The organism is Gelidibacter sp. (assembly GCF_035515035.1).
GTDB lineage: Bacteria > Bacteroidota > Bacteroidia > Flavobacteriales > Flavobacteriaceae > Gelidibacter.
Map to the genome: position 1 here is coordinate 1 of NZ_DATJCA010000179.1, position 57,671 is coordinate 57,671.

The following is a 57,671-nucleotide window of genomic DNA, read 5'->3' on the forward strand; positions in this document are numbered from 1 at the left end:
GCCCACTTTTGCATACTCGTTTTTCTGATCCGCATCAATAATTCGAGCTTTCACATTATCTGCCATTTCAATATCAATCACATCCCTAATAATCTTAAAGTTATCAGGATCCAGAACAGGTGTGACCACTTCAATGCGATGGGTTAAATTTCGAGTCATCCAATCGGCAGAACCAATATACATTTTTTCATCGCCGCCATTTCCAAAAATATAGATGCGACCATGCTCTAAAAACCGATCTAAGATACTGGTGACTTTTATATTTTTGCTTTGGCCTTTAATTCCTGGTACCAAGCAGCACATACCTCTAACCAATAATTTAATCTTGACACCTTTGTTGCTGGCTTCGTAGAGCAATTTGATCATTTTTTTATCTTCAAGACTATTCATCTTTAAGATCATATACGCTTCTTTGCCCGCTTGTGCCAAGTGAATTTCTTTTTCTACCAAACTCACAAACTTATTCCGCATTGTAAATGGAGAAATCAATAGTTTTTTAGCTTTTGGGACGATAAAAATGCCTTCAAGAACCAAGAATAATTTATTGAGGTCTTCAGTAATTTTTTTATTGTTGGTCATCAAACCAAAGTCGGTATATAACGTGGCGGTGTTTTCGTTAAAATTCCCCGTTCCTACATAACAGTAATGTTTAACGTCATCTCCAACTTGGCGTTCAATATATATGATTTTGGAATGGACTTTAATCCCAGGATAACTGTAAAGCACTTGAGCACCATTTTCTTTAAAAATTTCACCCCATTTCAAATTGTTTTGCTCGTCAAAACGTGCCTTGACTTCAATGAAAATTATAACCTTTTTTCCGTTTTTGGCAGCTCTGGCAATGGCGTCATTTAAACGCGATTCTTCCGCTACACGGTAAAGTGTCATTTTTATGGTCGTAACTTTCGGATCATCGGCGGCCTCTTCCAAGAGTTTGATAACCGGCTCAAAAGATTGATACGGATAATGCATCAATTGATCCTTGGTATCAATTGCTTCAAACATGGATCTGAATTTTGAAGTTACCGGGTGATCAAGTGGCGGGAATTCTTCAAAATACAGGTTTTTATCTGTAGGATTTGGGAAGCTGAAAAAATCTTTAAAATTATGATAGCTACCTCCTAAAACCACGTCAATATTGGTAACGTCCAATGCTTTTTTAAGTATCTTTTGGAAATCCTCAGGCATCCGTCTATCAATCAAAACTCGTGTGGCTTGGCCAGTTTCACGCATGGGCAGTGATTCCTTTATTTTCTCCATGAGATTGCCCGAAAACTCATCTTCAATATAGAGCTCAGCATCCCGCGAGATTTTTATGGCATAATAGGATAAGTCGAGCTCTGGTTGTATTCTGTAAAGGTTGTATTTAATGATGTCATCAATAAAGGTGATGTAATGTTTGCCGTTCTCTGATGGTGACTTTGATGTTTTGGCTTCTGAATGATTGGGAAATACAAAAAATCGAGGTTCGTCCTTTGGTATTTGAACCACTTGAAATTTGTCCTTTGAGATGGATGCTGTAATATATGAGCTTTCATTCTCTACAAAAACTGAGTCCTTGGTCGAAAAGATCGAACTCCCAAAATCAATTTTAGCCTTTAGAGTGGATTCGAAATACTCTTCGGCAACTTTCTTTTGTGCTGCTGTAAAATCCGAATATTTTATGAGATGGATGCCTTCTTTTTTTAAATCAGGAATGATTTCGTTCTGAAAAATCTGTCCTAATTCGGCCTGGAGTAAATCCACCTGAACTTTGATTTCTGCAAGCACACGATTGGGTTTAATGACCAGTTTTTTGCGAAGGGCCTTGTCCAAATCCTTAACTTGTCTGATATCTGAAACTCTGACCCTGAAGAATTCATCCAAATTGGATGAAAAAATTGCCATGAACTTAATACGTTCATAGAGTGGATTCCTCTTGTCTGCAACCTCTTGCAAAACCCGATGGTTAAAGCGTAACCATGAAAGATCACGGTGGTAATATTTGGAATTATAAAGTGGTAAGGCCATAAATGAATATCAATAGTCTATCTCCCGCTCTGGAGCCCTAAAACTTTTTTTAATAAATTTCAGGGGTGGAAAAGTACACTTTTAATCGCAAAAAAATGTTAGAAAAATGATAAGGTCTTAAAATAATCCATGAATTTCCGCATCAATTCTTGTGATAATGCTCCCTAAATCTTCCGGGTTTGAAACAAAATCTAAATTATCAACGTCAATAATCAGGAGTTTTCCTTTATTATACCCGTGAATCCAAGCTTCATAACGCTCGTTCAATCGGCTTAAATAATCAATGCTGATGGAATTTTCGTATTCCCGTCCGCGACTGTGGATTTGCTTGACCAAGTTAGGAATAGAGCTGCGTAGGTAAATTAATAAATCGGGTCCTTGAACAAAAGACTCCATCAATTCAAATAATGCGCGGTAGTTCTCAAAATCCCTGTTGGTCATCAGTCCCATGGCATGCAGGTTGGGTGCAAAAATATGAGAATCTTCATAGATGGTCCGGTCCTGAATAATGTCCCTTCCACTTTCTCGAATCTGCAAAACCTGGCGAAAACGACTGTTCAAGAAATAAACTTGCAGGTTGAAACTCCAGCGTTCCATTTGATTATAGAAGTCGTCCAAATACGGATTGTCAACAACATCCTCCAATTGAGGCTCCCATCTGTAATGTTTGGCTAATAATTTTGTGAGCGTGGTTTTTCCAGCACCAATATTTCCGGCGATTGCAACATGCATATTTATCTGATTTTTAGTTGGAACTGATGAAGCGTTTCATCGGTGTAAATATACAAGCTTTCATTGGTTACTAAAAACTGTTTTATTAACAATGCAGGGAGATGGATGGGGATGAGTTGGGGGGTATCTTTTGCCAAAAAATAGAGGCGCTGATCGCGCTGAATAATTAAATTGCCATTATCCTCTGCGATATGACTAAAACCATCATTTTTTATTTTAGAAATGGTACTTCCAAAATAGTTATAGGTGTACAAGAATTTTTCGGTGAGCAGCCAACTATAGTTGTAATTGCTCTTAAGATCCAACACTTTTGATTCTACGGGCATGGTTGTGGCTCTTGTTTTGTTGGTTTTATAATCGAAAAGCTCTAAGTGCTGCGCATCCTGATTAAAGATCCAAATCGTGTTATCTGATCCGGTAGAAACGTGTGTCAAGTTTTTATAGGGTTGGATGTTGTTGAAATCGATTTTATAGATTTCAGAAAGCCGATTGTCTAAAATGACCACCGTATTGAAGTTTTTATAAAACAAAATGATTTTTAGAGGATTGAAGGCGTTTGCTGAGCTTATATATCCCAATTGCACATTGCTGTAATTGTAATTCTGGTTGGGTTCTTTCTTATAGAAAGTGTTTCCAACGGTATAAAAAAGTGTACCGAAATTATCAATATGGGTGATTTGATCTGCATTGATGGGGATTGTGCCTAGGATTTCGGTGGTGATCCTTTCTTGGGAAAAGAGAACCATCGAAAATAAGAAGGAAATGTATAGTAGGCTTTTCATTGCGGATTGAAATTTACAAAAATCAAATCACAATTAGCAAATTAACTTATAACCAAAGCCCCGAACATTTAATATTTGAATAGTATGATCGGCGCTCAGCTTCTTTCTGAGTTTGGAAATAAAAACAGCCATACTCTCGCGTTAAAGAAATCGTTATTGTCCTGGTAGATAAAAACAAGGAAATGATGGATCGAATGAATTCTAGAAGTAAAAGCGGAGGGACCATAATTTTTAGTTCAGGCGGATAGTTTTAGGAAAAATTTAACGTTTGTTGGTTTAACTATTTGATGTTTATGTAGTCCAATGGAGATGATGTATTTCTCGAACCACATTATATAAACAAAACGTATAAAATGAAATCACTCTCAATTAAAATTATTGGCAGCTTTATCTTCTTGATTTCTGGAGCATTAATGGCACAGGACTTTCAAGGCAAAGCTTATTACCAATCCAAAACGTCTATGGATATGAGCAATTTTGGTGGTCAACAAATGAGCGAACAGCAAAGGAAAATGATGGCGGAACGTATGAAAAGTATGTTGGAAAAGACTTTTATACTCAGCTTCAATAGAACGGAATCTATTTATAAAGAAGAAGAGAAGTTGGCAGCACCAGGTGCGGGCGGAGGTAGAATGGGTGGCATGATGGGCAGTTTTACTGCTGGCGCCCAATATAAAAACGTCAAGGACCAACAATTGATTCAAGATCAGGAATTTTTCGGGAAGCAGTTTTTGATCAAGGATTCCATACCTAAACTGGAATGGAAAATGGGAAGCGAATCGAAACAAATAGGACAATACCTCTGTTTTAAAGCTACCGCCATTAAAAAAGGTGACGACATGGACTTTGCAAATATGAGACGACGTAATAGAGATGACGAGAAAAAAGAGGGTGAAAAATCTAAGGATACAGCAAAATCGTCCAATCTTATGGATGACATTGAAGTGCCAAAAGAAATTCTTGTTACTGCATGGTATACACCACAAATCCCTGTTAATCAAGGTCCAGGTGAGTATTGGGGACTTCCGGGGTTGATCTTGGAAGTCAATTCTGGAAATACCACTATTTTGTGTTCAAAAATTGAAATCAATCCAACAGATAAAACGGAGATCAAAGCGCCTTCAAAAGGTAAAGTAGTTACCAAAAAGGAATACGATATCATCGTAAAAGACAAAATGAAGGAAATGCAAGAAATGTACGGTGGTAGAGGCCGTGGCTCCCGACGTTAGAAAAATAGTACCTATACCTAAACTAATCAATCATATATATTACAATGAAAAAGGTCATTACGCTTATGCTACTTTTAGTAGTAGGGCATTCTTTTGCTCAAATCAAAGTAGAAGGCGTTGTCAAAGATAGCATCGGGAATCCGTTGGAATTGGCCAACGTTATTGCCATTAACCAAGAAACCAAAGCTTTGGAATCTTACGGAATTACCAATGATCAAGGCCGTTATAAGTTGGCACTTACCAAAAATATCACCTATACGGTTCAGGTGAGTTATATTGGAATGAAAACTTTTGAGGAAACAGTGAAGATCAAAGAATCTGATTTAACCAAAAATTTCACACTACAAGAGGATAATACATTGGACGAGATTCAAATTACCTATGAAATGCCCGTGACCATTAAAGGGGACACTTTAACCTATAATGCCGATTCCTTTAACAAAGGTACCGAGCGTAAGTTGGGCGACGTTTTGAAAAACCTTCCGGGTGTTGAGGTTAATGCCGATGGTCAAATTGAAATAGAAGGGAAAGTAGTGGGCAAGGTGATGGTGGACGGAAAAGATTTTTTTGATGGCGATTCCAAATTGGCTACAAAGAATATCCCTGCAAGTGCAGTGGACAAAGTGCAAGTGCTGAAAAATTATGCTGAGGTGGGCCAATTGAGTGGTGTGACCAATAATATGGATAATATTGCCATCAATATTAAATTAAAAGAAGGTAAAACTAATTTTTGGTTTGGAGATATTACTGCAGGTGGTGGTGTTTCAGAAGATAATGCCCTGTATTTGGCACAGCCAAAATTGTTTTATTACAGTCCAAAATACAGTGTGAACCTTATTGGCGATTTAAATAATATTGGGGAAATTGCTTTTACACGGCGTGATTATTTCAATTTTTCCGGCGGATTTAGAGCGCCAAGTCGTCAAAGTGGCACCTCAATCAATTTGGGAAGTAACAATTTGGGCTTTTTGTCGCTTCAGAACAATAGGGCAAAAGATATCAATACAAAGTTTGGTGCCGCAAATTTTAGTTATTCACCTAATAAAAAATTGGATTTGAGTGGATTTGCGATATTATCAAGTAGTAGAATAGAGCTTCAAGAAAATAACTCTGTACAATATACCAATTCCGATTTGGGAATTCCAGACGAGGATACCCAAAGTAATACCAGACAGCGCAGTGATTTGGGAATGCTCAAACTCAGCTCAAAGTACAAGCCCAATGCCAGTAATCAATTGGATTATGAGGTTTTGGGTCGCTTCTCAAAAGAATCACAAGATCAGAAATTTCTATCCTCTGTCATCGGGAATATTGATCAGTTTGAAAACACGAAACCGTTTAGCGTCAATCAAAATCTGAGCTATTATTACACGCTGGACGAAAAGAATATTTTTGCCTTTGAAGCACAACATTTACTTCAGGATGAAGATCCGTTCTACAATGCCATCATCGAGGAAAAAGCTAATTATGAAACTACTGCAAATAATTTGGGCTTGGATCCAAACCAATTGGATTATAATGTGGCTCAGGAAAAACGTGTCAAATCCAATCAATTGGATGCGAAATTGGACTATTGGAACATACTAACCGCTAGGAGCAATATCAACTTCACATTGGGAACGATTTTAAGCAAACAGAATTTCGATTCTGAAATCTTTCAATATTTGGATGATGATACTGTTTTTGATCCAACGCCAACCTTTAACGACGGTTTGGATACCAATAACACCGACTATAATTTTAGCGATATGTATGTGGGGGCGCACTACCAATTCAAAACTGGTATTTTCACAATTACTCCAGGACTTTCTGCGCATGCGTACAGTTCAAAAAACGTTCAGTTTGGAGAAGAATACAAAAAGAATTTCTTCAAACTTCTACCAGATTTTGATATGCGCATCCAACTAAAAAAGAGTGAGAATATTTCTTTGACCTATAATATGAACACACAATTTACAGATGTGACCAATTTGGCAAGAGGAATTGTGCTCAATAACTACAACTCTATTTTCTCAGGAAACGAAGGCTTGGATAATGCACTTTCGCATAATGTGAATCTCCGGTATTTCAGCTTTAACATGTTCAATTATACCAATGTGTTTGGAAGTATCAATTATAGCAAACGAATTGATCAAATTAGAAACTTGACCAATTTTGAAAGTGTGATCCGTAACAACTCGCCATTTAACTCGAGTTTTGCGGATGAAACCATTAGTGCAAACGGACGCTTTCAAAGACGTTTTGGGAAGTTGCAAGCTTCTGTAAATGGAAATTTCAACTATTCAAAATTCAATCAATTTATCCAAGGTAACCGTTCCGTAAACGAAAATTACTCACATTCGTATGGTGCAGAACTAAGAACCAACTTTAGGGAAGCGCCCAATGTACAGTTGAATTATCGTTATGGGATCCAAGATAATGATCAAGGCTCAACACGAAGTAAATTTTATACCAGTACGCCATCTGTTGAAGTGGATGCGTTGATTCTAAAAACCTTTACTTTCAGAACAGATTTTTCGTATAACAACTTTAGTGACGAGGAAGGTACCATCAACGATTACGAATTTTGGAACGCCTCTTTATCTTACAGAAAAGATAAGGATGCCAAATTGGAATATGCTATAAAGGCAACCAACTTGCTGAACACCAAATCGCAAAGTCAGAGTAATACCAGCAATATATCAGTAAGTGCTACGGAGTATTTTATCCAACCACTTTATGTAACCTTTAGAGTTATTTATTCACTTTAAAGCCATTATAAAAGGAATGCTTAAAAGGGAAATTTGCAAAGAAGTTGTCCTTTTAAGATTTAGAATCTTAATTATTAATCGTATTTTCATAAACTTAAATTTACATTTTAAAACAAACTAAACATGAAGAAAATTTTATTAGGAGCATTCCTAACGTGCTCAATGCTAATAGCCACTGCACAAGAGAAAAATGCAGTTATTGAAAACATTATTAAGGAAGCCAATGAGAATTCCCAACTGGAAGTTTTGGGACACCAATTAATGGATGTTATTGGACCGCGATTGGTGGGTACTCCACAAATGAGACAAGCACATGATTGGGCGGTGGATACTTATGCAAAATGGGGGATTCCAGCAGAAAATCAGCAGTATGGTGAATGGAAAGCGTGGGAGCGCGGCATTACTCATATTGATATGATTTCACCACGTGTTCAATCTTTAGCAGGCACGCAATTATCGTGGAGCCCAAGTACGGGACCAAAAGGGGTGACTGCGGAAGTAATTAACCTTCCAACAGTGAAAGATTCTTTGGACTTTAGAAATTGGTTAAAGAATGTGAAAGGCAAGTTCGTCATGGTATCTGAATACCAAATTACAGGAAGACCAGACTACAACTGGGAGGAATTTGCCACGCCAGAATCATTTGAAAAAATGAAAAAAGAACGTGATTCTTTAACAAAAGAGTTTTATGCCAATATGCGACGTACGGGATACACCGCTCGTAACATTCATGAAGCATTGGAAAGTGCCGGTGCTGCAGGAATTGTTTCTTCTTATTGGTCTAAAGGTTTTGGTGCCAATAAAATATTTGCTTCCAGAACCAAAAAAATTCCAACAGTTGACATTCAGTTGGAAGATTATGGTATGTTATATCGCTTAGTTGAATCTGGTCAAAAACCAAAACTAAAAATTGTTGCGGAGTCTAAAGATTTAGGAGTTGCACCAACATTTAATACGGTAGCTCAAATAAAAGGTAGCGAAAAACCAGACGAATATGTGATCCTTTCAGCACATTTTGATTCTTGGGATGGAGGTACAGGAGCAACTGATAATGGAACTGGAACTTTGGTAATGATGGAAGCCATGCGTTTATTGAAGAAGTTTTATCCAAATCCAAAGCGTACTATTTTGGTAGGACATTGGGGTAGTGAAGAGCAAGGTCTTAACGGATCACGTGCTTTTGTTGAAGACCACCCGGAAATGATGAAGAACATTCAGGCAGTATTCAATCAAGATAACGGTACCGGACGTGTGGTTAATTTATCGGGAGCAGGATACTTGCATGCTTATGATTATTTAACGCGTTGGTTGGCAGCGGCTCCTAAAGATATTACCAAACATATTAAAACCGACTTCCCAGGTTCTCCAAGTGGTGGTGGTTCTGATAATGCTTCTTTTATAGCTGTTGGAGCGCCGTCGTTTAACTTGAGTGCTTTGAACTGGTCATACTGGAATTATACATGGCACACTAACCTGGATACCTATGATAAAATTGTTTTTGACGACGTGAGAAGCAATGCTATCTTGACCGCCATTTTAGCCTATATGGCAAGTGAAGATGATGTTAAAACTTCAAACGAGAAAATTATATTGCCAGTAAGCGAGCGTACTGGAAAACAATTGGAATGGCCAACCCATCGTTCTCCAGAACGTAAAGGAGGCTTGGATTAATTCACCAATAATCATAAAATGAAAAAACCTTCAGCAGTAATGTTGAAGGTTTTTTATGTTTTATAAAGTTTTGATGCTTGATTCTAAAAATGAAGCGGCCTTAATTCTAATTTATTTCAAACGCTGCTTTCACCTTCTCCACATAATCCAGTTTCTCCCAAGTAAACAGCTCTACGTCAAGCGTAATTTTTGTACCGTTGAATTGTTCAAAGGTTTTGGTAACCGTTTCATTAACCCGTCCCATATGACCATATGCTGCAGTTTCACTATACATCGGTTGACGGAGTTTTAAACGATCTTCAATGGCTGCCGGACGCATGTCAAAAATCTCAAAAATCTTATCTGCAATTTCACCATCGGTCAAGTTAAACGGACAAGTGCCATAAGTGTTCACATAAATGGACGTAGGTTTTACAACGCCAATAGCATAACTCACCTGTACCAATATTTCGTCACAAATACCTGCAGCAACTAAATTCTTGGCAATATGACGCGTAGCATAGGCAGCACTTCTATCCACCTTACTTGGGTCTTTCCCGCTAAATGCACCACCGCCATGAGCGCCTTTCCCGCCGTAAGTATCTACAATGATTTTACGTCCTGTCAAACCAGTATCTCCGTGAGGTCCACCAATTACAAACTTTCCTGTGGGATTGATGTGATAGGTAATGTCATCATTAAACAACACCTGAATTTGTTCAGGCAGTCCAGCAATAACTCTCGGAATTAAGATGTTGATAATGTCTGTTCTGATTTTTTCCAACATTTCAGTTTCGGCAGCATCAATATCAGCTTGTGAGTTTGATTTTGGTTTTACAAAATCGTCATGCTGGGTGGAAACCACAATAGCATCAATGCGTTGTGGGACATTGTCATCGCTATATTCAATAGTAACTTGACTTTTTGAATCCGGTCGTAAATAAGTGATGTCTTTGTTCTCCCTGCGCAATGCTGCCAATTCAATCATCAGTCGGTGTGAAAGATCAAGCGCCAAAGGCATAAAGTTTTCCGTTTCGCTGGTGGCATATCCAAACATCATCCCTTGATCTCCTGCACCTTGCTCTTCTTTGGTTGCTCTATCAACACCTCTGTTAATGTCTTCAGATTGTTCATGAATTGCAGAAAACACACCACAAGAATTGCCGTCAAACATATAAGCACTTTTGGTGTACCCAATTTTATTGATGGTATCTCGAGCTATTTTTTGAACGTCCAAATAGGTTTGTGATTTCACCTCGCCAGCAAGGACGACCTGTCCGGTGGTAACCAAGGTTTCACAAGCCACTTTGGAGTCCTTGTCGAATGCTAAAAAATTGTCTATTAAAGCATCGCTAATTTGATCTGCTACTTTATCTGGATGTCCTTCAGAAACGCTCTCTGAAGTGAATAAATACGCCATAACCTTTTGATTATTTTAGGATTAGGGAAGATTTGACGTGTTGCGTCGAAGGTAGTTTGCACTGCCTTTAGCATTTTTATCCTGCTATTCTAGCGGGACTCATCCTCGGAACTTCCGATTCAGAAGAGGTTGCAATCAGTCAAATCTGTCCTCTCAATTAATATGTGACAAAAGTAAAAAAATTAAACGGATGGCAAATCGTTTTAATTTTTTTTCATCTAAAATTAACGTAATAAAACTTTCGAATTTGTTTTGTAAGAGTAAATATCCAGTGTTTATATGAGGTTGACAGGTATTTGGTGACTTCGATAGTTAGACAATTTAAAAGAAACTTTGATAATAATTTGGAATTGTAAGATTTGTGTTGCAATATTTGTGTTCACAAAGTTCAAAAACTTATTGAAGTGTTATCAAGAAAGGCAGAGGGATTAGACCCGGTGAAGCCTTAGCAACCCTTTAGAAATGGAGAAGGTGCTAAATTCTACTTAATTGCTGATTCATTTATCAGCTAATTGGATAGATAACTATACATAATTGCTCATCTGTAATTATAATTTTCTTTTTAACATTTTTCTATTAGGTTCGTCAGTGATGACGCAATTGGCTTTTGTTTTAATTCAATTATTAACTCAAAAAAATTAGAAAAATGAGCACACAAAAATTTGCAACCCAAGCGTTGCACGCAGGACACGATGTTCAATCCCATGGAGGTACTAGAGCAGTGCCTATTTACCAATCCACAGCTTTTGTTTTTAGAGATTCTGATCATGCTGCAAACCTATTTGCGCTGACAGAACCTGGAAACATTTACACACGCATCAACAATCCAACCAATGACATTTTAGAGCAGCGTTTAGCCGCACTTGATGGCGGTATTGCGGCGGTGGTCACGGCCTCAGGAATGGCAGCTATTGCCACCTCGTTGCTTACGCTTTTAAGAGCGGGAGACCATATTGTGGCCTCAAGCAGTTTGTACGGTGGGACTTATAATTTGTTGGATGTGACCTTACCAAGACATGGCATCACCACCACGTTTGTAGATCCCTCAGATGCTGAAAATTTTACTAAGGCTACAAAAGAAAATACACGAGTTTTCTTTATTGAATCTTTAGGAAATCCGAAGTTGGACGTTTTAGATATCAAAGCCATTTCTCAGCAAGCAAAAGCAAACAAAGTTCCTCTAATTGTGGATAACACTATAGCAACTTCATATTTAGTAAAACCTATTGAACACGGGGCGGATATCGTCATACATTCCTTGACAAAATACGTCAACGGAAATGGAACAGCCATTGGTGGAGCTATTGTTGATGCAGGAAAATTTGACTGGGCGAACGGAAAATTCCCTGAATTTACTGAGCCATCTCCTGGTTATCATGGTTTAGTTTATACTGATGTTTTAAAAAATGCATCGTTTATCGCAAAAGTGCGTATTGAAGGACTTCGTGATTATGGTTCGGCTTTAAGTCCGTTTAATGCCTTTCAAATCATCCAAGGTTTGGAGACATTGGAATTGCGAATCAAACAACACAGTAAAAATGCCTTAGAATTGGCCAAATGGCTACAAGAACAAGAAGAGGTGACTTGGGTGAATTATCCAGGATTGGAAAGCAGTCCTTATAAAAAATTAGCCGATCAATACTTGCCTGAAGGTAAAAGTGGGTTGGTTACTTTTGGAGTTGTTGGAGGGTATGATGCTGCAAAAATCATTGCGGATGAAACCAAGTTGTTCTCGTTGTTAGCGAATATTGGCGATACGAAATCACTTATTATTCACCCAGCAAGTACCACACACCAGCAATTGTCTGATGAAGCTCAAGAAACCACAGGGACAACCAAGGACTTGATCCGTTTATCGGTTGGTTTGGAGCATATCGATGATTTGAAAGCCGATTTAAAACAAGCTTTTAAAATCGTGAGTGAGACTATTCTTCAAAATTCATCTAACCAATAAAAACCTTAAACATGAGCGATTTAATATTTAGTGTGCAGGGCGAAAGTGCCTCTGCAGCAAAGTTTGTTGCCAAAACGCGACAGTTCAGGTTGGTGGTAGATGAGCCTGAAGGACTAGGCGGAACGGATGAAAACGCCAATCCTGTGGAATATATTCTAGCCGGTCTAGCAGGTTGTTTAAACGTGGTTGGACACCTAGTGGCCAAAGAATTAGGGTTTACAATAACCAAGTTAAAAATTGAAGTTACTGGAAACATCAATGCTGACAAACTGTTTGGACTTCCAGGTGATGACAGAGCTGGTTTCAAGAAAATAGATTTAAAGCTGGTGCCAGAAACCGATGCCTCCATTGAAACTTTAGCCGAATGGTTAAGAATAGTTCAAGACCGATGCCCTGTAAAAGATAATTTAACCAATAGCACGCCCGTAAATGTAAGTGTGGAAAAACAATATGAAGTTCAATAAATGTCACAATTAAAATACATTCAAATTCAGGATTTTGATTTAGAAAGTGGTAAGGGGATTTCGTTGAAATTGTCTTACCAACTTTTTGGTCAACCATTAGGGACATCCCCGATTGTTTTGGTCAATCACGCCTTGACAGGAAACAGTAATGTTGCTGGAGAAGGTGGTTGGTGGTTAGATTTGATTGGTCCTGATAAAGTGATTGATACCAATGTCTATACTATTTTATCCTTCAATATTCCCGGAAATGGCTATGACGGATTTGTGATCGAAAATTACAAAGATTTTGTGGCAAGAGATATTGCCAGATTATTTTTAGAAGGATTGAAAGCATTGGAGATCACCAAACTTTTTGCTCTGATTGGTGGTTCCTTAGGTGGCGGAATTGCATGGGAAATGGCGTTTTTGGCTCCAGAATTGGCAGAACATTTAATTCCGGTGGCAACCGATTGGAAGTCCACCGATTGGCTCATCGCGAATTGTCAGATCCAAGAACAGTTTTTGGTCAATTCCAGTAATCCTGTGCATGATGCCAGAATGCACGCCATGTTGTGTTACAGAACCCCTAAATCTTTTAAAGAACGTTTCCAACGTAGTAAGAACGAAGATTTGGAAATTTTTAATGTTGAGAGTTGGCTATTGCACCATGGCAATAAATTACAGGAAAGATTCCAGCTATCCGCTTATAAATTGATGAATCAGTTGTTGAAAACCATTGATGTGACCAAAAACAACGGCGATAATGCCGATATTTTAAATACCATCAATTCAAATATCACCATCGTTGGGGTGGATTCGGATTTGTTTTTTACTGCGGAAGAAAACCGAGAAACTCAAAAACAATTGGCATTGACCCATCCGAATGTGACCTACAGTGAAATCAATTCAGTCCATGGGCATGATGCTTTTTTGATAGAATTTGAACAGTTGGAAAAAATCATAGAACCCATTTTTAGACCCCATACAGCACATAAAAGGATGAAAATATTAAAATTTGGTGGAAAATCATTGGCCAATGGTGAAGGTCTTGAACGCACCATTGCCATCATAAAGAAAAAAGTAGAGGACCGTGAAAAAATTGCTGTTGTAGTTTCCGCAAGAGGCAAGGCGACCGATGAATTAGAAAACATGTTAGCCAAAGCATCCCGTCGTGAAGAGTATCATGCAGATTTTGAGGCTTTTAGGACCTATCAATCAGAGCCGTCCTCAAGTGTCGATTTTACTGAAGAGTTTTTTGCTTTGGAAAACATATTTCAAGGCGTCAAGCTTTTAGGTGATTATAGCGATAAAATAAAGGCAGAGGTTTTGGCTTCGGGGGAAATTATTTCAGCCAAATTGATTACAGCTTTGTTAAATGAAAAAGGTATCAATGCCAATGCTACAAATGCAATACAACTCATTAAAACTGATGGCGATTTCCTTAATGCGCAACCAGTTGAAAAATTATCTCGTGAAAATGTATTAGCGCATTTTAAACAATATAATAGCTCCACGGTCAATGTTGTGACGGGCTTTATTGGCTCCAACTCCAAAAATGAAACCACTTTATTGGGACGGAATGGTAGCAACTATTCCGCTTCCTTGTTAGCTAATTATTTAGATGCCGAAGAACTCCAAAACTACACCCACGTCAACGGAATTTATACTGCGAATCCAGAGTTGGTTGACGATGCCCAAAAAATAAGAGAACTATCTTTTGCGGAAGCCAACGAACTCGCCAACTTCGGGACTACGGTTTTGCACGCCAAAACGATTATTCCCTTATTGGAAAAGAACATCAAACTCCGGATTTTAAACACATTTAATCCAGATGATGAAGGCACATTAATTTCAGCGAAAGCAAATTCTAAGGAAGTCACTTCCTTGTCCGTTTTGGACAATGTGGCCTTGATCAACTTTGAAGGCCGTGGATTGTTAGGAAAAGTAGGTGTTGATGCCCGGATTTTTAAAGCCTTGAGCCAACATAATATTAGTGTGAGTATTATTTCGCAAGGGTCTTCAGAACGTGGCATTGGCTTAGTGATTGACGCCGAAAAGGCAACCCAAGCGGTAATTGCTTTGGAACGAGAGTTTGAAAACGATTTCTATTCGCAAGATGTGAGCAAAATTGGAGTAATTGATGATGTTTCGGTAATTTCAATTATCGGGATTGAGTTGGGCTCGTTTCATAAACCCTTTAATGCTTTGATTAAAAATCAGATTACACCATTATTATTCAACAACACGGTTACGGGCAAGAACGTGAGTTTGGTGGTCAGAAAAAATCAATTGCATAAAGCGGTTAATGTGATTCATGGTGAAGTTTTTGGGATTTCGAAAAAAATCAATATTGCTATTTTTGGACACGGTGGCGTGGGTGGCGCGTTGATCGATCAAATTCTAAAATCAAAGAACGATATTGAAAAACGGAGAGGGATCAGTTTGAATGTTTTTGCAATTGCCAATTCAAAACAGGTGCTTTTGAACAAGAAAGGTGCTACAGATAGCTGGAAACAAGATTTAGAACAGACTTCAAAAGGATACACCATTCAAGATATTATAGATTTTGCCAAAACCCATCACTTGGAAAACTTAATTGCGGTAGATAATACCTCAAGCTCTGAGTTTTATAAAAATTACATCGCTTTGGTAGAAGCAGGATTTGATCTGGTGTCTTCCAATAAAATAGCCAACACCATTTCTCATGAGTTCTATACAAAACTCAGAGATAATTTAGAGAACAACAAAAAGAATTATTTGTATGAAACCACAGTTGGTGCTGGTTTACCATTAATCGATACCATTAAATTGTTGCATGAATCTGGTGAAAATATCACAAGGATCAGGGGCGTGTTTTCTGGAACCTTGAGTTATTTATTTAATAATTTCTCCGTTCAGGATAGACCTTTTAGTGAAATTATTCAAGAAACCATTGATAAGGGCTTTACGGAACCAGATCCTCGTGAGGATTTTTCAGGAAACGATGTGGCAAGAAAACTGTTGATTTTGGCAAGAGAACTCGATTTGCACAATGAGTTTGATGATATTTCTGTTGAAAATCTAATTCCAGAAGCGTATCGAGAGATTCCAACTTCGGAGTTTTTAAAGCAATTGGACGTTTTAGACGACAAATTCCAAGCTATAAAAGACCAACAAAAAGAAGGTCATGTGCTACGCTATGTAGGCGATTTGTCGGGTGATCTATCTAAAGACAAAGGGAATTTGGACGTCAAATTAGTGTCCATTCCATTGGATAGCACTTTAGGCCATATCAAAGGCTCCGATGCCATATTTGAAATTTTTACAGAATCCTACGGCGAGCAACCCATTGTCATTCAGGGTGCAGGAGCAGGAGCAGAGGTCACGGCAAGAGGTGTTTTTGGCGATATTTTACGATTATCAAAACATATTAATTAGAAATAAACTATTCCCAGACCTCACAGGTTTTGAAATCCTGTGAGGTCTTAAAATAAACTCGATGAGCAAAAACATATTTGAAACCGACGCCATCAGAACTCAAATGGTGGGTTCAGGATTTTTGGAACATTCCACCCCATTGCATTTAACGTCGAGCTTTATTTTTGAAGATGCTGAAGATATGCGAGCGTCCTTTGCTGAGGAAAAACAATAAATAACTAAAAGCCCGCCAAGAATTGTTTAAATTTGATATTACACTAATGAAAAATGGGTAATATTGAATTTATGAGAAAAATTTCGAATCACTTAAATCAGTTTCAGGATTATAATATTTGCTTAAAAGACCCTGTGGAAACGTTCACAAAGGCTTTGTTCTATATGCTTTTTGATGAAGAATATCGAACTCATAACTGTCAATTTGTAAAAGACACATTTCTTAAAATTACGACAAAATTGAAGTTGGAAGATGGTGAAGAAACATGGGCGCAATTTGAAAACCAATTAGCATCTATACGGGAAAAACTTGATTTGGATGCCCTTGCTATCGAACAAAATGACCCTGCGGCCAAGAGTTTAACAGAAGTGTATTTGGCGTATCCAGGATTTCACGCGATTGCAATTTATAGATTGAGTCATGCCCTATATAAGCTAAAATATTTTGTTATTTCAAGAATGATGAGTGAGCACGTCCATGGTTTAACCGGCGTAGATATACATCCGGGAGCAACTATTGGGGATTCCTTTTTTATCGATCACGGTACAGGAATTGTGATTGGCGAAACAGCTATCATTAAAAATAACGTAAAAATCTATCAAGGCGTCACTTTAGGAGGGCTTCAAATAAAAAAGAGTCTATCGGAAACAAAACGTCACCCAACTATTGAAGATAATGTAACCATCTATGCCAACGCAACTGTTTTGGGAGGTGATATCGTCATTGGAGCAAACAGTACTATTGGAGCGAATGTCTGGATTACCCAATCGGTTCCCGAAAATTCATTAGTCACTTATCAAACAGAAATTAAAATTAGCACACGAAAGAAATGATTAAAAGTCAATCGATAATCGATCAAATTGGAAATACGCCACTGGTTGAAGTAAAAAATATTATTTCGAAAGAGGGTGTGCGTTTGTTTTTGAAATTGGAAGGAAAAAATCCAGGCGGCAGTGTGAAGGATCGTGCTGCTTTAAATATGATTTCAGAAGCTTTAAAACGTGGCAATGTTAAAAAGGGAGATACGTTGGTGGAAGCTACAAGCGGAAATACAGGTATTGCCTTAGCGTTTATTGCCCGATTATTAGGAGTTGAAATGGTCTTGGTCATGCCTGAAAACTCCACAGAAGAGCGCATCAAAACCATGCGGGCCTATGGCGCAAAGTTAATTCTGACGCCCGCTGATGATGGGATTGAAGGGGCAAGGGACGTGGCTGAAAAACTCGAAAAAGATAAGGGCTATTTTATGTTGAACCAATTTGGGAATGACGATAATTGGAAAGCCCATTACAAAACCACCGGTCCTGAAATTTGGCAGGATACGGATGGTGAAGTGACCCATTTTGTTTCCGCTATGGGAACTACGGGCACCATTATGGGCGTGTCCACGTTTTTAAAAGAAAAGAATAAAAACATCACTATTGTGGGGGCGCAACCAAAGGATGGTGCTAAAATCCCCGGCATCCGGAAATGGCCAGAAGCTTATCTTCCCAAAATTTTTGACCGATCTAAAGTAGATCAGGTGATAGAAGTTAGCGAGGAAGATGCGAGAATTACCACCCAAAGATTAGCTAAGGAAGAAGGTGTCTTTGCAGGAATGAGTAGTGGTGGGTCAGTTGCGGCTGCTTTAAAGATTGCCGAAAAATTGGATAAAGGAATCATTGTTGCCATTATTTGCGATATTGGCGATCGGTATTTATCGTCAGATTTATTTGAATAAAAAGTTGGTGGTCCTTTTTTTATACTTTAAATTCGCTATAGTTCATACTTTTATTAATTTGTTATCACGAAAGGCAGAGGGATTAGACCTGATGAAGCCTTAGCAACCCTTAAAAATTCCTGCGTAAGGAGGAATCTCATTAAGAAGGTGCTAAATTCTACTTTATTCTTAATTTGTTTCAGGATTTAGACAGATAACCAAAGTGTTTTTTTCCCTCACTTTCCTGACGACATTATTTATTTTATTAAACAATGTCAGACCTAAATCAAATTTTACAAGACCGTATTCTTATTCTCGATGGTGCCATGGGGACCATGTTGCAACGCTATAATTTCTCGGAAGAAGATTTTCGTGGCCAACGTTTCAAGGATTATTCCAGCTCACTCAAGGGCAACAATGATTTACTCACATTAACGCAGCCGCAGGCTATTGCTCATGTGCATCGTAAGTATTTTGAAGCTGGAGCAGATATTGTTGAGACTAACACTTTTTCAGGTACGTCCAGAAAAAGAAGGCCATGAGTATGCTAATGGTTTGGTACAACAGATTCATGCCCTTAACGAGGGTGTTTATTTGGATGGGGATTTGCAAAACACCTCAAAAACCAATTTCTGCATCGGAGTTGCAGCATATCCTGAAAAACACATGGAATCCCCAAGTTTGGACAGCGATATCCATTTTTTAAAGAAGAAAATAAAAAGTGGGGCGGAATATGCTGTCACCCAAATGTTTTTTGACAATCAGAAATATTTTGAATTTGTTGAAAAATGTCGGAAAGAAGGGATCACCATACCTATCATTCCAGGATTAAAACCCATTGCCACCAAAAGGCAATTGAACTTGTTGCCACATCGTTTTCATGTTGATTTACCTGAAGCTTTGATTCTTGAGGTCATTAAATGCAAGGATAACTCCGAAGTAAAACAAATGGGCATTGAATGGTGCATCCAGCAATCTAAGGAATTACAAAAAGCAGGTATTCCTGTCTTGCATTACTATTCTATGGGGAAAAGTGACAATATTCAAACCATTACATCGGAAGTTTTTTGAGTTAGAAATGCCACTTGAATACGATAAAATAAAAAGATAGATTCATGCGAGCCTCGCAGACTTAAATTTTCTTTTAAATTTGCCGTATAACTCAAATGAATGAAGTATTTAATAGTAGGCGTTTTGTGTTTAACAAGTTCATTTCTGTTCGCTCAAGAGGATCCAGATGTGTTCACCTTAGATGCCAATTATTTTTACGGAACCATATTGGAGCACAATCCTGATATTGCGCATCTCATCACCGATCATCCCACAGGACTGATTTTAAGTTATAACAAAAAAACCTACGGATTCAAACCTTGGGAAAGTCGCTATAATTATCCCGATTGGGGTTTTTCTTTCATCTATCAGGATATGAAAAACCAGTATTTAGGTGAGAATTACGGCATGTATGCGCATTACAATTTCTATTTTTTAAAACGAGACCTGAATTTCAGGATTGGACAAGGTATCGCTTATACCACCAATCCGTATGACAAGCAAACCAATTATACCAACGGTGCTTACGGTTCCGATTTTTTGAGTACTACGTATCTCATGCTCAATTATAAAAAAGAAAATGTTTACAAAGGTTTGGGGTTTCAGGCAGGGATTTCGGTCATACATTATTCCAATGCCAATGTGAGGGCACCAAATAATTCTACAAATACATTTGCTTTTAATGTGGGCGCCAATTATTTGTTTGATGATGACAAAGAACCCGAGTTTCAGCCTTCTACCGAAAATAAAAAGTATACCGAAAAGATCAAATATAATCTTGCTTTTAGAGCAGGTATCAATGAGAGTGACATCATCGGGACAGGGCAATTTCCATTTTATAATGTATCGTTTTATGCTGATAAGCGCATCAACAGGAAAAGTGCATTTCAAGTGGGAGCCGATGTGTTTTTTGCTGAATTTCTAAAGGAATTAATCTATTTCTACTCGGTAGCCTATCCAGAACGACAAGTGGATCCTGACACCGATTATAAACGCGTAGGTGTTTTTGTCGGACATGAATTGTTTATCAATAAATTGTCGGTAATTGCGCAATTGGGCTATTATGTCTATTATCCTTATGATTTTGAAGGCCGTATATATAACCGAATTGGTTTAAAACGGTATTTTGGAGATCAGTTTTTTGGAGCGATCACTTTAAAAGCACATGGCGCAAAAGCAGAAGGCGTTGAGTTTGGAGTGGGCGTGCGGTTGTAGGAGGTTGGAATGGAAAAGCTCTAAGCACGAAGCGGGAAGCACGAAACGCGAAGAGAAATAGATTGATTAATAGTAGTTATTCGCAAAGAATTAAAATGAAAAAATATATTTACATCCTGTTGACAATCGTCTTGCTGTCCTGCAACGCCAAGGTGATGCCGGATTGTTTCCAGAATGCTGGACCAATTATTCAAATGGAGATTCCTGTGTCAACGTTCAGTAAAATTATCGTTTTTGAACGGGTGCAACTCATCCTTAAAGAAGGTCCAGAGCATAAGGTAATCGTGGAAACCGGCGAATATTTGAGGGATGATATTGAAGTGACCATCGAAGATGATGTCTTGCTATTAAAAGATCATAACGCTTGTAATATCACAAGAGATTATGGCATTACTAAAATTTACGTCAGTGCACCCAATATTACCGATCTCCGATCGAGTAGCGGGCTGCCTATTTTGAGTGATGGTGTTTTAAACTACTCCAATTTGACTCTGATGTCTGAAGATTTTGATGCGGAAGGCGAATATCATACGGTTGGCGATTTCAGATTGGAGGTCAATTGCACCAATCTTCAGGTGGTGACCAACAACTTATCTCATATCTATTTAAACGGCACGGTGGAGAATTTGGAAATTGGTTTCTATTCCGGTGATTCCCGTTTTGAAGGCAGGAACTTGGTGGCTCAAAATATCAGTATTTTTCAACGCAGTAGCAATGACATGATTATTAATCCGCAGGCATCTTTGCGTGGAGAAATAAGAAGTACGGGCAATGTTATCGTAGTCAATGAGCCCCCTGTTATGGAAGTTCAAACCTATTATAAAGGCCGTTTGATTATTGAATGACATATTATTCAATAGTCAGTTCCCTAAACAAACTTTCTAAGTTTTTATTCTTTTGGTTAAGCTGTAGAATTTTTAAGCCGTTATCATGGGCAAAATCAAATACGGTAGGACGCATATCCTTTTTGGTGGAAAAGGTCAATTCGTATGTAAAATCGTGTGTGTTTTTTACGTGTTTTATGTGCTTCAAACGATTCATTAGGACATCTTCAACACGATAATCAAATTCGACTTCAATAATTTGTTCCTGGTCGGCTTTTAAATCGGAAAGTTTTTTATCGGCCACAATTTCACCTTTATTGATGATGATAACGCGATCGCAAATGGCTTCAACTTCTTGCATAATGTGCGTGGAGAGAAACACTGTTTTTTCTTCGCCTAAGGATTTGATCAAATGTCGGATTTCGACCAATTGATTTGGATCCAATCCGGTAGTAGGTTCATCCAAAATCAATACTTCCGGATCGTGCAACAAGGCATTTGCCAATCCGACACGTTGTCTGTACCCCTTGGAGAGTTGGCCAATCTTTTTATGCGCTTCTGGTGTTAGTCCGGTAAGCTCAATAACCTCTGCAATTCGCGATTTTGAAACCTGATACACATCGGCATTGAATGCCAAATATTCTTTGACATACATGTCTAAATAAAGCGGATTGTGCTCCGGTAAATATCCGACGCGTTTTTGGACCTCCCGAGCTTGGGTCTGAACATCAAAGTCGTTGACTTTTGCTTCTCCTTCAGAAGCATCAATATAGGTGGTCAAGATTTTCATCATCGTAGATTTACCAGCGCCGTTCGGACCTAAAAACCCTACAATTTCACCTTTATCTACTTTAAAGGAAACATTGTTCAATGCCTTCTGATCGGCGTATAGTTTGGTGATATTATTGACTTCAATGGACATATTTCGAAATATTTGCTCAAAAATAAGCATTTTAGATATGTAATGATTTAACGAAATCGTTGTATTACAAAAAGAATTGAAAAAACATTTTGTTTATAAAATTTATTCTCTACTTTAGCGAAATCAAACGATGAAAACAACAACTTACACATATCAAAACTGGTTTTATTTCTTTTTTAGCAAAAGAGACGAGACTTCGTATGTGTAATTTATGAACAATAAATTTAATATAAAGGTCTCGATGAAAATCGGGACTTTTTTGTTTTAAAAAGTTTCGAAAGTCAGCTAAATGATGAAAAATGTTACATCTAATTTATCCAACTCATGATTAAATCTGTTGCTATACAAGGGATTAAAGGATCCTTCCACCATATTGTCGCTTTGCAATATTTTGACAGTTCAATTCAACATATTGATGAGTGCATGACCTTTGATGGCGCCGTACAAAGTGTTTTGACCAAGAAAACCGATGCGGTAATTATGGCCATCGAAAATTCAATTGCTGGTTCCATCATTCCTAATTACGCGTTGATTGATGATAATCAGCTCCAAATAATTGGCGAACATTATTTGGATATTCAGCATCATTTAATGGCCTTGCCGGGTCAGAGTATTGAAGATATCCATGAAGTGTATTCGCATCCAATGGCCTTGTTGCAGTGCAAACAATTTTTCAAAAAACATCCCCATATCAAATTGGTGGAGGATAAAGATACAGCCGAAGTAGCGCAACGGATTCAGCAAAAACAACTAAAAAATGTAGGCGCTATTGCCAGTCAATTAGCTTCAGAATTGTTCAAACTGGAAATTGTTGCTGAAAGTATTCAATCCATAAAACAGAATGAAACGCGATTTGTGATTGCAGTAACCAATAATTCTGAAGCTCAAGAAGTCCAGATCAATAAGGCGTCCTTAAAGTTTGACGTGGACCATAAACGAGGCAGTTTGGCATCCATCTTGAATGTCATGAGCGACTGTAGGATGAACCTCACCAAGATCCAATCCTTACCAATAATTGAAACGCCTTGGAAGTACGCGTTTTTTGTGGATATCACCTTTGAGGCGTATCAGGATTATCAAAAAGCGAAATCAATAATGGAAATAATGGCCCATAACTTTAAGGTTTTGGGCGAATATAAAAATGCACGACAATGATCACTTTTGCAGATAGACTAAACACGGTTGAAGAGTACTACTTCTCTAAAAAATTGAGGGAAGTGAACTTACTGAAATCCCAAGGGAAACCTATTATTAACTTAGGAATAGGAAGTCCAGACTTAGAGCCGCCATCTCGCGTCATTGATGCCATCACTGAAAGCATGAACGATGCTGTGGCACACAAATACCAAAGTTATCAGGGGTTACCAGAACTCAGGGAGGCTATGGCAGGTTTTTACAAGGAGCATTATGGCGTTTCTTTGAGCCCTTTGACTGAAGTATTGCCCTTGATGGGAAGTAAGGAAGGCATCATGCACATTTCCATGGCGTTTTTGAACGAAGGCGATGAGGTGTTGATTCCAAATCCAGGCTATCCAACTTATGAATCTGTGACAAAACTGGTAGGGGCAAAACCTGTTTTCTACGATTTGGTAGCTGAAAATGATTGGTGTCCTGATTTTCTAACTTTAGAAAAAAGTGATTTATCTAAAGTAAAATTAATGTGGGTGAGCTATCCGCATATGCCAACGGGAGCGACCGCAAGCAATAAGGTTTTTGAGGATATCATTGCTTTTGCGAAACGGCACAATATTTTGGTGGTCAATGATAACCCATACAGTTTTGTGCTGAACGACTATCCGCGAAGCATCTTAAAATATAAGGGCGCCAAAGAGGTGTGTTTGGAACTTAACTCGCTAAGTAAAACCTTTAATATGGCAGGATGGCGTGTTGGGATGGTATTAGGAAAAACCGAATACATCAATGCCATTTTAAAAGTGAAAAGCAATATGGATTCCGGAATGTTTTATGGCATTCAGAAAGGGGCGATTGAAGCTTTAAAATGTTCGAAAATGTGGTTTACAAGTTTGAATAGCGTTTATGAAGAGCGCCGTCAAAAAGTATGGAAATTGGCAACCGCATTGAACTGTACCTATGATGAAAATGCCACCGGACTTTTCGTTTGGGCAAAATTACCCCCACATCTTAAAGCGGAAGACTATATTGATATGATCCTGAAAGAGCATTCTATTTTTGTTGCTCCAGGAACTATTTTTGGAAGTAATGGCGAAGGTTATATTCGGTTTTCATTATGTGCGCCGATTGAGGAATTACAAGAGGCCATTGCAAGGGTGAAATTAGGGGTTGGTGTTCAGTGACCAGTTTTCAGTCGCAGTCACAGTCGCAGTTTGCAGAAAAAATGAATTAAAATGATAATTATATAGGGATCATAGCTCCGAAGGAGCGACATCTTTTTAGGAAATAATGTCCCATAGGGGCGACATATTAGTAATGAAAAATATATACATCATAGGTGTGGGATTGATAGGAGGAAGTTTGGCCCTTGATATTAAAAAACACGATCAGAAGGTAAAGGTTTTCGGGATTGATCATAATGAAAACCATTTGGAGGAGGCCATTCAGCTTAATGTTATTGATGCCAAGGCCACTTATGAAGACCTTAAAAACGCCGATCTGGTCATTCTATCAATTCCCGTAGATGCAGCAGTACATGAAATCAGCAAAGTGTTGGATCTAGTTTCCGATGATGCTTTAGTGGTAGACGTTGGTTCTACAAAAGCTGAAATTTGCAAAGCCATAGACGAACATCCAAAACGTCGAAATTTCTTGGCTAGCCATCCCATAGCAGGAACAGAATTTTCTGGACCAAAAGCTGCAATTTTAGGGTTGTACCAAAATAAGACCAACATCATTTGTGAGGTTGAGAAAACGGCTTTTAAACTTCAGGAAAAAGCACTCAAGTTGTTTTCAGATTTAGGGATGCGCATCCGTTATATGAATCCCGAGGCACACGATAAGCATATTGCCTATGTGTCGCATTTATCGCATATCAGCTCATTTATGTTGGGTAAAACGGTGATTGATAAAGAACGGAACGAACGTGATATTTTTGACATGGCGGGCAGTGGATTTGCCTCTACCGTCCGTCTGGCAAAGAGCTCCCCTGAGATGTGGACGCCAATTTTTAAACAGAACAAAGCCAACGTCCTCGAAACATTGGATGAATTCATCATCAACCTACAAAAATTTAGGGAGTTCATGTATGAAGATGATTTTGAAGCTATTTATTCGGAAATGAAAAACACGAATCACATCAAAGAAATATTAAACGGCATACAATAGTATTAAATAAATAAAAATAAAAGCGCCAAATTCCAATAGGGTCACCTATTAGACTAAACCTTGGAATTTGCCTGCCTGTCGGCAGACAGGGAATTTTAAACTTGGAAATTAATAAGTATTATGGAAAACAAGAAAGAATTGAGAACATGGTTAGATGATTTGAAATTGGATCATCCTTTGGTCATTGCAGGACCATGCAGTGCAGAAACAGAAGAGCAAGTATTGGGTATCGCCCATGAATTGAAAGATACAGATGTTAGTTATTTTAGAGCTGGAATTTGGAAACCACGTACTCGTCCGGGAATGTTTGAAGGGGTTGGGGCGTTAGGCTTGAAATGGCTGCAAAAGGTAAAGGAAGAAACAGGTCTTAAAACCGCAACTGAAGTTGCCAATAGAGCACATGTTGAATTGGCATTGGAGCATGATATCGATTTGTTATGGATTGGTGCACGTTCTACTGTGAGCCCATTTATCGTTCAAGAAATTGCAGATGCTTTAAAAGGAACTGATAAGATTGTATTGGTTAAAAATCCGGTAAATCCAGATTTACCACTTTGGCTGGGTGCAATTGAGCGTTTGGCATCGGCAGATATCAAAAGGCTTGGTGCTATCCACAGAGGGTTTTCAACCTATGAAAAAACAAAGTATAGAAATAATCCTGAATGGCAACTGGCTATCGAATTGCAAACGCGATTTCCTGATTTGCCGTTGATCAATGATCCGTCGCACATCACAGGAAAACGTGATATGATTTTTGATGTGTCGCAAACAGCCTTAGATTTGAATTTTGACGGCCTCATGATTGAGACGCATACCAATCCGGATGCCGCTTGGAGTGATGCTTCACAACAGGTAACACCAGAAACTTTGATTCAAATTATGAGAGATTTACGGATCAGAAAAGAGTCGGATCCAGAAAAAGAATTCAATACAGAATTGAGTAATTTAAGAGCACAAATTGATGTGGTCGATAACCAACTTATTGAATTGTTGGGCAAGCGAATGAAGTTTTCTGATGGAATTGGTGCTCTTAAAAAGCAAAAAAACGTTGCGGTTTTGCAAAGTAAACGTTGGAACGAGATTTTGGGAAATATGGTTTTGGAAGGCGAACAAAATGGATTGAGCGAAGAGTTTATCCTTAAGATGTTCAAAGCGATCCATCAAGAATCCATTAATCACCAAGAGAAAATTATTAACGCTTAATTTGTATCCTTGTCATTCCGAGCGGAGTTAAATTACTTTTTAATCTGAAGTATGATTAATTCCGCTCTAGCTGACAGTAAATACGAAATAGCTAAAGAAAATCGTGGAATTTTCATTTTATATATAAATCACAGGCGCAAATTATCCTAAATAGTTTCTCATCGAAATTTTAAATCTGGAAATATCCTTTATCGACTTAAAAATTGTTATTTTGTTTACTAAATTTGATGCATGACAGGAACCGTTTATAAGTCCACAGGAAGTTGGTACACCGTAAAAACAGATCTCGGTGCATTTTATGATTGCCGAATAAAAGGAAAGTTCAGGATCAAGGACATCAAAAGCACCAATCCGATTGCTGTTGGTGATGTGGTGGGTTTTGACGTAGAAAAGTTGGATAATAAGACTACCGGAATCATCCACACCATTCATGATCGTGAGAATTATATTGTTCGTAAATCAGTTAACCTTTCTAGGCAAACCCATATTATTGCTGCCAATATCGACCAGGTATTTCTGTTGATCACCATAAATAATCCGCCAACATTAACCAGTTTTATAGATCGGTTTTTGGTAACCACGCAAGCTTATCGCATAAAAACCATTTTAGTGTTTAATAAAATGGATACGTATGATGAAGAGCATGTGATGGAAGTCAAGTATTTGTCCTCTATCTATAGAAAAATTGGCTATGAATGTATTGAAGTCTCCGCGCTAACCGGAAAAAACATCGACCATTTAAAAGGATTGATGAAAGACAAAACGAGCATGTTTGCCGGACATTCAGGCGTTGGTAAATCAACCTTGGTCAATGCTATAGAACCCGGTTTAAATCTAAAAACAAAGGAAATATCCATGCAGCACATGCAGGGACAGCACACCACAACGTTTGCTGAGATGTTCGATTTGAGTTTTGGCGCAAAAATAATCGACACACCTGGCATCAAAGGATTTGGCGTTGTAGATATGGATAAAGAGGAAATTGGTGATTATTTTCCAGAGTTTTTCGCTTTAAAACATCAGTGCCGATTTAATAATTGTTTACATGTTGAGGAACCACAATGCGCCGTAAAAGAGGCATTGGACAAAGATGAAATCTCTTTCTCTCGCTATAGAAGTTATCTTCAAATTTTAGAAGGAGATGATGAACATTATCGTACTGAGGAATGGATGAAATGAGTTTTCAGTCTTCAGTTGGCAGTCTTCGGTTGGCAGTCTTCAGTGGGCAGTCTTCAGTGGGCAGTCTTCAATTTTCAGTCTTCAGTGGATATGGGAAATTTACCAGCCAACCGGCAAGGTTTTAAAAACCTCGTAGGTTTCAAAAAGGCATCATCATTTTAGACCTAAACCACCCAACAAGGATATAGATTTTTATGAAAGCAGTCATCCAAAGAGTTTCTAATGCAAGTGTCACCATTGACCATAAACAAGTGGCCTCCATTAATTCGGGTTTACTAATTTTGTTGGGCATTGTGAATGAAGATACACAGGAAGACATACAATGGCTGACCAGAAAGATTGCCAATCTTCGCATTTTTGAAGATGAAAACGGGGTGATGAATCGCTCACTAATTGAAGTTGATGGTGATGCCATTGTCGTCAGCCAGTTTACACTCCACGCCTCCACTAAAAAGGGCAACAGACCAAGTTATATCAAAGCGGCAAAGCCCGAAGTCGCCATTCCTCTGTATGAGAGTTTTATCAATCAATTGGAACAAGATCTCGGTAAAACCGTTCAGACAGGCCAATTTGGTGCCGATATGAAAGTACAACTCATTAATGATGGACCTGTAACGATAATTCTCGATTCCAAGAATGTAGAGTAATCATTTTGATATTTGTTAAAAAAGATTACTTTAGCCTATTAACATGGCCCCATGATCAAAATTTACCGCTTAATTTTTGTTCTGGTTTTTCCTATGTTTTGTTCAGGACAAGAGGATAAACTATTGAACTCCCAAACCGTCCCTACTGCTTTAAGGGAAAATGCGAACGCCGTCGTAAGATGGGATGATTCACAAATTGAAGTTAAGGCTGCAAATAAAATGGTCCAAACCAACAAACGGGTTGTGACCATTTTAAATTCTTCCGGAAACTCTAAAGTCAACGCTTATTTGGGGTATGATAAAGGAATTTCCATCAAAAAAATGGAAGCACGGATTTTTGATGCCCAAGGAAAAGAAATCAAGAAAATAAAGAGGAACGATTTTGAAGATGTCAGCGCAGTTGATGGCGGCACACTTTATTCAGACAGTCGAGTTAAATATCTAGAATATACCCCAATTGACTATCCTTACACCGTACTATTTGAGACCGAGGTTGAATACAGTTATACGGCATACATAAGAAGGTGGAAACCTATAGAAGGCTTTGCCACTAGTACTGAAAACAGTCGCTACGTGTTTCGTTATGATCCTTCCAACGAATTAAATAAATATGAGACCAATTTTGAAACCTTTGGCGTTGTAAATCACTCCAAGCCTGGCGAAATCCATTATGAAGCCAACAACCTTAAAGCTATTGTATATGAAGCGTACAGCCCGAATCTCAAAGATATAACGCCCTACGCCATGCTCAATTTGAAAAACTTCTCCTATGAAGGGTATGTTGGCAGTGCAAATGATTGGGAAGGTTTGGGAAAATGGATGCATGAACAATTGTTGTTGGGAAGGACTCGGGTTTCTGATAAAACCAAGAATGAAATAAATGCCTTGGTGGCCGGCCTCGATGATCCCCTAGAAAAGGCGAAAGTAGTGTATCAATATGTTCAAAATAACACAAGATATATCAGTGTTCAAGAAGGTATTGGAGGCATCCAACCTATAGATGCACTAAAAGTTGATGAGGTAAAATATGGCGATTGCAAAGGCCTTTCCAACTATACCAAAGCCCTTTTGGATGTTGTTGGTGTTGAATCCTATTATACACGAGTTTATGCCTCCCCCGATAATTTAGTGGATATCAATAAGGATTTTGTCTCTTTTCTTGGGCAATCAAATCATGTCATTTTAAATCTTCCTTATGAAGGAACAAATATCTGGTTGGAATGCACAAGTCAAACCTCACCTTTTGGATATAGTGCCAATTTTACGGACGACCGAAATGTTTTTGTGATCCGGCCTGATGGCGGTGAAGTTATCCGCACCAAAATTTATACTGCCGCAGAAAATCTATTGGATACCAAGGCAAATATCGTCTTGACCGAAGATGGCGATATTGAAGCTAAAATCCATCTAAATTCCTACGGTACCCAATATGGACATCATGAGGGGATTCAGAATAGAACATTAAAAGATCAAACACTTCATTATAAAGATTATTGGAGCTATATCAATAATGTAGATATTCTTTCAATGAATTACAACAACGATAAAGAAACGATAATGTTTAATGAAAACATTGCACTTACTGCAAAGAAATATGCCTCAAAAACAGGTGATCGTTTGCTGCTAAGTCCAAATTTCTTCAATGTGCTTTCCAATGTGCCAACGCGTTACAGAGAAAGAAAACTGCCGTTTGAAATAGAGCGCGGTTTTCATGATAGGGATGAATATGTCATTTCCATTCCAGAAAACTTTGAAATTGAAGCACTTCAAAATGATGTGCTTATTGAAAATAAATTCGGCAAATACAACTATTCCATTTCTAAAACAGACGACCATACCTTACTGTTTAAACGCAGTTTTATTTTGAATAAGGGTAATTATGTCAACGCCGATTATGAAGATTTCAGAAATTTTTATTTAGAAGTCGTTAAACAAGACCAATCAAGAATTATCCTCATTAAAAAATCTTAGCCACATGAAAAAAATCGCCTACCTGCTTATTTTTATTGCTTTTAACTGGACCAACGCCCAAGATTACCGATTCGGAAAGGTATCCAAGGAAGAGCTTCAAGAAACCGCATATCCAATGGACTCTGAAGCAAATGCCGCAATTTTATATCTCAATCAAAAAACCTATTACAATTATGTACAAAGTGAAGGTTTTGTTCAAATTACAGAAGTGTATAAGCGGATAAAAATTTATAATAAAGATGGTTATGACTGGGCTACTGGAGAGATCGAATTAAGAGATGACGGTTCAAAACGAGAATCTGTGGTTAGTCTAAAGACGGTAACCTACACCCAAGAGAATGGGAAAATAGAGGTGACCAAATTAAAGAAGGATGGCATGTTTGATGAGAAAAACAATAAATACTGGAAGACCTCAAAGTTTACCATGCCAAATATTAAAGATGGCTGTGTAATTGAATTGGAATATAAGATTACGTCGCCGTACATAAGTATCCGAGATATCAATTTGCAATATGGCATTCCGATAAAGGAATTGGATATGTACGTGAGAATTCCTGAATATTTTAATTTTAATAAATATGTGAATCCAAGAGCGACATACATCCCAAAGATTATCAATTCAGAGGTAATGAGGTCAGAGGTGCTTCATCTTAAAAACACTGGAATTGGGGCTAACGGATTTGTTAAATCGAACCATTCAAGTGAAAAGTGGGAGTTTAAAGAGAACAAAACGGAAATAAAGCTTAAAAATGTTCCTGCGCTTAAAAAGGAAAGTTATGTGAGTGAACTTAGTACATACAAAACCAAATTAATTTGGGAGTATGCTTATTCCAGAGATCTCAAAGGAGTTGTAAAAAACTTTGCAACATCATGGGATGAGGTTACCAAAACCATTTATGATGATACTGGATTTGGAGCAGAATTAAAACAGACAAAGTATTTTGAAGATGAGGTTTCAGCTCTTATCAAAGGGGTTACGGACAAAACTGAAAAAATGAATCTCATTTTTAATTTTGTAAAATCAAAAGTAAAATGGAATGATTATTATGGTTTTATTACAGATAATGGTGTGAAAAAGGCCTATAAAGAAGGCGTTGGTAATGTAGCCGACATCAATTTAATGCTCACTGCCATGTTGCGTTATGCCAAAATAAATGCTAATCCCATGTTGGTCAGTACAAGAAGCAACGACATTCCGGTATTTCCTGCAACTGGTGGATTTAATTATGTGGTAGCCGCCGTAGAAGTGCTTAACGATGTCGTTATTCTGGACGCGACCGATAAATTTTCAACCGCCAACGTGCTTCCAGTAAGAGCCATCAATTGGCAAGGTAGAATCATTAGAGAGGCGGGCACATCAGCCTGGTTTGATCTTAGTCCTAAAGAAACAGTCAAAGAGAATACGTCCTTAAATGCGAAAATTAATGATGATCTTTCTATTGATGGTAAGGTCAGAGGTCAAATGACCTCATTTGCGGCAAAGAATTTCAGGAGTAAATATGAGAATTTCAATACCGAAGAAAAATTGATGGCTCTTGAAAAGGATAAGGGTGAGATAGAAGTATCAAATTATGAGGTTACGGACATGGATGTAATAGATAAACCGATCATGTATGTTTATGATTATAATCTGAAGAATGGCCTAGAGCAAATAGGCGATAAAGTATTTCTAACCCCAATGCTGTTTTTTGCGCCGAAGGAAAATCCGTTTAAAGACGATAAAAGAGAATATCCAATTGATTTTGTATATGCAATGAACGATAGATATACTATTAATGTAATCATTCCAGACGGCTATGTTGTGGAGTCCATGCCGGAAAATTCCGTAGTTCAATTTCAAGGTAGTGCAGGTGAGTTTAAGTATATTGCAATAGCAAATGGGAAGATGTTGCAGTTTTTAATTTCTTTAGATTTGAATCAATCCTTAATTCTTCCTGATGAATATTCTGATTTCAAACAATTCTATCAATTGATGACAGAAAAGCAAACCGAAAAAGTAGTACTTAAAAAAATATAAAATGGAGCTTAAAAATTCGCAAAAGGTAGTAGATGACTGGATCAAAGCCCATGGCGTCCGATATTTTAATGAGCTGACCAATATGGCACAACTTACTGAAGAAGTTGGCGAAGTTGCCCGGATTATTGCGCGTCGTTATGGCGAACAGAGTGAAAAGGAAAGTGACAAGGACAAAGATTTGGGAGAGGAATTGGCCGATGTGGTCTTCGTTGTTTTGTGCTTGGCCAATCAAACAGGAATTGATTTGCAGGCGGCTTTCGACAAAAAAATGGACTTAAAAACAAAGCGGGACCACGACAGGCATCATGGAAATGAGAAATTAAAATGAATTTTATGAGTTAGGAGTTATGAGTTAGGAGTTATGAGTGATGAGTTTTTGAAGATGTAAATTATTCTTTTCGTCAATCGTCAATCCCAATCGTAAATCATTCTAAGGTCTCCTCTGTGAAACTTCGTGCTTCTTTTGTGTCACTTTGTGAAATAGCTTTTCTATTTTCGTAAATCGCAAATCCCGCCTTAGCAAAAGCTGCGGACGGGGAGGCAAAAATCGTAAATCAAAAATCGTCAATCGTTAATCCCATGTTATTAGCTCTTCATAAATCTGCCATCGTAGAAAATCCTCCAAAAATTGTCATCACAGGCTCAAAAAGTGAGTCGAATAGATTGTTATTGTTGCAAGCACTTTATCCGGAATTGCAGATTCAAAATGTCTCCAATTCTGATGATTCCGAAGTGATGCAGAAAGCATTAAAATCAACTTCAAACGTGATTGATATCTCTCACGCAGGGACCGCAATGCGTTTTTTGACCGCTTTTTTTGCCACACAAGAAGGAAGAGAGGTGATCATTACAGGTTCTGACCGAATGAAGGAGCGTCCTATACAAGTGCTGGTTGAGGCCTTAAATGCCTTAGGTTCTGACATCTCCTATTTGGAAACGCAAGGTTGCCCACCCCTAAAAATCAAAGGGAAGTTGTTGTTAAAAGACCAAGTGTCTTTAAAGGCCAATGTGAGCAGTCAATATATTTCTGCATTATTATTGATTGCCCCGAAATTAAAAAAGGGATTGGAATTGACCTTAGAGGGTGAAATTACCTCCGTTCCTTATATCAATATGACCTTAGATTTACTCAATCAAATTGGCGTTAAAACTAGTTTCGAGAATAATAAAATAAATGTGAGTCCGATTGGAAGTCTGAATGTCCATCAACAGCCTTTAACGGTAGAAAGCGATTGGTCTTCGGCATCTTATTTTTACAGTATTGTAGCCTTAAGTCCAGTGGGAACGGCAATCACCTTATCATCCTACAAAAAACGTAGTTTACAGGGCGATTCAGTTCTGTCAAATATCTATACTGATTTTGGTGTAGAAACGAAATTTGGCAAGAACGAAATTACACTTCTAAAAAAAGATGAATGCCACCTGAAAACGATGCACTGCGATCTGAAAAACGCTCCAGATATTGCCCAAACCATTGCGGTAACCTCTTTTGGACTCGGAATAGGCTGTTTTTTAACAGGTTTACATACTCTAAAAATTAAAGAAACGGATAGACTTGTAGCCTTAAAAACAGAACTTGAAAAGTTGGGGGCAAAAGTTTCAATAACTAACAATAGTTTAACTTTAGCACCTCATCAACTGTTTGCGTCAGACGCTAAAACTCAATCAAATAAAGGGTTGGGAGAGGTTATAGCCACTTATCATGATCACAGAATGGCCATGGCTTTTGCGCCTTTAAGTCTCAAAACAAATCTCCAAATTGAAGATGCGATGGTGGTTTCTAAATCCTATCCTACCTTCTGGGACGACCTCAAAATGGTCGGATTTAAAATAACAAAATAATAATCGCACATTTACTTGACAAGGCCTACTTTGAGATTGTATCTTTGCAGCCTGCAAAAATCTATACAAATCGAGCAGTGAAACACTTATAGCTAAGTTTAAACGAATGGTTTGATAGAAAAGGGTATTCTTAAGATTTGTTGGCAAACAGATCTGATCATTAAAAACACATAAATACATGAAATTATCCCACTTTAATTTTAAACTTCCTGAAGAATTATTGGCTGAGCATCCAACAGAAATTAGAGATGAATCCCGTTTAATGGTCTTGGATAGAAAAAAACAAACCATTGAGCACAAAACCTTTAAGGATATCATTGACTATTTTGATGAAGGTGACGTCATGATTCTTAACAATACAAAGGTTTTTCCAGCCCGTTTATATGGTAATAAAGAAAAAACAGGAGCAAGAATTGAAGTCTTTTTATTAAGGGAACTTAATGAAGAACAACGTCTATGGGATGTTTTGGTTGATCCAGCACGAAAAATACGAATTGGTAACAAGCTGTATTTTGGAGATGACGAAACTTTAGTGGCTGAGGTAATTGACAATACAACATCTAGAGGACGTACCTTGCGTTTTCTTTACGACGGATCTTATAAAGAATTTCGTCAAAAATTAACATTACTTGGAGAAACCCCTCTTCCTAAATACATCAAAAGAGAAGTTGAACCAGAAGATGAGGAGCGTTACCAAACTATTTTTGCAAAAAATGAAGGGGCAGTTGCTGCACCTACAGCTGGTTTGCATTTTTCTAAACATCTATTGAAACGTTTGGAAATTAAAGGTATCGAATTTGCTGAGGTCACACTTCATGTTGGTTTGGGGACTTTTAATCCAGTTGAGGTAGAAGATTTATCTAAACATAAAATGGATAGTGAAGAAGCTTTTGTGACTCAAGAAGCTGCAGATATTGTTAATGATGCCAAAGCTCGGAAAAAAAGAGTGTGCGCGGTAGGTACAACCGCCATGAGAGCTATTGAAAGTTCAGTGTCCTCAAGTGGAACACTGAATGAGTTTTCAGGCTGGACCAATAAATTCATATTCCCACCTTATGAGTTTAGCATTGCCAACTGCATGATTACCAATTTTCATACACCAAAATCTACTTTATTGATGATGGCTTCTGCATTTGCAGGTCATGATTTCATCAAGAAGGCTTATGATGAGGCTATTAAGGAAAAATACCGTTTCTATACTTATGGAGACGCGATGTTGATTATTTAATTAACAAAGTCATATAAATAAGGCCTCATCTTTTTGGATGGGGCTTTTTTTTAGTCGGCAGTCTCCGGTCTCCAGTCATCAGTCATCAGTCTCAGTTTACAGTAGGTCGAAGGCTACATTTTTTAGAACGTTTCAACTTCAATTTCAATTTCATCTTCAAATTTAAGCATCAATTGGACGTTGTAACCCAACTTTCTCAAATTATACCCTGACCTTGTCTCATATCGTCAATCCTTTCATTATTTTTGCATCAGCAATGGAAACAATTAAAAAAGACATACGCGCATTATCGAAAGAGCAACTTCGTGAATTTTTCGTCGCACAAGGCGATAAGGATTTTAGAGGTAATCAGGTCTATGAATGGCTGTGGAACAAAGGCGCCCACAAGTTTGAGGACATGACCAATATTTCTAAAGAAACACGACAGATGTTGGAAAACAATTTTGTCATCAACCATATTGAAGTGGACCAAATGCAACGCAGCAACGACGGCACCATTAAAAATGCAGTACGCCTTCATGATGGTTTTATTGTAGAATCTGTTTTGATTCCAACAAAAAAACGTACCACCGCATGTGTGTCCTCTCAAGTTGGTTGTAGTCTCGACTGTAAATTCTGCGCCACCTCGCGTCTGAAACGCATGCGTAACCTGAATCCTGATGAAATCTTTGATCAAGTTGTAGCTATTGACAAACAAAGTAGATTGTATTTCAATAAGCCTTTGACAAATATCGTTTTTATGGGCATGGGCGAGCCTCTTATGAACTATAATAACGTGATCAAGGCAATTGATAAGATAACCTCTCCAGAAGGTTTGGGCATGTCTCCTAAGCGTATTATCGTTTCAACTTCGGGCGTTCCTAAAATGATCAAGAAAATGGCCGATGATGAGGTTAAATTTGGTCTTGCCGTCTCATTGCATTCTGCCGTTGATGAGATCCGCACCTCCATTATGCCTTTTAATGCAACTTTTCCGCTGGCAGATTTAAGAGAGGCTTTAGAGTATTGGTATGCCAAAACGAAAAACCTTATTACCTATGAATATGTGGTCTGGGATGGTATCAATGACTCTAAAAAAGATGTGGAAGCCTTGATACAATTTTGCAAATTCGCTCCCAGCAAAGTCAATTTAATTGAATATAACCCTATTGACGATGGCGAGTTCCAACAAGCCGATAATGCAGCCATAGACATGTACATTGCCATGTTGGAAGCAAATAATATTACCGTTACGGTAAGACGCTCAAGAGGCAAGGACATTGATGCCGCTTGTGGACAACTGGCAAATAAGGCTTAAAAGAGCTTCTTCTTTTTTTTATATTATAATTATCATATAAAATTTAGCTTTCTGAAATTTTAGATAGTATATCATTCCCATTTTTAGTACGTTTGTTAAAGAAATCCGCATGACGACCACCTTTTGAAAATAGACGAACAAATAAAGCAGCCCATTGCCTATGAAATGGAACTTTTTGAACAAAAGTTCCTACTTTCCATGTCTTCTAAAGTGGCGCTTTTAAATAGGATTACCACCTTTATCGTCAATAGAAAAGGCAAGCAAATGCGACCAATGTTTGTGTTTCTCGTGGCTAAAATGGTCAATAACGGCAATGTCAGCGAACGGACCTATAGAGGTGCGTCTGTCATAGAATTGATTCATACCGCTACTTTGGTTCACGATGATGTGGTAGACGATAGCAACAGAAGGCGTGGTTTCTTCTCCGTCAATGCCTTATGGAAGAACAAAATTGCCGTGCTTATTGGCGATTATCTATTGTCTAAAGGTTTATTACTTTCCATTGATAACAACGATTTTGATTTGCTGAAAATTATTTCCGTAGCCGTCAGGGAAATGAGCGAAGGTGAATTGCTGCAAATTGAAAAAGCACGTCAATTGGACATCACCGAAGATGTTTACTACGAAATCATTCGTCAAAAAACAGCTACGCTCATTGCTGCCTGTTGCAGCCTTGGTGCGGCTTCTGTAAAACCCAACGCTCCCGATGTGGAAACCATGCGTAAGTTTGGGGAACTCATCGGAATGGCATTTCAAATTAAAGATGATTTATTCGATTATGGCAATGAAGCCATCGGGAAACCTACGGGTATCGATATCAAGGAACGTAAAATGACCCTTCCGCTTATTTATGCCATTAACAATTCTACTAAAAAAGAAAAGTCGTGGTTGATCAATTCGGTTAAAAATCACAATAAAGACAGAAAGCGCGTTAAGGAAGTCATTGCATTTGTAAAAAGTAAAGGCGGATTGGAATATGCGGTTTCTAAAATGCTGGAATTTCAGGATGAAGCTTTATTGCTTTTAAATAGCTATCCGGAATCTCAATTTAAAGCGTCCTTGCTGCTCATGGTCAATTATGTGATTGATCGAAAGAAGTAGGGTTTGAGCCCGAAGCTTGAAGTACGAATCTTGAAGTGTTTCACTTTTAAAAAATAAAAATACATTTAGTTTATCGCTATAACCTACTTAAGATCAGGTATATTATATCTACTTTTAAACAATTCAATAAAAAATCAACTCCCCTAGGCAACCTTTTGTGTGATTTTTGCGTCTTTATAAATAGAAGGCCTAATAGAACCAATTTTTGAAAGTCATTCAATTACATAACAACAATATCGAGCTCATAAAAAAAGCGGCAAAAAACAATCGTGAGGCACAACGAGTGCTTTATGAAGTTCATGCGCCAAAAATGTTGAGTATTTGTAGATATTATGTGAAGGATATTCAAAAAGCGGAAGAGGTTATGCTCAACGGATTTTTCAAAGCTTTTGTCAACTTAAAAAACTTTAAAAATGAAGGCAGTTTTGAAGGTTGGCTCAGAAGGATCATGGTTAGAGAAGCCATCTCATTTTTGAGGCAAGAAAAGAAGATTGAGTTTTCAGTAGAAAGCTTTGACCTGGATCATCAGCAAACCAATAACATTGAATGTTGCAGCGATACTATTTACGGTGACTGTTTTTTTTAGCGGAAATAGAGATGAGATTCAAGCCCCAGTTATAGTAGATACACAAGAAAAGGTAGATGATCAACTCATTCCGATGGAGAAATTGCCAGTGGAAACACAAATAGCAGATTCCCAAAAAGATGATGAACGTCCAGAGCAAATCGATAAAAATACCGCCAATAAAGAGCTTCTAAAAAAACAGAAAGATGTAACGCCAACAATAAAGCATAACAGTGCCGTTGCTAAAATCGAGAAAGAAATCATTGAGCCATTAGATACAAATCTTCAAAAGGAAATTTTAGAAGATATAAAAGTCACAGAAATTGTTGCCCAAATTCAGGATTTAAAAAGTAAGGGTCAAACGGTAACTGATGCTGATATTGATGCGTTGTTAGTCCAGGCTCAGAAGGAAATCAGGTATCAAACCATGACACAGGAAGGAACATTAGTCGTGGATGCAAATGCGCTGTTACAGGATGTTGAATCCGATTTGCAACAATCGTTTAGAAATAAAATCTTTGAAGCTTTAAAAAATAGTTATGAAACCGTGAAAACTGCAGTTGCGGAACGAAATAATTGAACCACTTCCTGCAAAGGCAGGAATCCCAACAGTAAAAATAAATTCATCAATCAAAAATCGAACATTATGAACACAATCACAAAACTTGTTGTGCTGATCTCCTTATGCTTAATTACAGGCACTTCGCAGGCACAGGACACGCTCCAGAAAACAAAAAGTCAATTAAAAATTGAAAGTTTACAGAAGTATAAAGAAATTATTACCGAAGAGGAAAAAGGATTTCTAAAAACAGAAGTAGAGACGATTAATCAACGTCTTGAAAATAAAGTGATATCTCAAATGGAAGCTGAAGTTTTAAAACAAGAAATGGCTAAAAAAAGAGCGTTGAACATCGAAAATCGTATCGCTATTGTGGACAGTCAGATTGAACTTATTACAAGAAATCCTGAGTATTATTCATCTACACAATTTCGGGAAAATGATTATGTTATTTCCATTGGTAAGAAAAAAGGATTATATATTAAAAATAATAACGAACCGCCAAAATATGACATTCGAACTAGGAACCAAATGCTTTTTGCCATCGGCTTCAATAACACCATTATTGACGACCAAAGTTTAGACGATTCACCTTACCAATTGGGAGGTTCGGGGTTTGTGGAATTGGGTTGGTTATGGGAAACCAGACTTTTAAAAAATTCAAATTTTGTAAGGGTCAATTATGGACTGTCTTTCCAATGGAATAAATTGTCTATAAAAGACAATCAATATTTTGTTGCGAACGATCACGAAACCACCTTGGAAACATTTCCATTGAATTTGAAAAAATCCAAATTCAGAACCACCAGTTTAGTCATTCCAATCCATTTTGAGTTCGGACCTTCAAAATTAAAAGATTATGGAGATCGAATCCGATATTTTACTGACGATCAATTCAAGATTGGTATTGGTGGATTTGCAGGGGTCAATTTAGCGACAAATCAAAAACTGAAGTATAAAGAAAATGGAAACAATCAAAAAGATAAATTTAAATCAGATTACAACACGACCAATCTGGTTTATGGTGTGAGTGGTTATATTGGGGTGGGTGACTTTAGTGTTTATGCCAAATATAATCTTAACGAATTGTTTAAAGACCAAGCTGTTGATCAGCATAATGTGTCTTTGGGATTGCGTTGGGATTTCCGATAAAGTCTGCCAAATTAAATTCAATGAATTAGTGTTAGTCAAAAAGGGTGTTGAAGTTATTCAATGCCTTTTTTCATTTTGATCATCTTTGTATCTTTTCACACTCTTTTTTTGATGTTTTGATACAACTTTGATATGCTGATTTATTCGTTCCTATATTTTATCATAATATCTTTAAACAATTCTGCCGTAGTTGGTGGGGTGTAAGAAATGGCATTGGCGCCCGATTCAATTGCCAATTGAATAGTGTCGTCCGTCCTGCCGCTAGTAGCGATGATTGCTACATTGCCATCAATGTCTCTTATCTTTTTGATAATATCTGAAGTTTTTTCAGCACCTGAAACATTGAAAATATCGACGCCGGCCAAAATTCGTCCCTTGATATCGTCTTTTTCTGAGACCACTGTGATAACTACGGGAACGTCTATTTTCTCTTTTAATCTTTTTATCAAATCATTGGGTGTGGGTTTGTTTAAAACGACGCCCAACGCCCCTTGAAATTCTGCATCAAGTGCCAGATCGATGGATCTATCGCCAGTTGTAATGCCACCACCAACGCCGCAAAATATGGGCTTATCTGCTGCTAAAATCAGAGAATGCGAGATTAAAGGTTGAGGTGTAAATGGATAAACTGCAATAATGGCATTCGCGTTTGTATTGCGGATGATGGCTACATCCGTACTGAATAGAAAGGATTTTAAAAGCTGTCCAAAAACGTAGATGCCTGAACATGAATTGATGATTTCTGGCACTTCTACGATGTTAGTTCGTAATCTACTTGTAAAACGCGGTATTTTTCTCATAGGGTTAAATTTAATTGTTTTTCCCAACCATTATTCTATAAATGATATTATCTTGGGTAAACTCGGGGCGTATATGCAGCTCAAAGGTTAAACGAAGATCGGCTTATTTCCGTACCCCCAAAACGGAATATTAGCCTTTTATTTGATTTCTTTATAGTATTTTTACAAAAAATTACACTACAACTTTGATTTCAAGAGCCACCATAGACCAAGTATTTGAAACCGCCCGCGTTGAGGAGGTGATTGGCGATTTCGTCAACCTCAAAAAATCAGGAAGTAATTTCAAAGGACTGAGTCCGTTTAGCGATGAACGTTCACCAAGTTTTATGGTCAGTCCTGTAAAACAAATTTGGAAGGATTTCAGTAGTGGTAAAGGGGGGAATGCAGTGACCTTTTTAATGGAGCACGAGCATTTCACCTATCCTGAAGCCATAAAGTACCTTGCCAGAAAATACAATATTGAAATTGAGAAAACTGAGCAAACCAATGAGCAAAAGGAGGTTGCCAATGAGCGGGAAAGCCTTTATTTGGTCAACGAGTTTGCGAATACCTATTTTCAAAACATACTCCATAAAACAGATCATGGAAAATCCATTGGACTGAGTTATTTCAAGGAACGCGGGTTTACGACGGATACCATCAAAACCTTCAATTTAGGGTATTCCTTAGATGAATGGCAAGCCTTTACTGACGAAGCCTTAAAGAAAGGATATCAATTGGAGTTTCTTGAAAAAACTGGGTTGACAATCGTGAAGGAAGAGAAGCGTTTTGATCGGTTTAAGGGTCGGGTCATGTTCCCCATCCACAGTATGAGCGGCCGGGTCTTGGGTTTTGGTGGCCGAATTTTGGGTGCCGATAAAAAAGCTGCGAAATATCTGAATTCTCCCGAAAGTGAGGTCTACCACAAAAGTAAAATTTTGTATGGTTTGTTTCATGCCAAGCAATCCATTGCCAAAGAAGACAATTGCTTTTTGGTGGAAGGTTATACAGACGTCATCCAGTTCCACCAATCGGGTGTTAAGAATGTGGTGTCATCTTCCGGAACCGCGTTGTCACCTGAGCAGATTCGATTGATCAATCGTTTGACCAAAAATATCACCGTTCTTTTTGACGGCGATGCTGCAGGTATTAGAGCCGCGGTTAGAGGGATTGATTTAATTTTGGAACAAGGCATGAACGTTAAAGTATGTTCCTTTCCAAACGGTGCCGATCCAGATAGTTTTGCAAGACAAAATACCTCTGCAGAGCTAGCAACCTATCTTGAGGACCATGCCAAGGATTTTATTCAATTTAAAGCGTCTTTATTGGTTGAAGATGCTAAAAACGATCCTATAAAAAAAGCAGATACCATTCGGGAAATTGTCAATAGTATTTCTAAGATTCCTGATCCAATCAAACGGGAGATCTATGTAAAAGAATGTTCCAATATAATGGACATTAGTGAAGCCGTCTTGTTTAGCACCTTGGCTCAGATTGGCAAAAAGGATATCCAGGAAGCCGGTAGACAGCAAAGAACAGAACAAACAGCATTTGAGGTGGTGAGGTCAGAACAGCCTTCCAAAAAAGTGAACCAACAATATATATTGGAGCAGAAAATTATCGAAATTTTACTGCTCTATGGTAATGAAACGGAAGAGTTTGAAGATTTGGTCATGAAGGAAGATGAGGCGGGCAACTTAAAAATGGAGCCAGTAATCCATCAGGCAAAGGTGTTCGAAAAAATTTACTTGGATTTACAGGAGGATGAAATGCAGTTTTCCGATGAGCGATTCCAAAATCTGTATTATATTATTATCGAAGCGCTACATCAGTCAAAAGAGTTTCAGTTGAAGGATTTTATCAACAAACTCGATCAAAAAATGGCTAATGAGGTGACAACCATTTTGATGAATGATGAACGGTATAGCCTCCACGACTGGGAACGCAACCATATTATTCCTAAAGACAAAGATAAATCCATCGCGCAATTGGTCACCCAAACGATCTTGAGCTTAAGGTGCTTCTTAATTGACCAAAAGGTAATGGAATACAAGATGGAAATAGCGCAACCCCAAAAAAATAGCATGGGAATCATGGAAGATGTCCGAGATTATTTAAGATTAAAAACACTTTTATCTAAAAAATTAGGGAAAGTAGTGGGCAGTAAAATTTAAATGGTGCCTATATGTTGCGCTTGATGGATCAAATCCACCAAATTGGTCACATTTAATTTTTTGAAAAGTCTGGCCTTATAGGTGCTCACCGTTTTTTCGTTGATATCGAGTTCCAAAGCAATTTCTTTGTTTTTTTTCCCTGTCGACAGTAATTTCAAAACTTCAACTTCACGAGTGGATAGTCTTTTGTAAAGTTTGCTTTTCTTATTACGGGTATCATCAAAGTGCAAATGTTTCTCCATATTGGCACTCAAGTATATGTCGCCGTTATGTACCTTTATAATGGCTTCTCTAATGGTTTCTATATCGACCGTTTTTGAAAGATATCCAGACGCTCCAGCCTTTATAGTGCTAATGGCATAGATTTCTTCTGGATGATAACTAAACATGATCACTTTTAAATTTTCGTGTTCTTTTTTTATGGCCCTTAAAGCGGTGATGCCATTAAGTTCAGGGAGATCAATTTCGGAAATGATCACATCTACAGGATAACGTCTTATATATTCAAAGATTTCGATTCCTGTACCTACAGTTCCAACCACTTCAATGTCTGGATCTGATTTAAAAAGCAATTTTAAGCCTTTTCTTACAATGGAATGGTAGTCCACAACCAATACCTTAATCATAATTTATTGTTTGTTAGTTCATTAGTTAGTCTATGCGCTTAAGAGGGTAAGTTTTAGATTGTGGAGATTTGCTACGTAAATGTAAGAAAAAAAACATGGAATTCAGTTGATTTGGACAACATTCAATGCATTGCATGAAAAAAAATCAGATTATTTTAAGTTTTTAGGTATTTCGCATATCGGAATAGGAATCATTTTATGTTGGTTGTTTCTATTAAGTTTTGAGAATAGTTCAAAAATCTCGCGTTTTCTGCCTTCAAAATCCTGGGCTTTTTTTCCGTTTTCTTTCATCGTCATTGCCCATTCCAGCTCAGGATAGGACGCCCCAATCTGTTCTTCATCACTTCTATCATCGCCAAACAATCCGTCGCTTGGTGCGGCTTTAATAATTGAATCCGAAACCCCTAGCACCTTGGCAAGGTCATAAATTTCAGACTTCATTAAATCGGCAATAGGGTTCAAATCTACGCCGCCATCGCCATATTTTGTATAAAATCCAATTCCAAAATCCTCGATTTTATTTCCTGTACCCGCTACCAGTAAACCATGCAATCCGGCGTAATAATACAGCGTGGTCATTCTTAATCTCGCCCGTGTGTTTGCAAGCGCCAGATCAACGGTTGCTTGATTTTCAATTATGGAAACTTCAGCTTTAAATTGATCAAATACGGGCGTAAGATCCACTAATGCATTTTTTACATTAGGAAAATTATTCCTTAATTGGTTTATGTGCTCTTGTCCTCTGGACACGTGGCTTTCTGGCTGATGTATTGGCATTTCTATACACAATACCTCCAGTCCTGTTTTGGCACATAAAATAGAAGTCACGGCCGAATCAATTCCGCCAGATATACCAATTACAAAACCCTTTACGTTGGCATTGTTGGCGTAATCTTTTAACCAATTTACGATGTGGTCAATAACTTTTTCAGTTTGCATTTTTTAGAGGATTTAACACAAAGAATACTACCTTTGTACCACAAAAATAAAGTAATCGCCTAAGTAATAAAAATTAAAGAGGTTATAATAATTCTATGAGGAATGTTGGTTTTCTATTAGTTCTACTGTTTGTTTTTAACGCTTGTAAAGAAAATAATCAGCTAGAACGTGAAATTTCTAAAGTTGATATTGACTTTAATGTGGAGCGTTTTGATTTGGATTTCGCAAGTGCTAAATCTGAAGACTTACCTAAGTTGAAAAAGGCCTATCCTTTTTTATTTTCAGAGCGTATACCTGATTCTATATGGATTGAGCGCATAAATGATTCGCTTCAAAGAGAACTGTCAAACGAAGTTGAAAACACCTTTTCCAATTTTAATGACATTCATGAAGAAATTGAATCCTTATTTCAACATTTGAAATATTACGATAAATCCTTTAAAGTGCCTCGGGTCATAACGGTGACTTCCGATGTGGATTACAGAAATAAAACGATTGTAACAGACACCATTGTATTGATTTCTTTAGATACCTATTTGGGGTCTGAGCACATTTTTTATGAGGGTATCCAACGGTTTTTAACCTTAAACATGAAGCGTTCTCAGATTGTGAGCGATTTGGCAGCAAACTATTCCGAGAGATATATTTTCCAAAATAAACCAAAAACCCTATTGGATGATATGATCTATTTTGGAAAACAATTATATTTTAAAGATAAAATGATTCCATTTAAAACAGATGCTGAAAAGATTGGATATTCTGAAGAGCAACTAGACTGGGCCAAGGCAAATGAAAGTGAGATCTGGCGTTATTTTATCGAACGGGAATTGTTGTATAGTACCGATAGTAGTTTGGCTGGGCGATTTATTGCGAATGCACCGTTCTCTAAATTTTATTTGGAACTGGACAGTGAATCTCCAGATAGGATAGGTCAGTATTTAGGCTGGGAAATTGTAAGATCATTTATGAAGAATAATGACGTTCCGTTCATGGAGATGTTGCAAATGGAGGCTGATGAAATTTTTAATAAATCTAAATTTAAACCACGTAAATAATGTCTAAAACCATAAAGTCAACCATTGAGTTGCACGTAGAATTGGATGAAAACCGCGTGCCTGAAAAACTAAGTTGGACGGCACCCGATGGCGGCATCGATAATGAAGAGGCAAAAGCCATGATGCTTTCAGTTTGGGATAGTGAAGCAAAAGAAACTTTACGTATCGACCTTTGGACAAAAGATATGCCCGTAGATGAAATGAAACTATTTTTTCATCAAACTTTGGTCGAAATGAGCAACACCTTTCATCGCGCTACTGAAGATGAAAAAATGAGCGCAACCATGAAGGATTTCTGTGATTATTTTGCCGAAAAGTTAGAGTTGAATAAGTAAGTTATATTAACCTGCAAGGTTTTTAGAACCTGGCAGGTTATTATAAATAACAAATAAACAATGCGAAAACTCCTGTATGTTTTAATCCTAGTGTTGGTTGTCATGTTCGGCTATCGCCTTATTTTTAATGATAAGGAGAAAACGATTCTACAGGAAAATTCTGCACTCATCCAGGAACAGATTAAGAATGTCAGTAAATTAGTGGTCACCGAAGGACATTTCAGTCAGGTGTTCACTTATAAAAATTCAAAAGCTATTTTTGCCAACTTAGTCAATGTTGAAAAGAAAGCGCTTGTGGTAGTCAATGCAGATGTAACGGTTTCCTACGATTTGAGTCAGATTGAATACGAATTGGATGAAGCCTCTAAGACACTTAGGATTTTAAGCATTCCAAAAGAAGAGATCAATATCAGTCCTGATTTTGAATATTATGATATCACTGCCGATTATTTAAATCCGTTTAAAGCGGAAGATTATAATAAAATTAAAGATAAAGTTAGAGTGCTATTGATGAAAAAGATTGAAGCGTCAAATTTAAAAAGCAATGCGCAAAATCGTTTGATCAGCGAACTATCAAAATTCTATATCCTGACCAGTTCTTTAGGATGGACACTTCAATATGAAGGTAATTCCATTAAATCATCTGACGATTTACAGAACATAAAATTGTAAGGATACGGCAATATAAATCGAATAAAACAGACCTGATTTCAAATTATTGCTAATTAAATGCCTTTTCTATAGAGGATGGTTTAGGAGGGAACTTTCTTATTTAAACTCAACCAGCCACCACCATTTGTCGCGATAATATTATTCAAATTTAAAAATTCAGCGGCCTTTGCAGCCCTGGCGCCACTGGCACAACACGTAATCACAGGTTTATTTATTTTTTTAAGTTCGCCAATACGATTTCTTAAGTCATCCAAAGGAATATGTTTTGCATGCTTAATATGGCCATTGTCCCATTCCCTTTGAGTCCGTACGTCCAAAATGATGGCGCCTTTTTCTAAAAGTTCATTTATTTGTCTTTTCTTGATACCGAATATAAAATCAAAAATTCCCATAGTTTTCTTTTGTTTAAATTTACGAAATATTGAGACATATTACCTGAATTTAAACTTTGAATCGTGAACACCGAAGGCACCCGTAGGGATGAAATTATACATACAGCTACAAAACTTTTTAAAGAAAAGGGCTATAGTGCGGTAACCATGCGCGATTTGGCAACGGCTATGGGCATGAAAGCTGCAAGTTTGTACAATCACATCAATTCCAAGCAAGAAATTCTAAAAGCTATCATCATTTCTTTGGCTGAAGAATTCACGCAAGGTATGGACGCCATAAAAAAATCAGATCAGACAGCTATAGAAAAGTTAAACCTGATTGTTGAGCTCCATGTTGATATTACTACTAAAAATCCTTACGGAATGGCATCCCTTAATAATGATTGGATGCATTTGGAAGCTCAATTGGACTATTATTTAGGGTTGCGGGAACGCTATGAACAAGATTTTGTAGCCATCATCAAAAATGGCATTTCTTCAAATGAAATTGTCGATACAAACCCTGAAGTCGTGATGTTTTCAATACTTTCTACCTTGCGGTCCTTGTATTTGTGGATCCCCAAAAAAGAGGAAATTAACCCAAAGGCCTTAGCTCAAAACTTGAGTGACGTTCTCATCTATGGAATTAACAAATAGTTTACAATAAATTTTGTAAATTTGTATTCTAACTAACAAGTGTTAGTTAGCAGCCTGATGGGTTACCAAAACCTGGCAGGTTGAAATTTGAAGTCATTTTAGCTGTAATGTTTTAGTTTCATAACAGTTTACAATTTTTAACCTACCTGTGTTTGCAGGCACGATTATGGCAGAATTCCACAATCTCAAAGTGGCAGATATTTATAAGGAAACAAAAGATTGCGTAGTCATTGCTTTTGATATTCCTGATAATTTAAAGGAAACGTTCAGATACCGGCAAGGTCAACACTTGACTTTGCGAAAAACAATCAATGGCGAAGACATTAGGCGTAATTACTCGCTGTTTTCAAGTCCGTTGGATGGCGAATGGAAAGTAGCTGTCAAAACCATACGGGACGGTGTGTTTTCAAATTATGTCTTTAACGATTTAAAAAAGGGAGATACTCTTGAAGTCATGGTGCCGCACGGCGAATTTACGGTGGATGTAGATGTTTCAGCACGTAACAATTACATTGCATTTGCTGCAGGAAGTGGTATAACCCCATTGCTATCCATAATTAAGACACACTTACATCAGGAGCCAAACAGTACCTTTAAGTTGTTTTACTTGAACCGAACCGTAAAATCCATTATCTTTAAAGAAGAAATCGAACAGCTTAAAAATGAGTTTTTTGATAGGTTCCAGGTGTTTTATTTTTTAACAAAAGAACAGCGTGACATACCGTTTTTAAACGGACGTTTTGATAAAGAAAAATTGGCAGTGCTGACCAAAACCTTTATCGATGTTCCAGATACGCAACATGCCTTCATTTGCGGGCCGCAGGATATGATTTACTTGATTCGCGATGAGTTGCAAGCTGCAGGAATGCCTAAAGATAATATTCATTTCGAATTGTTTTTTACAGGCAGTTCTGAAGAAGAGAATAAACATATTGCAGAAGTCCTTGAACAAAGAATTGATGGCACGCGTGTGACCATTATTGATGGCGGAAAAGAATTCCATTTCATCATGGATGATGATTTTGATACCATTCTTGATGGTGCCTTGGCTGCGGGAGCCGATTTGCCTTTTGCCTGTAAAGGTGGCGTCTGTAGTACCTGCAAATGTCAAGTCCTAGAAGGCTCGGTAAAAATGAAAAAGAATTACGCGCTCGCCGATAAGGAAGTGGCACAAAATTATGTATTGAGCTGTCAAGCCGTCCCTACAAGCGATAAAGTGGTGGTGGATTTTGACGTATAGCCAAGACCAATCTGCAAGGTTACAATGACAATAGTGTTTTGGGCGTTACCCGCCGCGGCGGGTCGGGCTTTCGGCAGTCGCTCTCTTCGAGGAGCTCCAACAATGCCTCAAATGTGAAGCATTCACGAGATCCAAAATATAAAAGTAAGAGTGAGCGAGTAATCCCTAACGCAGATTATGCCGGAAATTGAATGTAGTTAGAAAGATATGGTTCTTACAGCCTGCAAGGGTTTAGAACTGTATAGGTTGCAAAATAAAAAAATATAAGACGCAAAAATGGCGTTCAATATAATAACTTAAAATCAAAATCCCTTTAAGCACCCTCTCCTTCGGAGTGGGCTAGGGTGAGGCTTATGAGTGAAGAGCAAATAAGAAATTTAGAAAAGCAATTCGAAGAACGTATCGCAAGAGACGAAAAAATCGAACCGAAGGACTGGATGCCAGAAAAGTACCGTCAGACACATATTCGTCAGATGTCACAGCACGCGCATTCAGAAATTGTAGGCATGCTTCCGGAAGGGAATTGGATCACCAGAGCGCCCTCTTTAAGACGGAAAGTGGCTTTATTGGCAAAAGTCCAGGATGAAGCCGGTCATGGTCTGTATCTCTATTCTGCCACAGAAACTTTGGGTATCACACGTGAAGAAATGTATGAACAATTGCATACAGGAAAAGCTAAATACTCGAGTATTTTCAACTATCCAACCGTTACTTGGGCTGATATGGGCGCTATTGGTTGGTTGGTTGATGGTGCAGCCATCATCAATCAAGTGCCATTGTGTAGCACCTCTTTTGGACCTTATGCTAGAGCGATGGTAAGAGTGTGTAAGGAAGAAAGTTTCCATCAGCGTCAAGGTTATGAAATCATGATCAAGTTGGCAAACGGCACCCCAGAACAAAAAGAAATGGCACAAGACGCTTTAAACCGATGGTGGTGGCCAAGTTTAATGATGTTGGGACCAACAGATGCGGAATCTGTGCATACAGAACAATCCATGAAATGGAAATTGAAACGGAAATCCAATGACGAATTACGTCAGCAATTCATTGATCAAACCGTGCCACAAGCCGATTTGATTGGATTGACCATTCCTGATCCCGATTTAAAATGGAATGAAGAACGTGGCAGTTATGACTTTGGAGAAATTGATTGGGATGAGTTTTGGCAAGTGGTCAAAGGTCATGGTCCAATGAACAAAGAGCGTATGAAAGCCAGAGTTGGTGCGTGGGAACGCGGCGCATGGGTTCGTGGTGCCGCTATGGCACACGCAGAAAAGAAAGCCGAAAGAAAGGAAAAAGAAGTAGTATAATAATAACTTGTAATTGAAGATGAAATTGAAGTTCAAAACGAATCAACTTCAATTTTGAGTTCAATTTCAATTTAATCAATATTTATGACAAACGATAAGAATCAAACTCCCCCTCTTTCGGAGGGAGTTGGGGGGAGGCCAAAGAATTGGCCGCTATGGGAAGTCTTCGTAAGAAGTAAAAACGGATTGGAGCATCGTCATTTTGGCAGTTTGCATGCGGCAGATGCCGACATGGCACTTGAGAATGCGCGTGATGTTTACACCCGTAGAAATGAAGGCGTCAGCATTTGGGTTGTAGAATCCAAAAATATCACCGCCTCCAACCCTGAGCACAATGGCGAAATGTTTGAACCAGCAAAAGATAAAGTGTATCGTCATCCAACGTTTTACGAATTGCCGGATGAGGTGAAATATATGTGACGCTTGCGTCATTCCCTCGAAGGAGGGAATCTCATGAACAGCAGCTTAAGTTAAATTAAAGATTGCCACTTCAGCAGAAAATTATTATGAATCAAAACCTATATCAATATATTCTCGGCATCGCCGACAACTCCCTTATCCTCGGTCAACGCATGGGGGAACTCTGCGGTCACGGCCCAAGCTTGGAAACTGACATCGCCTGTACCAATATTTCACTCGATTTATTCGGACAAGTGCGTAGTTATTTCCAATACGCGGCCAAAATAGCAGGTGATGGACGAACGGAAGATGACATTGCCATGCTTCGTAAAGAGCGAGACTATGTGAACGTGCTGTTAGTTGAACAGCCCAACACCGATTTTGCTTATACCATGGCGCGTCACTTTCTATTTGATGTGTATCACTTTTTATTCTTAACAGAGTTGAAAAAAAGTAAAGACATGACCTTAGCTGCAATCGCTACAAAATGTATTAAAGAGGTGAGTTACCATCAACGTTTTTCATCGGATTGGATCAGGCGTTTAGGTGACGGCACCGAAGAAAGTCAGAGGCGGATGCAAACCGCAATCAACGATTTATGGACTTATACTGATGAATTGTTCCACCAAACCGAAGCCGATAAGGCAATGGTTTCAGAAGGTATTGGCGTAGATGTGACCAAATTGAAAGCAGCTTATTACGATAAAGTAAATACGATTTTAGAAGAATCAACCTTGGTCATTCCCGAATCTAAATATTTCCAAAAAGGCGGAAAAATGGGAATCCATACAGAACATATGGGTTTCTTACTGGCGGAATTGCAATATATGCAACGTACTTATCCCAATATGGAATGGTAACCAATTCCTGCGAAGGCAGGAATCTCATAAAAATAAAGCAATAAATTCCTGGGAAAGCAGGAAATCGCAGATTCAGCGAAGCTAATCTTATGAAAATAAAGCAAATTTTTTAGTGACTACAGAAATACAACATATCGATCCAAAATTAATTCCAATCCTGGAAGCAGTTTCCGATCCGGAAATTCCCGTCCTCTCAATTATGGACATGGGAGTCGTGCGTTCTGCCCTCATTGAAAATGATATTGTAAAGGTCCAGATCACGCCGACCTACAGTGGTTGTCCTGCCATGGATGTCATTGGAGACGATATAAAAAAAGCATTAAAAGATGCGGGATACGAGTCGGAAGTAGAATTGATTTTATCCCCAGCCTGGACCACCGATTGGATTACACCAAGAGGCAGAAAAGCTTTAGAAGATTATGGCATCGCAGCACCCTTAGGCGTGGAAGCGGACAAAGATGTTTTACTACACGGTAAACGATTGGTTAAATGTCCACAATGTGGTTCAACTCATACAAGAATGGTGAGCCAGTTTGGTTCAACAGCATGTAAAGCACAGTTTCAGTGCGATGACTGCTTGGAGCCCTTTGATTATTTTAAATGTTTAAAGTAGAATAAATTAACCTGCAGGTTTTCAAGACCTGGCAGGTTTATATATAGATAATAAAATGAACGAAAGTATCTTACTTAAGATTGAGAATAAAGTAGCGTATATCACGCTCAACCGCCCAGAAGTATTCAATAGTTTTAATCGCGAAATGGCGTTACGCTTACAGGACACACTTGATGCTTGTGAAAAAAATGATGCTGTTCGAGCCATCGTTTTGACCGGTAACGGAAAAGCATTTTGTGCGGGTCAAGATTTGAAAGAAGTGACTTCGCCAGAATTAAATCCAGGTTTTAAGAAGATCTTGGAAGAACATTATAATCCTATAATCACAAGAATCCGTGCGATCAAAAAACCAATTATTGGTGCCATCAACGGGGTAGCTGCTGGAGCGGGAGCAAATATTGCTTTGGCTTGCGATATTGTAGTAGCTCATGAAAAAGTCAGTTTTATTCAAGCTTTTAGCCTTATCGGATTGGTGCCTGACAGTGCCGGGACTTTCTTTTTGCCAAGACTTATCGGATTTCAAAAAGCATTGGCATTGGCTATGCTTGGCGATAAAGTTTCTGCAGAAGAAGCTGAAAAAATGGGAATGCTCTATAAAGTTCTGCCTTTGGAAAGTTTTGAAGAAGATGTCAATCAACTGGCCTTGAAACTTGCTAACATGCCAACAAAAGCTTTAGGAATGATCAAGGAGTTATTCAATCAATCGATGGCCAACGATTTGGAAGCTCAATTAGCGTTGGAATCTAAGTTTCAAATTGAAGCTGCACAAACCGACGATTATGCGGAAGGTGTTGCAGCATTTGTTGAAAAAAGAAAACCGAATTTTAAAGGTAAATAAAGAAATCGTCCAACCTGCAAGGTTTCCAAAACCTTGTAGGTTTAAAAATTAGATATGAAAATAGGAATTATCGGTTCTGGAACCATGGGAAGCGGCATCGCACAAGTAGCCGCAACATCGGGCTGTAAGGTGAAATTGTACGATACCAATCAATCTGCATTGGAAAAGGCAAAAGCAGCTTTGAATAAAATATTGTCACGATTGATTGAAAAAGAGCGCATTGATGTTGACGAAAAATCCCGAATTCAAAATAACATTTCCTACGTTAATACTTTAAAAGACCTATCAGACTCCGATTTAACCATTGAAGCCATTGTTGAAGACCTGGACATTAAGAAAAAAGTGTTTTCAGAATTGGAATCTTATGTCTCAGAAGACTGTATTATAGCCTCAAACACCTCAAGTCTATCTATTGCGTCGATTGCAGCCGCATTAAAAAAACCTGAACGTTGTATTGGTATCCATTTTTTCAATCCAGCCCCATTGATGCAATTGGTAGAGGTAATTCCGGCCATTCAAACCTCAAAAGACGTTTTAGAGAAATCAAAGAAAATTATTTCCGATTGGAAAAAAGTCGTTGCCGTTGCAAAAGACACTCCCGGATTTATTGTCAATCGGGTGGCAAGACCCTTTTATGGTGAGGCTTTAAGAATATATGAAGAAGGAATTGCTGATTTTATAACCATAGATGAAAGTCTAAAAACTTTAGGAGGTTTCAAAATGGGACCTTTCGAATTAATGGACTTTATTGGGAATGACGTTAATTATACAGTAACCGAAACAGTCTTTACTGCCTTTTATTTCGATCCGAGATACAAGCCAGCCTTTACTCAAAAACGTTTTGCAGAAGCCGGCTATTTAGGAAGAAAATCTGGAAGAGGTTATTATCATTACGATGAAAATGGTAGGATGCTTATTCCGACTGAGTCAAAGAAATCACTCGACGGAAAATTGGCTCAACAAATTTTCGATCGTATCCTGGTAATGCTCATTAACGAAGCCGCAGATGCGTTATTCATGAACATTGCTTCTGCAGAAGATATTGATAATGCGATGACCAAAGGGGTTAACTACCCAAAAGGCTTATTGGCGTGGGCAGACGAAAAAGGAATCGATTGGTGCGTTTCAAAAATGGATGAATTATATAATGAATATCATGAGGATAGGTATCGGTGTAGTCCGCTGTTGAGGAGAAAGGGAACTAATGGTTTGAGGTTTGAGGTTGAGGAAACGGAGGGCAGAACATTCTTTTCTTAGAATTATTGAGGTATTAGGCATTTGGTATTAGTATGAAGTGTGCATTTCATTTTAAGTTTGAAGATTTACAAGTTTATCAGAAAGCGATGGACTTTGGGGAAGTCATAGATGTGATAGTCAAAAAGTTTCCAGCATATGAATTGTATGCATTATCATCTCAGTTCAGAAGAGCAGCTGATTCAATTGCTTTGAATATAGCAGAAGGTTATCCTGGTTCTGACGCACAATTTGTTAAGTATATAAATTATGCTATTTATAGCGCAAATGAGTGTGTTAGTTGCAGTACAAAAGCCAGAAGAAGACTATATATTAATTTTGATGAAGATGAAGAAAATAGAAATTTGATTTCAGAATGGACAAAAATGATGTCTTCTTTAAGAAAGAAGATTTTAGAAAGAAAAGCAAAATAACTAATCCCTAATTCAAAATACCTAATGCCAATAAACGGAAACCTCATTCCTTACAAAATGCTCTCACTCGATGCTTACAGCACTTGGCTCGGCATTGAAATTTTAGAATGTGAAATTGGTCGTTGCAAAGTTGGGATGACTATTAGAAAAGAAATGCTTAACAGTATGGGGAAAGCCCATGGCGGCATCAGTTATTCATTGGCAGACACCGCTTTCGGATTTGCAGCTAATACGCATGGTAAATACGCAGTTTCCATTGAAACGAGTATCAATCATATTGAAGCATTAAATGAGGGTGATTATATAGTGGCGGAATCAGTTATTGAAAGTGTCAAAAACAAATTAGGATTTAATATCATCGAGGTTAGAAGAGGCGATGAATTGGTTGCACTTTTCAAAGGTGTGGTGTACAGAACCAATAAAGATTGGGAAGAATAACAAAGAATGTTTTAAATTTAATAACTAATAATTTTAAACAACAAAACATATGAAATGGAAAGGTAGAAGACAAAGTGGCAATTTGGAAGACCGCAGAGGTATGTCCAATAAAGGCAAATTGGCTGCGGGAGGCGGCTTAGTAGCGGTTGTAGTAGTTTTACTTCAGCTCTTTGGAGGTGAAACCGGGCAAGTGTTGGCTCCAATTTTAGATCAAGTCAATCAATCTCAATCTGTATCAGAACCCGGCGAGCAAAGAGAATTAACTGCAGAGGAGAAAGAAATGGGGGACTTTGCTGCAACACTTTTAGCAGATACAGAAGATGTATGGAACCAAATTTTTAGAGAGAATAATCTTGGCGATTATAAAGAACCAGGAATGGTATTGTTTACAGATGCGGTGAGAAGTGGCTGTGGGAATGCGAGCTCTGCGTCGGGACCATTTTACTGTCCTGCTGATCACAAACTATATATGGATTTGGTGTTTTTTGATCAATTAAAAACGCGATTTGGAGCAAAAGGTGGCGATTTTGCCATAGCTTATGTCACGGCTCACGAAGTTGGTCACCATATTCAAACCTTGCTCGGCACTTCTCAGAAAGTGAGGCAAATGCAACAACAATCCAGTGCTGCCCAAGCTAATCAACTTTCTGTAGCACAAGAACTTCAAGCCGATTTCTATGCGGGTGTGTGGGCGCACCATAATAAAGAATATTTGGAAGAAGGTGATATAGAAGAAGCCTTAAGCGCTGCCAATGCAGTAGGTGATGATGCCATTCAAAAACGAACGCAAGGTAGTGTCCAACCAGATAGTTTTACACACGGCACTTCTGAGCAACGCATGCACTGGTTCATGAAAGGTTATAAAACTGGCGATATAAGACAAGGCGATACGTTTTCGGAAATATTGAATTGAAAAAGAGTAACAAGTTAACCTACAAGGTTTTTAAAACCTTGTAGGGTTGGAAATTAAAAATAAAAAAGAGATTCCCGCTTTCGCGGGAATAACGAAAGCTCATGAAAGAAGCATATATCATAGACGGAATCAGAACGCCAATAGGAAGTTATCAAGGCACTTTATCTACAGTAAGAACTGACGATTTAGCGGCTTTGGTCATAGAAGAGATTATCAAACGAAATCCAAGCATCCCAAAAGACGCCTACGACGATGTCATTTTAGGCTGTGCCAATCAAGCTGGAGAAGACAACCGAAATGTGGCGCGTATGGCTTCATTATTGGCAGGCTTACCTTTTACCGTTCCGGGTGAAACGATCAACCGCTTATGCAGCTCAGGATTATCCGCAATTATACACGCCAATCGTGCCATAAAAGCTGGTGATGGGGATGTGTTTATTGCTGGAGGCGTCGAGCACATGACCCGAGGACCCTATGTAGTAGCCAAACCATCCAGTGCTTTTGGAACCGATGCTAAAATGTACGATTCCAGTTTTGGTTGGCGATTTGTCAATCCGAAAATGCAAAAATTATATGGAACCGACGGCATGGGTCAAACTGCTGAAAACCTTGTTGAGAAATATAAGATCTCTCGAGAAGATCAAGATAAGTATGCTTATTGGAGCCAGATGAAGGCTGCCAAAGCACAAGAAAATGGACGTTTGGGGAAGGAGATTATGACGGTAGAAATTCCACAACGAAAGAAAGATCCCATACAATTTTCAAAAGATGAATTTGTTAAACCTAATACGTCTTTAGAAGTTTTAGGAAAATTACGTGGTGCATTCAAAGCTGAAGGCGGAAGTGTCACCGCCGGGAATTCATCAGGACTTAACGATGGAGCCGCCGCAACGATTATCGCGTCTGAAGCAGCCGTGAAAAAGTACAATTTAAAACCCTTAGCGCGCATCGTAAGCTCAGCAGTAGTTGGCGTCGAACCAAGAATCATGGGTATCGGCCCAGTGGAAGCCTCCAATAAAGCATTGGAAAAAGCAGGTTTGACCATGGACGATATGGACATTATCGAGCTTAACGAAGCTTTTGCAGCACAGGCATTGGCGTGTACAAGAGCTTGGGGATTGGCAGATGACGACCCAAGGTTAAACCCTAACGGTGGGGCCATTGCCATTGGTCATCCACTCGGCGTCACAGGAACTCGGGTGGCGTATTCTGCTGCGTTGGAGTTGAAAGAATCAGGGAAAAGATATGCCTTGATTACAATGTGTATTGGCGTTGGTCAAGGGTATGCCGCAATAATTGAAAATGGAAATTTGTAGTATTTGGACGTTCCCCGAAAAGGGTCGCGCTTTTACTACTCGCTTCCCACCGAAAGGGTGGGAGAGCTCAAACAGACCGTTCAAATGCTGAGCATGC

The 57,671-nt window shown here is 38.2% G+C and carries 51 protein-coding genes, 4 pseudogenes and 2 riboswitches; of the genes and pseudogenes, 45 read left to right on the plus strand and 10 right to left on the minus strand.

From position 1 onward, the window contains the following. The 4 genes and pseudogenes from ppk1 to VLZ86_RS15625 all read right to left on the minus strand — a co-directional run. Positions 1–2,010 (minus strand): polyphosphate kinase 1 (gene ppk1, locus VLZ86_RS15610; protein WP_325453109.1); only part of this gene is annotated, 2,010 nt, incomplete at its 3' end. Between the two features lie 117 nt (positions 2,011–2,127). Beyond that, positions 2,128–2,742 carry a deoxynucleoside kinase gene (locus tag VLZ86_RS15615; RefSeq protein WP_325453111.1) on the minus strand — a complete coding sequence of 205 codons (615 nt, stop codon included), beginning with the start codon at positions 2,740–2,742 and terminating at the stop codon, positions 2,128–2,130. 2 nt (positions 2,743–2,744) lie between these two features. Further along, positions 2,745–3,524 carry a hypothetical protein gene (locus tag VLZ86_RS15620; RefSeq protein ID WP_325453113.1) on the minus strand — a complete coding sequence of 260 codons (780 nt, stop codon included), beginning with the start codon at positions 3,522–3,524 and terminating at the stop codon, positions 2,745–2,747. Between the two features lie 33 nt (positions 3,525–3,557). Further along, positions 3,558–3,682, minus strand: a pseudogene (locus tag VLZ86_RS15625) (winged helix-turn-helix domain-containing protein); the annotation flags it as partial. A gap of 195 nt (positions 3,683–3,877) precedes the next feature. Here VLZ86_RS15625 and VLZ86_RS15630 point away from each other — a divergent pair. The 3 genes from VLZ86_RS15630 to VLZ86_RS15640 all read left to right on the plus strand — a co-directional run bounded on the left by VLZ86_RS15630 (position 3,878) and on the right by VLZ86_RS15640 (position 9,174). Continuing rightward, positions 3,878–4,753 carry a GLPGLI family protein gene (locus VLZ86_RS15630; protein WP_325453115.1) on the plus strand — a complete coding sequence of 292 codons (876 nt, stop codon included), beginning with the start codon at positions 3,878–3,880 and terminating at the stop codon, positions 4,751–4,753. 44 nt (positions 4,754–4,797) lie between these two features. After that, a complete protein-coding gene (locus VLZ86_RS15635; protein WP_325453116.1) occupies positions 4,798–7,503 on the plus strand; it encodes a carboxypeptidase regulatory-like domain-containing protein in 2,706 nt (901 codons plus the stop codon). Between the two features lie 123 nt (positions 7,504–7,626). Then, entirely contained in the window at positions 7,627–9,174 is a 1,548-nt protein-coding gene (locus VLZ86_RS15640; protein ID WP_325453118.1) for a M20/M25/M40 family metallo-hydrolase, read from the plus strand. A gap of 106 nt (positions 9,175–9,280) precedes the next feature. Here VLZ86_RS15640 and metK read toward each other — a convergent pair whose 3' ends face one another. Continuing rightward, positions 9,281–10,573: a methionine adenosyltransferase gene (gene metK, locus VLZ86_RS15645; protein WP_325453120.1), complete on the minus strand. Its 1,293-nt coding sequence runs from the start codon at positions 10,571–10,573 to the stop codon at positions 9,281–9,283. A 404-nt stretch (positions 10,574–10,977) separates the two neighbouring features. Next, a riboswitch (SAM riboswitch) is annotated at positions 10,978–11,100 on the plus strand. Between the two features lie 119 nt (positions 11,101–11,219). On the opposite strand from metK, the gene VLZ86_RS15650 reads away from it, so the two are divergent. From VLZ86_RS15650 to VLZ86_RS15695, 10 genes and pseudogenes are all read left to right on the plus strand, one after another. After that, positions 11,220–12,527, plus strand: coding sequence for an O-acetylhomoserine aminocarboxypropyltransferase/cysteine synthase family protein (locus VLZ86_RS15650; protein ID WP_325453121.1), 1,308 nt, complete (start codon positions 11,220–11,222; stop codon positions 12,525–12,527). A gap of 11 nt (positions 12,528–12,538) precedes the next feature. Then, on the plus strand, positions 12,539–12,991 hold the full coding sequence (locus VLZ86_RS15655) for an OsmC family protein (protein ID WP_325453123.1): 453 nt from the start codon (positions 12,539–12,541) through the stop codon (positions 12,989–12,991). After that, complete coding sequence (gene thrA, locus VLZ86_RS15660) at positions 12,992–16,387, plus strand: bifunctional aspartate kinase/homoserine dehydrogenase I (protein WP_325453125.1); 3,396 nt, start codon at positions 12,992–12,994, stop codon at positions 16,385–16,387. It begins immediately after the preceding gene. A 61-nt stretch (positions 16,388–16,448) separates the two neighbouring features. Further along, positions 16,449–16,598, plus strand: a pseudogene (locus VLZ86_RS15665) (O-succinylhomoserine sulfhydrylase); the annotation flags it as partial. Between the two features lie 74 nt (positions 16,599–16,672). Next, a complete protein-coding gene (epsC, locus tag VLZ86_RS15670) occupies positions 16,673–17,434 on the plus strand; it encodes a serine O-acetyltransferase EpsC (RefSeq protein WP_325453127.1) in 762 nt (253 codons plus the stop codon). Continuing rightward, positions 17,431–18,321, plus strand: a complete 891-nt coding sequence (cysM, locus tag VLZ86_RS15675) for a cysteine synthase CysM (RefSeq protein ID WP_414652566.1) — start codon at positions 17,431–17,433, stop codon at positions 18,319–18,321. Before epsC ends, cysM begins: the two co-directional genes overlap by 4 nt. A gap of 58 nt (positions 18,322–18,379) precedes the next feature. Continuing rightward, positions 18,380–18,521, plus strand: a riboswitch (SAM riboswitch). A gap of 51 nt (positions 18,522–18,572) precedes the next feature. After that, positions 18,573–18,824 (plus strand): annotated as a pseudogene (locus tag VLZ86_RS15680) (homocysteine S-methyltransferase family protein); the annotation flags it as partial. Continuing rightward, positions 18,820–19,371, plus strand: a pseudogene (locus VLZ86_RS15685) (methylenetetrahydrofolate reductase); the annotation flags it as partial. The pseudogenes VLZ86_RS15680 and VLZ86_RS15685, both read left to right, overlap by 5 nt. Before the next feature lie 99 nt (positions 19,372–19,470). Beyond that, positions 19,471–20,565, plus strand: a complete 1,095-nt coding sequence (locus VLZ86_RS15690) for an acyloxyacyl hydrolase (protein ID WP_325453128.1) — start codon at positions 19,471–19,473, stop codon at positions 20,563–20,565. Positions 20,566–20,660: 95 nt separating this feature from the next. Then, complete coding sequence (locus tag VLZ86_RS15695; RefSeq protein WP_325453130.1) at positions 20,661–21,410, plus strand: head GIN domain-containing protein; 750 nt, start codon at positions 20,661–20,663, stop codon at positions 21,408–21,410. A gap of 4 nt (positions 21,411–21,414) precedes the next feature. Here the strand turns inward: VLZ86_RS15695 and gldA are convergent, their stop codons facing one another. After that, a complete protein-coding gene (gene gldA / locus VLZ86_RS15700; protein ID WP_325453131.1) occupies positions 21,415–22,311 on the minus strand; it encodes a gliding motility-associated ABC transporter ATP-binding subunit GldA in 897 nt (298 codons plus the stop codon). 324 nt (positions 22,312–22,635) lie between these two features. On the opposite strand from gldA, the gene VLZ86_RS15705 reads away from it, so the two are divergent. The 16 genes from VLZ86_RS15705 (at position 22,636) to VLZ86_RS15780 (ending at position 40,372) form a co-directional block, all read left to right on the plus strand. After that, positions 22,636–23,466: a prephenate dehydratase gene (locus VLZ86_RS15705; protein WP_325453133.1), complete on the plus strand. Its 831-nt coding sequence runs from the start codon at positions 22,636–22,638 to the stop codon at positions 23,464–23,466. After that, a complete protein-coding gene (locus tag VLZ86_RS15710; protein WP_325453135.1) occupies positions 23,463–24,626 on the plus strand; it encodes a pyridoxal phosphate-dependent aminotransferase in 1,164 nt (387 codons plus the stop codon). Before VLZ86_RS15705 ends, VLZ86_RS15710 begins: the two co-directional genes overlap by 4 nt. A 133-nt stretch (positions 24,627–24,759) precedes the next feature. Next, a complete protein-coding gene (locus VLZ86_RS15715) occupies positions 24,760–25,611 on the plus strand; it encodes a prephenate dehydrogenase (RefSeq protein ID WP_325453137.1) in 852 nt (283 codons plus the stop codon). Positions 25,612–25,731: 120 nt separating this feature from the next. Beyond that, positions 25,732–26,814, plus strand: a complete 1,083-nt coding sequence (locus VLZ86_RS15720; RefSeq protein WP_325453138.1) for a bifunctional 3-deoxy-7-phosphoheptulonate synthase/chorismate mutase type II — start codon at positions 25,732–25,734, stop codon at positions 26,812–26,814. Between the two features lie 231 nt (positions 26,815–27,045). Continuing rightward, positions 27,046–27,993, plus strand: coding sequence for a ribosome small subunit-dependent GTPase A (gene rsgA, locus VLZ86_RS15725; protein WP_325453140.1), 948 nt, complete (start codon positions 27,046–27,048; stop codon positions 27,991–27,993). 194 nt (positions 27,994–28,187) lie between these two features. Continuing rightward, a complete protein-coding gene (dtd, locus tag VLZ86_RS15730; RefSeq protein ID WP_325453141.1) occupies positions 28,188–28,640 on the plus strand; it encodes a D-aminoacyl-tRNA deacylase in 453 nt (150 codons plus the stop codon). Positions 28,641–28,691: 51 nt separating this feature from the next. Then, complete coding sequence (locus tag VLZ86_RS15735) at positions 28,692–30,611, plus strand: DUF3857 domain-containing protein (protein WP_325453143.1); 1,920 nt, start codon at positions 28,692–28,694, stop codon at positions 30,609–30,611. Positions 30,612–30,615: 4 nt separating this feature from the next. Next, positions 30,616–32,628: a transglutaminase domain-containing protein gene (locus tag VLZ86_RS15740; RefSeq protein WP_325453145.1), complete on the plus strand. Its 2,013-nt coding sequence runs from the start codon at positions 30,616–30,618 to the stop codon at positions 32,626–32,628. 1 nt (position 32,629) lies between these two features. Next, positions 32,630–32,956: a nucleotide pyrophosphohydrolase gene (locus VLZ86_RS15745; RefSeq protein ID WP_325453147.1), complete on the plus strand. Its 327-nt coding sequence runs from the start codon at positions 32,630–32,632 to the stop codon at positions 32,954–32,956. Positions 32,957–33,207: 251 nt separating this feature from the next. After that, positions 33,208–34,470 (plus strand): 3-phosphoshikimate 1-carboxyvinyltransferase, encoded by a 1,263-nt coding sequence (locus tag VLZ86_RS15750; protein ID WP_325453149.1) that lies wholly within the window; start codon positions 33,208–33,210, stop codon positions 34,468–34,470. Positions 34,471–34,648: 178 nt separating this feature from the next. Then, positions 34,649–35,698 (plus strand): tRNA preQ1(34) S-adenosylmethionine ribosyltransferase-isomerase QueA, encoded by a 1,050-nt coding sequence (gene queA / locus VLZ86_RS15755; protein ID WP_325453151.1) that lies wholly within the window; start codon positions 34,649–34,651, stop codon positions 35,696–35,698. 256 nt (positions 35,699–35,954) lie between these two features. Next, a complete protein-coding gene (gene rlmN / locus VLZ86_RS15760) occupies positions 35,955–36,995 on the plus strand; it encodes a 23S rRNA (adenine(2503)-C(2))-methyltransferase RlmN (RefSeq protein WP_325453153.1) in 1,041 nt (346 codons plus the stop codon). Positions 36,996–37,118: 123 nt separating this feature from the next. Then, on the plus strand, positions 37,119–38,096 hold the full coding sequence (locus VLZ86_RS15765; RefSeq protein ID WP_325453155.1) for a polyprenyl synthetase family protein: 978 nt from the start codon (positions 37,119–37,121) through the stop codon (positions 38,094–38,096). 205 nt (positions 38,097–38,301) lie between these two features. Then, entirely contained in the window at positions 38,302–38,682 is a 381-nt protein-coding gene (locus tag VLZ86_RS15770; protein ID WP_414652567.1) for an RNA polymerase sigma factor, read from the plus strand. Continuing rightward, positions 38,639–39,241: a hypothetical protein gene (locus VLZ86_RS15775; RefSeq protein ID WP_325453157.1), complete on the plus strand. Its 603-nt coding sequence runs from the start codon at positions 38,639–38,641 to the stop codon at positions 39,239–39,241. Before VLZ86_RS15770 ends, VLZ86_RS15775 begins: the two co-directional genes overlap by 44 nt. A gap of 66 nt (positions 39,242–39,307) precedes the next feature. After that, a complete protein-coding gene (locus VLZ86_RS15780; RefSeq protein WP_325453159.1) occupies positions 39,308–40,372 on the plus strand; it encodes a hypothetical protein in 1,065 nt (354 codons plus the stop codon). 140 nt (positions 40,373–40,512) lie between these two features. On the opposite strand, the gene VLZ86_RS15785 is transcribed toward VLZ86_RS15780, so the two are convergent. Then, positions 40,513–41,172 (minus strand): hydrolase, encoded by a 660-nt coding sequence (locus VLZ86_RS15785; RefSeq protein ID WP_325453161.1) that lies wholly within the window; start codon positions 41,170–41,172, stop codon positions 40,513–40,515. Positions 41,173–41,357: 185 nt separating this feature from the next. Between VLZ86_RS15785 and dnaG the strand changes: the two genes are divergently transcribed. Beyond that, a complete protein-coding gene (gene dnaG, locus VLZ86_RS15790; protein ID WP_325453163.1) occupies positions 41,358–43,325 on the plus strand; it encodes a DNA primase in 1,968 nt (655 codons plus the stop codon). On the opposite strand, the gene VLZ86_RS15795 is transcribed toward dnaG, so the two are convergent. Continuing rightward, positions 43,322–43,951 (minus strand): response regulator transcription factor, encoded by a 630-nt coding sequence (locus VLZ86_RS15795; RefSeq protein WP_325453165.1) that lies wholly within the window; start codon positions 43,949–43,951, stop codon positions 43,322–43,324. The two genes, dnaG and VLZ86_RS15795, sit on opposite strands and share 4 nt — an antisense overlap. 150 nt (positions 43,952–44,101) lie before the next feature. Continuing rightward, the gene (gene nadE / locus VLZ86_RS15800; protein WP_325453167.1) at positions 44,102–44,890 is read right to left on the minus strand and encodes an NAD(+) synthase; all 789 of its coding nucleotides are present in this window, start codon (positions 44,888–44,890) and stop codon (positions 44,102–44,104) included. 95 nt (positions 44,891–44,985) lie between these two features. Between nadE and gldB the strand changes: the two genes are divergently transcribed. The 3 genes from gldB to VLZ86_RS15815 are packed head-to-tail and all read left to right on the plus strand — an operon-like array spanning position 44,986 to position 46,952. Next, positions 44,986–45,945, plus strand: a complete 960-nt coding sequence (gene gldB / locus VLZ86_RS15805) for a gliding motility lipoprotein GldB (protein WP_325453169.1) — start codon at positions 44,986–44,988, stop codon at positions 45,943–45,945. Continuing rightward, a complete protein-coding gene (gldC, locus tag VLZ86_RS15810; RefSeq protein WP_325453171.1) occupies positions 45,945–46,280 on the plus strand; it encodes a gliding motility protein GldC in 336 nt (111 codons plus the stop codon). The genes gldB and gldC overlap by 1 nt, the downstream gene beginning before the upstream one ends. A gap of 60 nt (positions 46,281–46,340) precedes the next feature. Beyond that, on the plus strand, positions 46,341–46,952 hold the full coding sequence (locus tag VLZ86_RS15815) for a DUF4230 domain-containing protein (RefSeq protein WP_325453173.1): 612 nt from the start codon (positions 46,341–46,343) through the stop codon (positions 46,950–46,952). An 80-nt stretch (positions 46,953–47,032) separates the two neighbouring features. Here VLZ86_RS15815 and VLZ86_RS15820 read toward each other — a convergent pair whose 3' ends face one another. Next, positions 47,033–47,344: a rhodanese-like domain-containing protein gene (locus VLZ86_RS15820; protein ID WP_325453175.1), complete on the minus strand. Its 312-nt coding sequence runs from the start codon at positions 47,342–47,344 to the stop codon at positions 47,033–47,035. 63 nt (positions 47,345–47,407) lie between these two features. Between VLZ86_RS15820 and VLZ86_RS15825 the strand changes: the two genes are divergently transcribed. The 12 genes from VLZ86_RS15825 to pcaF all read left to right on the plus strand — a co-directional run bounded on the left by VLZ86_RS15825 (position 47,408) and on the right by pcaF (position 57,574). Next, entirely contained in the window at positions 47,408–47,980 is a 573-nt protein-coding gene (locus VLZ86_RS15825; RefSeq protein WP_325453177.1) for a TetR/AcrR family transcriptional regulator, read from the plus strand. Between the two features lie 166 nt (positions 47,981–48,146). Next, entirely contained in the window at positions 48,147–49,220 is a 1,074-nt protein-coding gene (gene paaE / locus VLZ86_RS15830; RefSeq protein ID WP_325453179.1) for a 1,2-phenylacetyl-CoA epoxidase subunit PaaE, read from the plus strand. A gap of 353 nt (positions 49,221–49,573) precedes the next feature. Beyond that, on the plus strand, positions 49,574–50,530 hold the full coding sequence (gene paaA / locus VLZ86_RS15835; RefSeq protein ID WP_325453181.1) for a 1,2-phenylacetyl-CoA epoxidase subunit PaaA: 957 nt from the start codon (positions 49,574–49,576) through the stop codon (positions 50,528–50,530). An 84-nt stretch (positions 50,531–50,614) separates the two neighbouring features. Then, complete coding sequence (gene paaB / locus VLZ86_RS15840; protein ID WP_325453183.1) at positions 50,615–50,950, plus strand: 1,2-phenylacetyl-CoA epoxidase subunit PaaB; 336 nt, start codon at positions 50,615–50,617, stop codon at positions 50,948–50,950. 86 nt (positions 50,951–51,036) lie between these two features. Continuing rightward, positions 51,037–51,789 (plus strand): 1,2-phenylacetyl-CoA epoxidase subunit PaaC, encoded by a 753-nt coding sequence (paaC, locus tag VLZ86_RS15845; RefSeq protein WP_414652568.1) that lies wholly within the window; start codon positions 51,037–51,039, stop codon positions 51,787–51,789. 112 nt (positions 51,790–51,901) lie between these two features. After that, complete coding sequence (gene paaD / locus VLZ86_RS15850) at positions 51,902–52,402, plus strand: 1,2-phenylacetyl-CoA epoxidase subunit PaaD (RefSeq protein ID WP_325453185.1); 501 nt, start codon at positions 51,902–51,904, stop codon at positions 52,400–52,402. A gap of 55 nt (positions 52,403–52,457) precedes the next feature. After that, entirely contained in the window at positions 52,458–53,240 is a 783-nt protein-coding gene (locus VLZ86_RS15855) for an enoyl-CoA hydratase-related protein (RefSeq protein ID WP_325453187.1), read from the plus strand. 54 nt (positions 53,241–53,294) lie between these two features. Further along, positions 53,295–54,497, plus strand: coding sequence for a 3-hydroxyacyl-CoA dehydrogenase NAD-binding domain-containing protein (locus tag VLZ86_RS15860; protein ID WP_325453189.1), 1,203 nt, complete (start codon positions 53,295–53,297; stop codon positions 54,495–54,497). A gap of 32 nt (positions 54,498–54,529) precedes the next feature. After that, on the plus strand, positions 54,530–54,907 hold the full coding sequence (locus VLZ86_RS15865) for a four helix bundle protein (RefSeq protein ID WP_325453191.1): 378 nt from the start codon (positions 54,530–54,532) through the stop codon (positions 54,905–54,907). Between the two features lie 24 nt (positions 54,908–54,931). Then, positions 54,932–55,345 (plus strand): hotdog fold thioesterase, encoded by a 414-nt coding sequence (locus VLZ86_RS15870; RefSeq protein ID WP_325453193.1) that lies wholly within the window; start codon positions 54,932–54,934, stop codon positions 55,343–55,345. A gap of 49 nt (positions 55,346–55,394) precedes the next feature. Further along, a complete protein-coding gene (gene ypfJ / locus VLZ86_RS15875; RefSeq protein WP_325453195.1) occupies positions 55,395–56,258 on the plus strand; it encodes a KPN_02809 family neutral zinc metallopeptidase in 864 nt (287 codons plus the stop codon). 101 nt (positions 56,259–56,359) lie between these two features. Further along, entirely contained in the window at positions 56,360–57,574 is a 1,215-nt protein-coding gene (pcaF, locus tag VLZ86_RS15880) for a 3-oxoadipyl-CoA thiolase (RefSeq protein ID WP_325453196.1), read from the plus strand. Positions 57,575–57,671: the final 97 nt, after the last annotated feature.

Excerpts from the sequence above, each read along its gene's own strand:
- VLZ86_RS15615 (WP_325453111.1), bottom strand. The coding sequence starts at position 2,742 with ATGCATGTTGCAATCGCCGGAAATATTGGTGCTGGAAAAACCACGCTC.
- VLZ86_RS15620 (WP_325453113.1), bottom strand. The coding sequence starts at position 3,524 with ATGAAAAGCCTACTATACATTTCCTTCTTATTTTCGATGGTTCTCTTT.
- VLZ86_RS15630 (WP_325453115.1), top strand. The coding sequence starts at position 3,878 with ATGAAATCACTCTCAATTAAAATTATTGGCAGCTTTATCTTCTTGATT.
- VLZ86_RS15635 (WP_325453116.1), top strand. The coding sequence starts at position 4,798 with ATGAAAAAGGTCATTACGCTTATGCTACTTTTAGTAGTAGGGCATTCT.
- VLZ86_RS15640 (WP_325453118.1), top strand. The coding sequence starts at position 7,627 with ATGAAGAAAATTTTATTAGGAGCATTCCTAACGTGCTCAATGCTAATA.
- metK (WP_325453120.1), bottom strand. The coding sequence starts at position 10,573 with ATGGCGTATTTATTCACTTCAGAGAGCGTTTCTGAAGGACATCCAGAT.
- VLZ86_RS15650 (WP_325453121.1), top strand. The coding sequence starts at position 11,220 with ATGAGCACACAAAAATTTGCAACCCAAGCGTTGCACGCAGGACACGAT.
- VLZ86_RS15655 (WP_325453123.1), top strand. The coding sequence starts at position 12,539 with ATGAGCGATTTAATATTTAGTGTGCAGGGCGAAAGTGCCTCTGCAGCA.
- thrA (WP_325453125.1), top strand. The coding sequence starts at position 12,992 with ATGTCACAATTAAAATACATTCAAATTCAGGATTTTGATTTAGAAAGT.
- epsC (WP_325453127.1), top strand. The coding sequence starts at position 16,673 with ATGAGAAAAATTTCGAATCACTTAAATCAGTTTCAGGATTATAATATT.
- cysM (WP_414652566.1), top strand. The coding sequence starts at position 17,431 with ATGATTAAAAGTCAATCGATAATCGATCAAATTGGAAATACGCCACTG.
- VLZ86_RS15690 (WP_325453128.1), top strand. The coding sequence starts at position 19,471 with ATGAAGTATTTAATAGTAGGCGTTTTGTGTTTAACAAGTTCATTTCTG.
- VLZ86_RS15695 (WP_325453130.1), top strand. The coding sequence starts at position 20,661 with ATGAAAAAATATATTTACATCCTGTTGACAATCGTCTTGCTGTCCTGC.
- gldA (WP_325453131.1), bottom strand. The coding sequence starts at position 22,311 with ATGTCCATTGAAGTCAATAATATCACCAAACTATACGCCGATCAGAAG.
- VLZ86_RS15705 (WP_325453133.1), top strand. The coding sequence starts at position 22,636 with ATGATTAAATCTGTTGCTATACAAGGGATTAAAGGATCCTTCCACCAT.
- VLZ86_RS15710 (WP_325453135.1), top strand. The coding sequence starts at position 23,463 with ATGATCACTTTTGCAGATAGACTAAACACGGTTGAAGAGTACTACTTC.
- VLZ86_RS15715 (WP_325453137.1), top strand. The coding sequence starts at position 24,760 with ATGAAAAATATATACATCATAGGTGTGGGATTGATAGGAGGAAGTTTG.
- VLZ86_RS15720 (WP_325453138.1), top strand. The coding sequence starts at position 25,732 with ATGGAAAACAAGAAAGAATTGAGAACATGGTTAGATGATTTGAAATTG.
- rsgA (WP_325453140.1), top strand. The coding sequence starts at position 27,046 with ATGACAGGAACCGTTTATAAGTCCACAGGAAGTTGGTACACCGTAAAA.
- dtd (WP_325453141.1), top strand. The coding sequence starts at position 28,188 with ATGAAAGCAGTCATCCAAAGAGTTTCTAATGCAAGTGTCACCATTGAC.
- VLZ86_RS15735 (WP_325453143.1), top strand. The coding sequence starts at position 28,692 with ATGATCAAAATTTACCGCTTAATTTTTGTTCTGGTTTTTCCTATGTTT.
- VLZ86_RS15740 (WP_325453145.1), top strand. The coding sequence starts at position 30,616 with ATGAAAAAAATCGCCTACCTGCTTATTTTTATTGCTTTTAACTGGACC.
- VLZ86_RS15745 (WP_325453147.1), top strand. The coding sequence starts at position 32,630 with ATGGAGCTTAAAAATTCGCAAAAGGTAGTAGATGACTGGATCAAAGCC.
- VLZ86_RS15750 (WP_325453149.1), top strand. The coding sequence starts at position 33,208 with ATGTTATTAGCTCTTCATAAATCTGCCATCGTAGAAAATCCTCCAAAA.
- queA (WP_325453151.1), top strand. The coding sequence starts at position 34,649 with ATGAAATTATCCCACTTTAATTTTAAACTTCCTGAAGAATTATTGGCT.
- rlmN (WP_325453153.1), top strand. The coding sequence starts at position 35,955 with ATGGAAACAATTAAAAAAGACATACGCGCATTATCGAAAGAGCAACTT.
- VLZ86_RS15780 (WP_325453159.1), top strand. The coding sequence starts at position 39,308 with ATGAACACAATCACAAAACTTGTTGTGCTGATCTCCTTATGCTTAATT.
- VLZ86_RS15785 (WP_325453161.1), bottom strand. The coding sequence starts at position 41,172 with ATGAGAAAAATACCGCGTTTTACAAGTAGATTACGAACTAACATCGTA.
- VLZ86_RS15795 (WP_325453165.1), bottom strand. The coding sequence starts at position 43,951 with ATGATTAAGGTATTGGTTGTGGACTACCATTCCATTGTAAGAAAAGGC.
- nadE (WP_325453167.1), bottom strand. The coding sequence starts at position 44,890 with ATGCAAACTGAAAAAGTTATTGACCACATCGTAAATTGGTTAAAAGAT.
- gldB (WP_325453169.1), top strand. The coding sequence starts at position 44,986 with ATGAGGAATGTTGGTTTTCTATTAGTTCTACTGTTTGTTTTTAACGCT.
- gldC (WP_325453171.1), top strand. The coding sequence starts at position 45,945 with ATGTCTAAAACCATAAAGTCAACCATTGAGTTGCACGTAGAATTGGAT.
- VLZ86_RS15815 (WP_325453173.1), top strand. The coding sequence starts at position 46,341 with ATGCGAAAACTCCTGTATGTTTTAATCCTAGTGTTGGTTGTCATGTTC.
- VLZ86_RS15820 (WP_325453175.1), bottom strand. The coding sequence starts at position 47,344 with ATGGGAATTTTTGATTTTATATTCGGTATCAAGAAAAGACAAATAAAT.
- paaE (WP_325453179.1), top strand. The coding sequence starts at position 48,147 with ATGGCAGAATTCCACAATCTCAAAGTGGCAGATATTTATAAGGAAACA.
- paaA (WP_325453181.1), top strand. The coding sequence starts at position 49,574 with ATGAGTGAAGAGCAAATAAGAAATTTAGAAAAGCAATTCGAAGAACGT.
- paaB (WP_325453183.1), top strand. The coding sequence starts at position 50,615 with ATGACAAACGATAAGAATCAAACTCCCCCTCTTTCGGAGGGAGTTGGG.
- paaC (WP_414652568.1), top strand. The coding sequence starts at position 51,037 with ATGAATCAAAACCTATATCAATATATTCTCGGCATCGCCGACAACTCC.
- VLZ86_RS15855 (WP_325453187.1), top strand. The coding sequence starts at position 52,458 with ATGAACGAAAGTATCTTACTTAAGATTGAGAATAAAGTAGCGTATATC.
- VLZ86_RS15860 (WP_325453189.1), top strand. The coding sequence starts at position 53,295 with ATGAAAATAGGAATTATCGGTTCTGGAACCATGGGAAGCGGCATCGCA.
- VLZ86_RS15865 (WP_325453191.1), top strand. The coding sequence starts at position 54,530 with ATGAAGTGTGCATTTCATTTTAAGTTTGAAGATTTACAAGTTTATCAG.
- VLZ86_RS15870 (WP_325453193.1), top strand. The coding sequence starts at position 54,932 with ATGCCAATAAACGGAAACCTCATTCCTTACAAAATGCTCTCACTCGAT.
- ypfJ (WP_325453195.1), top strand. The coding sequence starts at position 55,395 with ATGAAATGGAAAGGTAGAAGACAAAGTGGCAATTTGGAAGACCGCAGA.
- pcaF (WP_325453196.1), top strand. The coding sequence starts at position 56,360 with ATGAAAGAAGCATATATCATAGACGGAATCAGAACGCCAATAGGAAGT.